Annotated in this window: 55 protein-coding genes and 2 pseudogenes (1 of these 57 running past the window's edge); 30 read left to right on the top strand and 27 right to left on the bottom strand. The window is 70.1% G+C overall.

The annotated features are described in order from the left end of the window. The 6 genes from bphC to ACWPOB_RS17080 all read right to left on the bottom strand — a co-directional run. Positions 1-107, bottom strand: the beginning of a protein-coding gene (bphC, locus tag ACWPOB_RS17105; RefSeq protein ID WP_165037712.1) for a biphenyl-2,3-diol 1,2-dioxygenase. 805 nt of this gene lie to the left of the window's left edge; the window shows 107 of its 912 coding nt (coding positions 1-107); its start codon is at positions 105-107; its stop codon lies beyond the left edge, outside the window. A 34-nt stretch (positions 108-141) separates the two neighbouring features. Further along, positions 142-1,320 (bottom strand): acyl-CoA dehydrogenase family protein, encoded by a 1,179-nt coding sequence (locus ACWPOB_RS17100; protein ID WP_165037711.1) that lies wholly within the window; start codon positions 1,318-1,320, stop codon positions 142-144. Positions 1,321-1,351: 31 nt separating this feature from the next. Further along, the gene (dmpG, locus tag ACWPOB_RS17095; RefSeq protein ID WP_119700044.1) at positions 1,352-2,374 is read right to left on the bottom strand and encodes a 4-hydroxy-2-oxovalerate aldolase; all 1,023 of its coding nucleotides are present in this window, start codon (positions 2,372-2,374) and stop codon (positions 1,352-1,354) included. A 39-nt stretch (positions 2,375-2,413) separates the two neighbouring features. Continuing rightward, positions 2,414-3,316: an acetaldehyde dehydrogenase (acetylating) gene (locus ACWPOB_RS17090; RefSeq protein WP_165037710.1), complete on the bottom strand. Its 903-nt coding sequence runs from the start codon at positions 3,314-3,316 to the stop codon at positions 2,414-2,416. A gap of 11 nt (positions 3,317-3,327) precedes the next feature. Then, a complete protein-coding gene (locus ACWPOB_RS17085) occupies positions 3,328-4,113 on the bottom strand; it encodes a 2-keto-4-pentenoate hydratase (RefSeq protein ID WP_455401575.1) in 786 nt (261 codons plus the stop codon). Positions 4,114-4,233: 120 nt separating this feature from the next. Then, a complete protein-coding gene (locus tag ACWPOB_RS17080) occupies positions 4,234-5,103 on the bottom strand; it encodes an alpha/beta fold hydrolase (protein WP_455401574.1) in 870 nt (289 codons plus the stop codon). A 246-nt stretch (positions 5,104-5,349) separates the two neighbouring features. Between ACWPOB_RS17080 and ACWPOB_RS17075 the strand changes: the two genes are divergently transcribed. Both ACWPOB_RS17075 and ACWPOB_RS17070 read left to right on the top strand, forming a co-directional pair. Continuing rightward, the gene (locus ACWPOB_RS17075; RefSeq protein WP_455401573.1) at positions 5,350-5,877 is read left to right on the top strand and encodes a flavin reductase family protein; all 528 of its coding nucleotides are present in this window, start codon (positions 5,350-5,352) and stop codon (positions 5,875-5,877) included. Between the two features lie 93 nt (positions 5,878-5,970). Then, positions 5,971-6,199 (top strand): annotated as a pseudogene (locus ACWPOB_RS17070) (RNB domain-containing ribonuclease); the annotation flags it as partial. A gap of 260 nt (positions 6,200-6,459) precedes the next feature. Here the strand turns inward: ACWPOB_RS17070 and ACWPOB_RS17065 are convergent. Then, on the bottom strand, positions 6,460-7,068 hold the full coding sequence (locus ACWPOB_RS17065) for a TetR/AcrR family transcriptional regulator (protein ID WP_455401572.1): 609 nt from the start codon (positions 7,066-7,068) through the stop codon (positions 6,460-6,462). 148 nt (positions 7,069-7,216) lie between these two features. Here ACWPOB_RS17065 and ACWPOB_RS17060 point away from each other — a divergent pair, with 148 nt between their 5' ends. The 3 genes from ACWPOB_RS17060 to ACWPOB_RS17050 are packed head-to-tail and all read left to right on the top strand — an operon-like array spanning position 7,217 to position 9,970. Beyond that, the gene (locus ACWPOB_RS17060; protein ID WP_455401571.1) at positions 7,217-8,074 is read left to right on the top strand and encodes an alpha/beta fold hydrolase; all 858 of its coding nucleotides are present in this window, start codon (positions 7,217-7,219) and stop codon (positions 8,072-8,074) included. A gap of 16 nt (positions 8,075-8,090) precedes the next feature. Then, positions 8,091-8,951 (top strand): alpha/beta fold hydrolase, encoded by an 861-nt coding sequence (locus ACWPOB_RS17055; RefSeq protein ID WP_455401570.1) that lies wholly within the window; start codon positions 8,091-8,093, stop codon positions 8,949-8,951. Then, a complete protein-coding gene (locus ACWPOB_RS17050; protein WP_455401569.1) occupies positions 8,948-9,970 on the top strand; it encodes an NADP-dependent oxidoreductase in 1,023 nt (340 codons plus the stop codon). The genes ACWPOB_RS17055 and ACWPOB_RS17050 overlap by 4 nt, the downstream gene beginning before the upstream one ends. Before the next feature lie 867 nt (positions 9,971-10,837). Here the strand turns inward: ACWPOB_RS17050 and ACWPOB_RS17045 are convergent. Beyond that, positions 10,838-10,981 carry a hypothetical protein gene (locus tag ACWPOB_RS17045; protein ID WP_455401568.1) on the bottom strand — a complete coding sequence of 48 codons (144 nt, stop codon included), beginning with the start codon at positions 10,979-10,981 and terminating at the stop codon, positions 10,838-10,840. A 503-nt stretch (positions 10,982-11,484) separates the two neighbouring features. Next, positions 11,485-12,378 (bottom strand): IclR family transcriptional regulator, encoded by an 894-nt coding sequence (locus ACWPOB_RS17040; RefSeq protein ID WP_455401567.1) that lies wholly within the window; start codon positions 12,376-12,378, stop codon positions 11,485-11,487. Between the two features lie 249 nt (positions 12,379-12,627). Between ACWPOB_RS17040 and ACWPOB_RS17035 the strand changes: the two genes are divergently transcribed. Together ACWPOB_RS17035 and ACWPOB_RS17030 are read left to right on the top strand one after the other, a co-directional pair. After that, complete coding sequence (locus ACWPOB_RS17035) at positions 12,628-13,527, top strand: LLM class F420-dependent oxidoreductase (protein WP_455401566.1); 900 nt, start codon at positions 12,628-12,630, stop codon at positions 13,525-13,527. Beyond that, entirely contained in the window at positions 13,524-14,018 is a 495-nt protein-coding gene (locus tag ACWPOB_RS17030) for a nuclear transport factor 2 family protein (RefSeq protein ID WP_455401565.1), read from the top strand. Before ACWPOB_RS17035 ends, ACWPOB_RS17030 begins: the two co-directional genes overlap by 4 nt. Positions 14,019-14,083: 65 nt before the next feature. On the opposite strand, the pseudogene ACWPOB_RS17025 reads toward ACWPOB_RS17030, so the two are convergent. Next, a pseudogene (locus tag ACWPOB_RS17025) lies at positions 14,084-15,705 on the bottom strand (acyl-CoA synthetase). Positions 15,706-15,995: 290 nt separating this feature from the next. Between ACWPOB_RS17025 and ACWPOB_RS17020 the strand changes: the two are divergent. The 6 genes from ACWPOB_RS17020 (at position 15,996) to ACWPOB_RS16995 (ending at position 20,927) form a co-directional block, all read left to right on the top strand. After that, complete coding sequence (locus tag ACWPOB_RS17020; RefSeq protein WP_455401564.1) at positions 15,996-16,934, top strand: 3-oxoacyl-ACP reductase; 939 nt, start codon at positions 15,996-15,998, stop codon at positions 16,932-16,934. Between the two features lie 16 nt (positions 16,935-16,950). Further along, positions 16,951-17,703: an SDR family NAD(P)-dependent oxidoreductase gene (locus tag ACWPOB_RS17015; RefSeq protein ID WP_455401563.1), complete on the top strand. Its 753-nt coding sequence runs from the start codon at positions 16,951-16,953 to the stop codon at positions 17,701-17,703. 165 nt (positions 17,704-17,868) lie between these two features. Next, a complete protein-coding gene (locus ACWPOB_RS17010) occupies positions 17,869-19,008 on the top strand; it encodes an oxidoreductase (RefSeq protein WP_455401562.1) in 1,140 nt (379 codons plus the stop codon). Positions 19,009-19,052: 44 nt separating this feature from the next. Continuing rightward, the gene (locus ACWPOB_RS17005) at positions 19,053-19,928 is read left to right on the top strand and encodes a coniferyl-aldehyde dehydrogenase (RefSeq protein WP_455401561.1); all 876 of its coding nucleotides are present in this window, start codon (positions 19,053-19,055) and stop codon (positions 19,926-19,928) included. After that, on the top strand, positions 19,925-20,389 hold the full coding sequence (locus ACWPOB_RS17000) for a nuclear transport factor 2 family protein (protein ID WP_100055880.1): 465 nt from the start codon (positions 19,925-19,927) through the stop codon (positions 20,387-20,389). The genes ACWPOB_RS17005 and ACWPOB_RS17000 overlap by 4 nt, the downstream gene beginning before the upstream one ends. A 13-nt stretch (positions 20,390-20,402) precedes the next feature. Further along, entirely contained in the window at positions 20,403-20,927 is a 525-nt protein-coding gene (locus tag ACWPOB_RS16995; RefSeq protein ID WP_455401560.1) for a nuclear transport factor 2 family protein, read from the top strand. A 9-nt stretch (positions 20,928-20,936) separates the two neighbouring features. Here the strand turns inward: ACWPOB_RS16995 and ACWPOB_RS16990 are convergent, their stop codons facing one another. Next, positions 20,937-21,527, bottom strand: coding sequence for a helix-turn-helix domain-containing protein (locus ACWPOB_RS16990; protein ID WP_455401559.1), 591 nt, complete (start codon positions 21,525-21,527; stop codon positions 20,937-20,939). 40 nt (positions 21,528-21,567) lie between these two features. Between ACWPOB_RS16990 and ACWPOB_RS16985 the strand changes: the two genes are divergently transcribed. After that, positions 21,568-22,416 carry a class I SAM-dependent methyltransferase gene (locus ACWPOB_RS16985; protein WP_455401558.1) on the top strand — a complete coding sequence of 283 codons (849 nt, stop codon included), beginning with the start codon at positions 21,568-21,570 and terminating at the stop codon, positions 22,414-22,416. Here the strand turns inward: ACWPOB_RS16985 and ACWPOB_RS16980 are convergent. The 3 genes from ACWPOB_RS16980 to ACWPOB_RS16970 form a co-directional block, all read right to left on the bottom strand. Beyond that, complete coding sequence (locus ACWPOB_RS16980) at positions 22,413-23,333, bottom strand: TIGR03619 family F420-dependent LLM class oxidoreductase (protein ID WP_455401557.1); 921 nt, start codon at positions 23,331-23,333, stop codon at positions 22,413-22,415. The two genes, ACWPOB_RS16985 and ACWPOB_RS16980, sit on opposite strands and share 4 nt — an antisense overlap. A gap of 30 nt (positions 23,334-23,363) precedes the next feature. Further along, positions 23,364-24,185, bottom strand: a complete 822-nt coding sequence (locus tag ACWPOB_RS16975) for an SDR family NAD(P)-dependent oxidoreductase (protein ID WP_455401556.1) — start codon at positions 24,183-24,185, stop codon at positions 23,364-23,366. Positions 24,186-24,275: 90 nt separating this feature from the next. Continuing rightward, the gene (locus ACWPOB_RS16970; RefSeq protein ID WP_455401555.1) at positions 24,276-25,193 is read right to left on the bottom strand and encodes an NAD-dependent epimerase/dehydratase family protein; all 918 of its coding nucleotides are present in this window, start codon (positions 25,191-25,193) and stop codon (positions 24,276-24,278) included. 95 nt (positions 25,194-25,288) lie between these two features. On the opposite strand from ACWPOB_RS16970, the gene ACWPOB_RS16965 reads away from it, so the two are divergent. Beyond that, the gene (locus tag ACWPOB_RS16965; protein WP_455401554.1) at positions 25,289-25,930 is read left to right on the top strand and encodes a ScbR family autoregulator-binding transcription factor; all 642 of its coding nucleotides are present in this window, start codon (positions 25,289-25,291) and stop codon (positions 25,928-25,930) included. A gap of 17 nt (positions 25,931-25,947) precedes the next feature. On the opposite strand, the gene ACWPOB_RS16960 is transcribed toward ACWPOB_RS16965, so the two are convergent. After that, a complete protein-coding gene (locus tag ACWPOB_RS16960) occupies positions 25,948-26,886 on the bottom strand; it encodes a ScbA/BarX family gamma-butyrolactone biosynthesis protein (protein WP_100058614.1) in 939 nt (312 codons plus the stop codon). Positions 26,887-27,245: 359 nt separating this feature from the next. After that, the gene (locus ACWPOB_RS16955; RefSeq protein WP_029545995.1) at positions 27,246-27,560 is read right to left on the bottom strand and encodes a helix-turn-helix domain-containing protein; all 315 of its coding nucleotides are present in this window, start codon (positions 27,558-27,560) and stop codon (positions 27,246-27,248) included. A gap of 454 nt (positions 27,561-28,014) precedes the next feature. Between ACWPOB_RS16955 and ACWPOB_RS16950 the strand changes: the two genes are divergently transcribed. The 5 genes from ACWPOB_RS16950 to ACWPOB_RS16930 all read left to right on the top strand — a co-directional run bounded on the left by ACWPOB_RS16950 (position 28,015) and on the right by ACWPOB_RS16930 (position 31,205). Then, the gene (locus ACWPOB_RS16950; RefSeq protein WP_455401553.1) at positions 28,015-28,650 is read left to right on the top strand and encodes a TIGR03086 family metal-binding protein; all 636 of its coding nucleotides are present in this window, start codon (positions 28,015-28,017) and stop codon (positions 28,648-28,650) included. 125 nt (positions 28,651-28,775) lie between these two features. Further along, entirely contained in the window at positions 28,776-29,522 is a 747-nt protein-coding gene (locus ACWPOB_RS16945) for a pentapeptide repeat-containing protein (RefSeq protein WP_455401552.1), read from the top strand. Positions 29,523-29,595: 73 nt separating this feature from the next. Beyond that, complete coding sequence (locus ACWPOB_RS16940; protein ID WP_455401551.1) at positions 29,596-29,976, top strand: hypothetical protein; 381 nt, start codon at positions 29,596-29,598, stop codon at positions 29,974-29,976. 10 nt (positions 29,977-29,986) lie between these two features. Next, a complete protein-coding gene (locus ACWPOB_RS16935) occupies positions 29,987-30,658 on the top strand; it encodes a dienelactone hydrolase family protein (protein ID WP_100057586.1) in 672 nt (223 codons plus the stop codon). 250 nt (positions 30,659-30,908) lie between these two features. Then, entirely contained in the window at positions 30,909-31,205 is a 297-nt protein-coding gene (locus ACWPOB_RS16930) for an ANTAR domain-containing protein (RefSeq protein ID WP_100057585.1), read from the top strand. Here ACWPOB_RS16930 and ACWPOB_RS16925 read toward each other — a convergent pair whose 3' ends face one another. Next, complete coding sequence (locus tag ACWPOB_RS16925; RefSeq protein ID WP_455401550.1) at positions 31,206-32,816, bottom strand: hypothetical protein; 1,611 nt, start codon at positions 32,814-32,816, stop codon at positions 31,206-31,208. A gap of 96 nt (positions 32,817-32,912) precedes the next feature. Between ACWPOB_RS16925 and ACWPOB_RS16920 the strand changes: the two genes are divergently transcribed. After that, positions 32,913-33,236 carry a hypothetical protein gene (locus ACWPOB_RS16920; RefSeq protein WP_455401549.1) on the top strand — a complete coding sequence of 108 codons (324 nt, stop codon included), beginning with the start codon at positions 32,913-32,915 and terminating at the stop codon, positions 33,234-33,236. 15 nt (positions 33,237-33,251) lie between these two features. On the opposite strand, the gene ACWPOB_RS16915 is transcribed toward ACWPOB_RS16920, so the two are convergent. From ACWPOB_RS16915 to ACWPOB_RS16905, 3 genes are all read right to left on the bottom strand, one after another. Beyond that, positions 33,252-33,956, bottom strand: coding sequence for a hypothetical protein (locus tag ACWPOB_RS16915; RefSeq protein WP_455401548.1), 705 nt, complete (start codon positions 33,954-33,956; stop codon positions 33,252-33,254). Between the two features lie 100 nt (positions 33,957-34,056). Further along, positions 34,057-34,977 carry an alpha/beta fold hydrolase gene (locus tag ACWPOB_RS16910; protein WP_100057582.1) on the bottom strand — a complete coding sequence of 307 codons (921 nt, stop codon included), beginning with the start codon at positions 34,975-34,977 and terminating at the stop codon, positions 34,057-34,059. Between the two features lie 76 nt (positions 34,978-35,053). Further along, positions 35,054-35,374 (bottom strand): helix-turn-helix transcriptional regulator, encoded by a 321-nt coding sequence (locus ACWPOB_RS16905; RefSeq protein WP_100057581.1) that lies wholly within the window; start codon positions 35,372-35,374, stop codon positions 35,054-35,056. Positions 35,375-35,639: 265 nt separating this feature from the next. On the opposite strand from ACWPOB_RS16905, the gene ACWPOB_RS16900 reads away from it, so the two are divergent. After that, positions 35,640-36,023: a VOC family protein gene (locus tag ACWPOB_RS16900; protein WP_100057580.1), complete on the top strand. Its 384-nt coding sequence runs from the start codon at positions 35,640-35,642 to the stop codon at positions 36,021-36,023. A gap of 163 nt (positions 36,024-36,186) precedes the next feature. Then, entirely contained in the window at positions 36,187-37,251 is a 1,065-nt protein-coding gene (locus tag ACWPOB_RS16895; protein WP_455401547.1) for a TerC family protein, read from the top strand. Here the strand turns inward: ACWPOB_RS16895 and ACWPOB_RS16890 are convergent. Beyond that, entirely contained in the window at positions 37,235-37,852 is a 618-nt protein-coding gene (locus ACWPOB_RS16890; RefSeq protein WP_100057683.1) for a TetR/AcrR family transcriptional regulator, read from the bottom strand. The two genes, ACWPOB_RS16895 and ACWPOB_RS16890, sit on opposite strands and share 17 nt — an antisense overlap. 92 nt (positions 37,853-37,944) lie before the next feature. Between ACWPOB_RS16890 and ACWPOB_RS16885 the strand changes: the two genes are divergently transcribed. Continuing rightward, positions 37,945-39,294, top strand: coding sequence for a cytochrome P450 (locus ACWPOB_RS16885; protein ID WP_455401546.1), 1,350 nt, complete (start codon positions 37,945-37,947; stop codon positions 39,292-39,294). Position 39,295: 1 nt separating this feature from the next. On the opposite strand, the gene ACWPOB_RS16880 is transcribed toward ACWPOB_RS16885, so the two are convergent. Continuing rightward, positions 39,296-40,513, bottom strand: a complete 1,218-nt coding sequence (locus ACWPOB_RS16880; protein ID WP_100057682.1) for an NAD(P)/FAD-dependent oxidoreductase — start codon at positions 40,511-40,513, stop codon at positions 39,296-39,298. Between the two features lie 245 nt (positions 40,514-40,758). After that, on the bottom strand, positions 40,759-42,876 hold the full coding sequence (locus tag ACWPOB_RS16875) for a thiamine pyrophosphate-dependent enzyme (protein WP_455401545.1): 2,118 nt from the start codon (positions 42,874-42,876) through the stop codon (positions 40,759-40,761). Positions 42,877-43,008: 132 nt separating this feature from the next. On the opposite strand from ACWPOB_RS16875, the gene ACWPOB_RS16870 reads away from it, so the two are divergent. After that, a complete protein-coding gene (locus tag ACWPOB_RS16870; RefSeq protein ID WP_100057680.1) occupies positions 43,009-43,983 on the top strand; it encodes an HAAS signaling domain-containing protein in 975 nt (324 codons plus the stop codon). A gap of 10 nt (positions 43,984-43,993) precedes the next feature. On the opposite strand, the gene ACWPOB_RS16865 is transcribed toward ACWPOB_RS16870, so the two are convergent. Beyond that, positions 43,994-44,725 (bottom strand): HNH endonuclease family protein, encoded by a 732-nt coding sequence (locus ACWPOB_RS16865; protein WP_455401544.1) that lies wholly within the window; start codon positions 44,723-44,725, stop codon positions 43,994-43,996. Further along, positions 44,725-45,744: a beta-ketoacyl-ACP synthase III gene (locus tag ACWPOB_RS16860; protein WP_100058174.1), complete on the bottom strand. Its 1,020-nt coding sequence runs from the start codon at positions 45,742-45,744 to the stop codon at positions 44,725-44,727. The genes ACWPOB_RS16865 and ACWPOB_RS16860 overlap by 1 nt, the downstream gene beginning before the upstream one ends. Positions 45,745-46,000: 256 nt before the next feature. On the opposite strand from ACWPOB_RS16860, the gene ACWPOB_RS16855 reads away from it, so the two are divergent. The 3 genes from ACWPOB_RS16855 to ACWPOB_RS16845 all read left to right on the top strand — a co-directional run bounded on the left by ACWPOB_RS16855 (position 46,001) and on the right by ACWPOB_RS16845 (position 49,641). Continuing rightward, positions 46,001-47,065: a DUF4185 domain-containing protein gene (locus tag ACWPOB_RS16855; protein ID WP_455401543.1), complete on the top strand. Its 1,065-nt coding sequence runs from the start codon at positions 46,001-46,003 to the stop codon at positions 47,063-47,065. A 30-nt stretch (positions 47,066-47,095) separates the two neighbouring features. Further along, complete coding sequence (locus ACWPOB_RS16850; RefSeq protein WP_455401542.1) at positions 47,096-47,704, top strand: class I SAM-dependent methyltransferase; 609 nt, start codon at positions 47,096-47,098, stop codon at positions 47,702-47,704. Positions 47,705-47,805: 101 nt separating this feature from the next. Continuing rightward, positions 47,806-49,641, top strand: coding sequence for an acyl-CoA dehydrogenase (locus tag ACWPOB_RS16845; RefSeq protein ID WP_455401541.1), 1,836 nt, complete (start codon positions 47,806-47,808; stop codon positions 49,639-49,641). A gap of 189 nt (positions 49,642-49,830) precedes the next feature. Here ACWPOB_RS16845 and ACWPOB_RS16840 read toward each other — a convergent pair whose 3' ends face one another. Continuing rightward, on the bottom strand, positions 49,831-52,206 hold the full coding sequence (locus ACWPOB_RS16840) for a VanW family protein (protein ID WP_455401540.1): 2,376 nt from the start codon (positions 52,204-52,206) through the stop codon (positions 49,831-49,833). Positions 52,207-52,447: 241 nt separating this feature from the next. Continuing rightward, positions 52,448-53,761 (bottom strand): acetyl-CoA C-acetyltransferase, encoded by a 1,314-nt coding sequence (locus ACWPOB_RS16835; protein WP_006931659.1) that lies wholly within the window; start codon positions 53,759-53,761, stop codon positions 52,448-52,450. Between the two features lie 130 nt (positions 53,762-53,891). Between ACWPOB_RS16835 and ACWPOB_RS16830 the strand changes: the two genes are divergently transcribed. Further along, positions 53,892-55,238 (top strand): 3-oxoacyl-ACP reductase, encoded by a 1,347-nt coding sequence (locus tag ACWPOB_RS16830; RefSeq protein ID WP_455401539.1) that lies wholly within the window; start codon positions 53,892-53,894, stop codon positions 55,236-55,238. After that, a complete protein-coding gene (locus tag ACWPOB_RS16825; protein ID WP_100057558.1) occupies positions 55,238-56,095 on the top strand; it encodes a MaoC/PaaZ C-terminal domain-containing protein in 858 nt (285 codons plus the stop codon). Before ACWPOB_RS16830 ends, ACWPOB_RS16825 begins: the two co-directional genes overlap by 1 nt. Positions 56,096-56,162: the final 67 nt, after the last annotated feature.

The raw sequence follows: 56,162 nt of genomic DNA, 5'->3' as shown, positions 1-56,162 counted from the left end.
GGGCCGGAACCCACGGCCATGCCGAGTCCGTCGACGACGAGCTCGCGCCAGCGCGCGACGTCGGTGGTCTGGATCCGGAGGTATCCGAGTGCTCGAATGTCCGTCATTTCTCTTCCATCCTGAAAAGTTCGGCGGGGCAGGCTAGATCATCGAGCGGTGGACGCCCTGCGGCTCGCCGCCGAGCTGGGTCAGCGACGACGCATGGAAGATCGAGCCGGGGACGTGGATCGCGTGCGACAGACCGACGTGCGCGTCGCGCCAGAAACGCTGCATCGGGAACTTCAGGTGCATCGCGCCACCACCGGCGCGGGCGAAGATCTCGTCGACAGCGCGCACGGCCCGCCACGCGGCGGCGGTCTGGGTGCGGCGGCCGATCGCGCGCTCCTCGAATGTGACCTCCTCGCCCTTGTCGGTCTTGTCCCAGAAGCGATCGACGGTCTCGAGGATCGCGGCGCGCGACGCGGCGATCTCGGCGGCCGCCTCACCGAGGGCATAGAGGACGTACGGGTCCTCCTTGATCGGAATACCGGTGACCGCGACGCGCTCCTTCTGGGCCGCGATGTAGCACGCGAGCGCGCCCTCGGCCATGCCGATCAGCGACGAGGTGATGCCCAGCGGGAAGATGCACGAGAACGGGAACTTGTAGAGGGTCTCGTCGCGACCCGCGTGCCGCCACCCGTTGCCGCTGAGGACGATGTCGGCGTCGAGGGTGCGGTAGGTGGGGATGAAGGCGTCCTCGACGATCAGGTCCTTCGAGCCGGTGCCGCGCAGGCCCACGACGTTCCAGCTGTCCTGGTCGATGTCGTAGTCCGAGCGCGGCAGCAGCACGTGCAGGACCTGCGGCGGGTTCAGCCGGTTGCCGTCCTTGTCGCCCACCGCAGCGCCGATCATGATCCAGCCGCAGTGGTCGGTGCCGGAGGAGAACGACCAGCGGCCGTTGAGGATGTAGCCACCGTCGACCGGAACCGCGACGCCCATCGGGGCGTACGGGGAGGCCATCCACATGTCGGGATCCTCGCCCCAGATCTCTTGCTGAGCCTTCGGATCGAAGAACGTGAGTTCCCACGGATGCACGCCGACGATGCCGGCGACCCATCCGGTGGCGCCGTCCATCGCGCCGATCGCCATCGCGGTCTCGGCGAACTCGCGCGGGTGGACCTCGAGGCCGCCGTGCTCCTTCGGCTGCAGCATGCGGATGACACCGGCGTCGCGCAACCGCTTGGCGTTGTTGTCCGTCAGGCGCATGAGCTTGTCGCCCTCGGCGCCCTCGGCGCGGATCTCGTCCGCGTACTGGATGATGTTGTCCAAAACCTGGCCCATGACTGTCAGCTCTCTCTCAAGACCCGGAGGTCTACTTCTGGGCGGCGAGACCGACGGCGATCTCGATCAGCTGGTCTTCCTGGCCGCCGACGAGGTTGCGTCGTCCGGCCTCGATGAGGATCTCCGCACCGGAGACCCCGTACCGCTCGGCGTGCGTGGCGGCGTGCTTGAGGAAACTCGAGTACACACCGGCGTACCCCATTGTCAGCGACATCCGGTCCAGGAGGCACTCACCGTCCATGATCGGCCGCACCACGTCCTCGGCGGCGTCGATGATCTTCAGGGTGTCGATACCCGTTCGGATACCGAGCTTCTCGGCGACGGCGACGAACGCCTCGACGGGGGTGTTGCCCGCGCCGGCACCGAACCGGCGGGTGGAGCCGTCGATCTGTAGTGCGCCGGCACGCACCGCGAGCACCGAGTTGGCCACGCCGAGCCCCATGTTCTCGTGCCCGTGGAAACCGACCTGCGCGTCGTCGCCGAGCTCGGCGACGAGAGCCGCGACCCGGTCGGAGACTCCCTCGAGGACGAGGGCGCCGGCCGAGTCGACGACGTACACGCACTGGCAGCCGGCGTCGGCCATGATGCGCGCCTGCTTCGCGAGCACCTCGGGCGGCTGGCTGTGCGACATCATCAGGAATCCGACGGTCTCGAGACCGAGCTCGCGGGCCAGCCCGAAGTGCTGGGCGGAGATGTCGGCCTCGGTGCAGTGCGTGGCGATCCGGCAGATCGACGCGCCGTTGTCGGCGGCCTCGCGGATGTCCGAGCGGACGCCGAGCCCCGGCAGCATCAGGAACGCGATCTTCGCCTGCGTCGCGGTCTCGACGGCCGCCTTGATGAGCTCCTGCTCGGGGGTGCGGCTGAAGCCGTAGTTGAACGACGAGCCGCCGAGGCCGTCGCCGTGGGTGACCTCGATGACGGGCACACCGGCGGCGTCGAGTGCACCGACGATCGAGCGCACGTCCTCGACGGTGAACTGGTGACGCTTGGCATGGGAGCCGTCACGCAACGACGAGTCCGTGATCCGGATGTCGAGATCTGCGCTGTAGGGCATCGACTGTGTTCCTTCGAAAGTACGGTCGGCGGTGGGGGTCTACACGCGGGCGGCGAGCAGCTTGGCCGCGAAGCTCTCGCCGACCTTCGTGGCGGCCGCGGTCATGATGTCGAGATTGCCCGAGTACGGCGGCAGGAAGTCGCCGGCGCCCTCGACCTCGAGGAAGATCGCCACGCGGGCACGTCCACCGCTCATCGGGGTGGGGTCGTCGAACTGCGGCTCGGCGCGCAGGCGGTAGCCGGGGACGTAGCCCTGCACGGTGGCGGCCACGTCGTGGATCGACGCGGCGATCGCGTCCCGGTCGGCGTCCTCGGGGATCGAGCAGAACACGGTGTCGCGCATGAGCATCGGCGGTTCGGCGGGGTTGAGGATGATGATGGCCTTGCCCGTGCGGGCACCGCCGATCGTCTCGATGCCGCGGCTGGTGGTGATGGTGAACTCGTCGATGTTGGCGCGGGTGCCGGGACCGGCCGACGGGGAGGCGACGCTCGCGACAATCTCGGCGTACTCCACCTCGGTGACGCGGGAGACGGCGTGCACCATCGGGATCGTGGCCTGACCACCGCAGGTGATGAGGTTGACGTTCGGTGCGTCCTCGTGCTCCCCCATGTTCACGGCGGGCACGACGGCGGGTCCGAGGGCGGCCGGGGTGAGGTCGACGACCTGGATGCCGAGTTCGGCGTAGCGGGGCGCATTCGCCCGGTGCACGTAGGCCGAGGTGGCCTCGAAGATCACGTCGGGGCGCTCGTCCTGGGCGAGCAGCCAGTCCACGCCTTCGTGGCTCGCGACCAGGCCCTCGGCGGCCGCCCGGGTCAGACCCTCGCTGGCGGGGTCGACGCCGATCATCCAGCGCGGCTCGATGACGTCCGAGCGCAGCAGTTTGTACATCAGGTCGGTGCCGATGTTGCCGGGCCCGACGATCGCGGCGGTAGCCTTGGTCACAGGTCTGTTCCTCACTTGAATTCGACTGAGACGGAGCCGATGTCGCTGAATTCGGCCCGGAAGGTGTCGCCCGGCCGGGCGTCGATCGCGCGGGTGCACGAGCCGGGCAGGATCACGTGCCCGGCCTCGAGCCGCACCCCGAAACCGGCGACCTTGCGGGCCAGCCACGCCACGGCGCGGGTCGGGTCGCCGAGCACCGCCGCCGCCTCGCCGCGCGCGATCTCCTCGTCGCCCCGGTACAGCACCGCCGAGATCGCACCGATGTCGACCTGATCCGGCGCGATGCGGCCGGCCCCGAGGATCACTCCCGCGGACGAGGCGTTGTCGGCGATCGTGTCCGCCAACCCGATCCGCCAGTCCACGATGCGCGAGTCGATGAGTTCGATGCTGGGGACGATGTACTCGGTCGCCCGGAGCACGTCCTCCTCGGTGCAGTCCGCGCCGGGCAGGGTCTCGCCGAGGACGTAGCCGATCTCGACCTCGATGCGCGGGTAGCAGAACTGCGCGGTGTCGATCGGCTCGTCCTCGGAGTACACCATCGACGAGAGCAGATGCCCGTAGTCGGGTTCGTCGACGCCCATCATCTTCTGCATGACCTCGGACGAGAGCCCGACCTTGTGGCCGTACACCGTGGCGCCGGCCTCGAGCCGCCGCCGGATGTTGATCAGCTGGATCTCGTACGAGTCCACCACGTCGATCGCGGGGAACGTCTCCGTCAGCGGACCGATCGGGGCGCGGTCACGCTCGGCGGCCCACAAGAGATCGGCGGCGGCGATTCGCTGCGAACCGTCGAGCATCGTGCACTCCTGGAACTGGTGAAGGATCCGCGCTTCTTCTTCGCGCCGATCGACTGACTCGAAAGGTGACATATGCGCAGGTGGGAGGGCAAAAGCTCTCCCGCTCAGCGGGACCGTGGACTAGCTCCGCCGCTCGTCGCGCAGCAGGAAGGCGAGGACGGCCGAGAGCCACGCGTCGCGGGCCTCGATCATCGTCCAGTGCCCGCACTTCGGAAAAGTGTGCAGTTCGCTGTTCGGGATGTCGCGCATGGGCAGCATCGCCATGTCGACGGGGCTGACCCGGTCGTCGCGGCCCCACGTCAGCAGGGTGGGGGCCTTGACCTTGTGCAGCTGCGCCCAGTACGGGGTCGCGTTCGACGCCGCGGCGGCCGCGGCGCCGGCCGCGAACGCCTGGGAACTGTACATCCGGCGGGCGATCTCGAGCGTCTTCGGCTCGGTCGCCAGCGCCCAGCGCTCCTCGATCAGCTGTTCGGTGACGACGGCCGGGTCGTAGACCATGGAGTGGAGCCAGCGGACGAGCCCCTCGCGCGTGGGATTGTCGGTGAATTCCATCAGCAGCTTGATGCCCTCGCCCGGCCCAGGCGCGAAGACGTTCTTGCCCATGCCGCCGATGGTGACGAGCTTGCGCACTCGGCGCGGCTCGTCGATGGCGACCTTGGTGGCGACGATCCCGCCCATGGAGTTGCCGATCATGTCCACGGCCCCGAGGCCGAGGCCGTCGAGGAAGGTGCCGACGGCGCCCTGGGCCATCACCATGGGGTGGCCGTCGCCGGGATCGCTCACGCCGAAGCCGGGGAACTCGAGCACCAGGCAGCGGAAGTGCCGCGCGAAGTCGGCGAGGACACCGCGGTAGTTGCGCCAACCGGTCACCCCCGGGCCGGAGCCGTGCAGCAGGAGCAGCGGCGGGCCGTCGCCGGTCTCGTGGTAGCGCAGCACACCCTGATCGGTGGAGAGTTCCTTCAGGGTCCCCTCGTAGCTCACATCCGTCATCGTCGTCCCTGTTCGTCGCCGTGGTGCCGGGCGCACCGCCCATACGAACCGCAGGCTGCCAGCCGTGGCCCGCAGCGGCCATACACCATCCCGTTCAGCGAGATCGCCCGGCCCGCCGAGGCGGCGCGCGCGGCCGCTTCCGCTCAGCGGGACACCGATGGGGGGCACGCCGGGCCTGCCCTAGCGTCGGTCGCATCGACCACGGCGTATTCGCGCCGATCCGTCCCCACAACCGGAGGTGGACTCATGCCCCTCGAGACGACGACACTCGCACGATCGACCGTCGCTGCGCCCGATCCGGAGGAGATGCGCCGGGTGATGGGACAGTTCGCCACCGGGGTCACCGTGGTGACGGGACTGGACGACGCGGGACCCGTCGGGTTCGCGTGCCAGTCGTTCGCCTCGGTATCGCTCGAGCCGCCGCTGATCCTGTTCTGCGCCGACCACCGCGGCCGTGCCTGGCCCCGGATCCGTGCGACGGGGCGGTTCTGCGTCAACGTACTCCGCGAGGACCAGTCCGACCTGTGCGCGCGATTCGGCTCGAGCCGGGGCCGCAAGTACGAGGAACTCGACTGGGAGGTCTCCCGGTGGGGGACGCCGACACTGCCGGACGTGCTGATGCGCGTGCACGCCGAGGTGCACGAGGTGCACGTCGCCGGCGATCACGACGTGATCATCGGCCGGGTGCTCGAGCTGGACACCGTCTGCGAGGAGCGGCCGATGGTGTTCTTCCGGGGCCGGTTCGGGATCGACAGCCCGGCGCCGGTGGTCTGACCGCGCCCCGCGACAACGGTCGCTGCCGCGGATCCGCATCACGTTGTTCATGATGTGTCGGTTCGGCAAGTCCACTCCGGCGGCACGGCCATCCGGCACGCACGCAGCCGCACGATTCCAATGCTTGGCGAGTCCGCCGAGCAGGCTGCCACCCCTGACCTCCGAGTCCCGGCGCACGAGCCTGCGGGTCACCGGCACCCTCACCGCCGGCGGTGATCTCGTTGATGTGGTCGTCGGTCGTGGAGAGATCCCGGCGGGCCGGTACGTGGCGGTCGATCACACGGAGGTGCCCGGCATCCTGTCCGACCCGGGACATCCGCTGCGATCAGGCCATGGAGAGCGCCACGCCGCTGAGCCCCAGGGATGTGTTGCACCCTGGTGCCCCGCTGGTTCGAGCCTGTGTCCAGTCGGGATGGTCGACCTTGATCCGCTCCAGGACCGTCTCCCAGAACCTCCGGTACAGGCGGTTCTTCGCCGACGCTTCACCATGAGTCGACGCGGTCGCCTTCTTGACTTGCGGTCACGGGGATTCCGATCCATAGGAGCGGCGAGGGCCGGGCCGGGTTGCGGGCCGGCGTCCGATTACGGTGCGATGGTTGTCGGTGGGTGGTCCAGCAGTATTTGTGCGGTTTCTCTTGCGTATGTCCACGGCGTTGGGTCGTCGAGTGATGTGGACAGTGCTGCCGCACCCTCGTAGAGCAGAGCGAGCTGATTGCCGAGCAGAGCCGGTTCTGCAGCTCCGAATTCGCGGCACAGCTCGGTGATCGCTGCGATGAACGTCCGCTTGTGTTCGTGGACCATGTTCTCGACCTGGGGCATCGTCCCGGCCGCCTCGACTGCCGCGTTGTGAAATGGACATCCACGCATGTGGCTGCCGCCGTATTCGGGGATCTCGAACAGAGCGATCAGGCGCGCGCGGGGACCGTCGGTGTCCTTGCCGCTGTTTGCAGGGTCGGGAAGGAAGAGCCCGGCCTGCTCGAGGTATCGCTCCACCAACACGGTCTTGCTGGGAAAATGCTTGTACAGGGTCCGTTTCGAGACTTCCGCCTTCGTTGCGATCAGTTCGACGCCGGTCGCGTTGATGCCTTCGACGTAGAACAGCTCGGCGGCCGCGGCAAGGATGCGTTCGCGCGCACCACGGCCACCGCGTCGACGGTGACTGTCGGTGTCTGCTGCGGATCTGGTCGTCACAACCTCAGTATACCGATCGGTTTACATGTGCGCAGCGGTCGCCTACGCTTGGAGTACACCGATCGGTGTACGTAGGTTTGGAGGACCATTGTCTGACTCGGGCCCACACCGCGGCGGCCACGCAGAACGGACGAGCGACGGTAAACCGTTGTCGTGGGCGACGGTGCCAACGGAGTCCGTCACGGTGGGCGGGGTCAGCTTCGCCTATCGTGCCTACGGGTCGGCGGCCGGCGTACCGGTGGTCTTCTTGAATCATCTGGGTGCCAACCTCGACAACTGGGACCCGCGTATCGTCGACGGGTTCGCCGCCGCGCATCGAGTGATTGTCTTTGACAACAAAGGGATTGGCGCGTCGGAAGGCAGGGTTCCGGAGACGGTGCAGGAGATGGCGCGCGATGCGGTTGCTTTCATCGTGGCGCTGGGCCTGACGAAGGTCGACCTGTTCGGATTCTCGCTGGGCGGGTTCCTCGCGCAGGTCATTGCCGAGGAACATCCCGAGCTGGTCGGAAAACTCGTCCTCGCCGGCACCGGTCCGGCCGGGGGCAAGGGAATCGTCCACGTGGCCAGGGTGACCTACATCGACACGTTGACCGCGATCCTTACGCGCAAAGATCCCAAGCAGAACCTCTTCTTCACGCGCACCCCCCACGGCAAGGCTCAGGGCCGAGCGTTCATCAACCGGATCAACGAGCGCACCGCGGATCGTGACAAGCCGGTGTCGTTGACCGCGTTGCGCACACAGCTACGTGCGATCCATGCCTGGGGCGCTCAGGCACCGACCGATCTGGGACGGATCGGTCGGCCGGTGTTTGTCGCCAACGGCGAGGATGACCGGATGGTTCCCACCTCCAACTCCTATGACCTTGCGCGTCGGATGCCCGATGCGACGCTGCGGATCTACTCCGACGCCGGGCACGGCGGGATCTTCCAAGCCCACGAACGGTTCGTACCCGAGGCGTTGGAGTTCCTGTCGAACCGACGATCACGCTTTTCAATCGAAGGATGAGGACGGCAACAACACGATGACTACATGGAAAGACGCGCCGACCAAGAGCGTCGACGTCGACGGGGTCGAGTTCGTCTATCGCGAAATCGGCCCGGACGACGGCATTCCTGTGGTGTTTCTGCACCACTTCACCGCAGTTCTCGACGACTGGGATCCTCGGGTTGTCGAAGGCATCGCCGCACAGCACCGGGTGATCGCCTTCGACAACCGGGGAGTCGGAGGCACCGGATCGAAGGTGCCTGCCGATATCGAGCGGATGGCCCAGGACGCCATCGCCTTCATCCGAGCGTTGGACCTGGCGAAGGTCGACCTCTTCGGTTTCTCCCTGGGCGGCGGTGTGGCACAGATGGTGGCCTTGCAGGAACCAGAACTGGTGCGGCGCATGATCTTAACCGGTACCGGCCCCCGCGGTGGCGGTGGTATCGACCGAATGACCAGAATCGTCGGCCTCGCCTATGCCAAAGCCGCGCTGACCCGCAGCGATGCCCGCAACTTTCTGTTCTTCCCGCGCACTGCTGAAGGTAGGCGGGCCGCAGCGGAGTATCTGACCCGCCTCGGTGAGCGCACGAGCAACCGAGACAAGAAGATTTCGCTGCAGGCCCGGCTCGCACAACTCAAAGCCATTGTCCAGTCGGGCAAACACGCACCTGATGACCTGTCGGTCATCTCCCAACCGGTATTCGTGGCCAACGGTGACAACGATCTGATGGTGGCCAGTGAGCACTCTGCAGATCTGGCCGAAAGACTGCCCAACTCGAAACTCACCATCTATCCCGACTCCGGTCACGGAGGCGTATTCCAGCACTACCGCACGTTCGTCCCCGAAGCGCTCGCGTTTCTCGCCGAGGCCTCGATCACAACGGAAGGTGACCGATGAAGGCATTCGTCATCGACAGGTACAAGAGCCCACTACGGCAAGCCGACGTCGCCGAACCCGAGATCGGACCGCATGAGGTCTTGGTGCAGGTGCACGCTGCCGGTGTCAACCCGATCGACGAAAGGGTCCGGCTAGGTGAGTTCAAATTGCTACTCCCCCAGGAGCTGCCACTGACCCTGGGCAGCGATGTCGCCGGCAGCGTCATCGCCGTCGGCGCACACGTCACGAAGTTCCGGCCCGGCGACGAGATCTTTGCCCACCCCGGCAAGGAACGAATTGGTGCCTTTGCCGAGCGGATTGCGATCGCCGAAGACAACGTGGCTTTGCGGCCGAAGTCGTTGACTATGAACGAAGCAGGAGCAGTTCCGCTCGTCGCGCTGACCGCGTGGCAGGCACTCGTCGAACGAGGGCACGTCGCGCCCGGCCACAAGGTGTTGATCCACGCCGGCTCCGGTGGCGTCGGATCGATCGCCATCCAGCTCGCCAAACATCTAGGCGCAACTGTTGCCACCACAGTCAGCGGCCCCAACGCCGAGTTCGTCCGCGCACTGGGAGCCGACACCGTCATCGATTATCGCAGTGAGAACTTCGCCGACGTGCTCAGCGGCTACGATCTGGTGCTGGACAGCCTCGGTGGCGAGAATCTCGAGAAATCGATGGCGGTTCTCAAACCAGGCGGAAAAGTGATCGGTATCGCGGGGCCTCCAGACCCGGCGTTTGCGCGCGAGATCCGGGCAAATCCACTCGTACGGATCGCGATTACCACGCTGAGCGCGAAGGTCCGCCGCCATGCTCGACGCGCAGGCGTTCACTATGAGTTCCTGTTCGTCCGTGCGGACGGCGAACAACTCACCGAACTGGCACGACTCTTCGACAGTGGAGCGCTTCGTCCGATCGTGGACCGTGTCTTCCCGTTCGTCGACACCGCTGAAGCCCTCGCATCCCTGGGTTCAGGCGGCACCCGCGGCAAAACAGTCATCGCCGTCAGGCGCGAGGAAGCGGAGCGGATCTCCGAATGACTCGCCATAGGAACTTCGGTACGGAGGCGTGCATGTTCATGATCTGGATGCTGAACACCAACAGTTCTGCCCGCTCACCTGTTGGTCCGAGACCCTGATCGGCACCGAGGCCGGGTCGCAATGTCGTCTGTCGGGGACTCGGACTGTGCACGTCGCCCTGAAGCCGTCGCTGATGGGCGCTTCCATCCCTCGAATCAGACCACCAACATTCCGGACAAGCCATGATCGATGCCGAAGACTCTGCATACGACATGAAATCCGGAAGCCGACCGGGAACGGAGCTCTACAGAAGACAGGTGTAGGTTCTCGCTCGATCTGTCACTCCGAGAAGACTGGGACCTGCGGATTCTCGCGATGGTGTCGGTGATGGATTCTCACCGACTTGTCCAGGATCCTCGGCCGAGAAGGGCACGAAGTTGGAGTGGGGACTGCCTTCCCGCTCGGACCCACCCGGCGGAAAGTCGGTGTCAGAACGGGTGCGACTGTCGAATCCACAGCAGGACACAAATATCCTGCTTCGTGACGAACCGACCGCAGGACTGGATTCGGCAAGTCGACGACACACCCGCGAGATTCTCGCCGAACAAACAGCTCAACGGGATACCGCTGTCGCCGGTGTGGCCCACTGCCGAGGAGTCCGTTACAGCGGCCGACCACGTCGTCCGACTCGAGTCCGGACGGACAATCACAGTCCGAACCGGTCCCCGGTACCTCGTACTGTCGAATCGGACCTGACAGCAGCACGCCGCGCCTTCGGCTCTGCTTCGGTGCGGGCGATCGACAGGCCCACTGCCGGCAGTCGTTTCGACCGAAGGTATCGGAGAACAGGAGTATCGGGCCGGTGCCGCGACCCCTGGGGGCTGGAGCTCACAGCGAGTCGAGCAGATCCAGCCCCGTCGGAACGGCGGCCGGCGTCAACACTCCGAGGCCGAACGAGGCCACCGGCGCTCCGATCGGCCGGTGGAGTAAAGAGAACACCGCGATACCCAGCAGCGTGGTCGTGGCCTGCATGCTCGCGGTGGTCGGTCATCGCTGAACTCCTCCGTCGGGATACGTCGCTCCCTTCTTCAGTATCCCACCGCGACCGGCGGTGGAGGCCCGACTCGGACGCTTACCGCGGGCGCTGTTCTCGCCGGGGACGGACCGATGGGTCCGTAGGGCACCGAGGCGGCGTGAGTCGTAACGTGACGTCAGGACAAGACCGGCCCGAAGCGAGGGATGGTTCCCGGTACTACCGCGAGGCAGTCGATACCCTCACCGCCGCAGCCCAACTCGCGGCATGAAACCTCGACCAGTCGAAAATCACCTGATGCATCCCAAACTCGACGCGAAAATTCGGCTACGCCGATCCAGGTCTTCCAGGGGCTCCCGACACGCTGGCGTCGGATCACGCGCCCGGGTGGTGTCCTGGATGCCGTCCGCTGGGGGCGGCGCAGGACGCGCCGACGAACCGTCGTCGGCGCGTCCCGGCCGGGGTATCGATCAGAGTCACCGACCGCCAGAGCCACCGACCGCTAGAGCCACTGCCCGCTCTGGACCGACAGCAACCGGTCCATCGCATCCGGGGACCATGTGCTCTCGGGCGGTTCGGGTGCCCGGCGGCCCCGGCGCGGGGCGCCGAGTTCCGGGTAGAGGCTGCGGGAGACCTCCCGGGCGGCGTCCACCACGAGGGGCGCGACCCGCTCGAGCTGCGCGGTGCGGGCGTCGCCGCACAGCGAGATCGCGGCGACCGGGCCGTCGTGCCCGCGCACCGCGACGGCGACGCACGCAACGCCGCGTACGGACTCGCTGCGCTCGAACGACAGACCGCGCCGCTGCCGAATCCGACTGAGTTCCTGGTGCAGGGTCGCGAGGTCGCCGATGGTGTGCTCGGTGCGGCGGGTCAGGCGCCGCTCGTACAGGTCGTCCACGTGCTCGGGCTCGAGCCAGGCGAGCATCGCCTTGCCGCCTGCGGTGGTGTACGCCGGTGCCCGGCCGCCGACCCGCGAGGGCAGCGCTGCGGCGAAGCGGCCGCCGACCTTGTCGAGGTAGACGCTCTCGGCGCCGTCGAGGACGGCGAGGTGGACGACCATGCCGGTCTGCATGTGCAGCTCGTGCAGGAGCGGCGCCGCCGACGCCCGGATCTCCCCGTGGCCACCGTCCCCGCCGCCGAGACCGAGCGCCCGCCGGCCCAGGCAGTAGCCGAAGGATGCGTGGTCGACCCAGTTCAGCTTGACGAGCTGATCGAGGATGCGGTGCACGGTCGAGCGGGGCAGCCGGGTGCGGCAGGCCACCTCCTCCAGCGTCAGCCGCGAGGACCGGCCCTCGAACGCGTCGAGGATGAGTGTCATCCGTTCGACCATCGACGGCGGCACATCGCGCCGCGGGGTGGAGGTAGCTGTCGGTTCCGTTGCTTCGACGACTGCCATCTGCGGCCTCCCGATACTTCTGCTCCCAGGGGCGGGAGCGGGAAAACTGAAATGAATTCTGAAAGTGTATCAGCTCACTCTCGCCACCTGTAGTGATCGGCGGCTCGAATTTCCCCTCCTTCGACCCTGACGCGCCTCGCGGCCGCAATCGACCGGGATCCCGCTGATCGGAACTTCGGCCGCGGCGGACCGATGCCGTCCGGTACAACGAACCGACACCCTCCCAGTCCCGGCAGCGGAGAGGCTCGCATGCGCATCGGAATCGTCAGCCCCGTCGTGGTCCAGCACCCCGGCGTGCACTCACCGTGGGAACGCACCGCCGGCGCCGGCGACCTCCTCCGGGTGGCCCGGACCGCCGATCGGCTGGGCTTCCACCATCTGACCTGCAGTGAACACGTCGCCGTCCCGGTGGACGTCGCGGCAACTCGCGGCGGCACCTACTGGGATCCCCTGGCCACGCTGAGTTATCTCGCCGCCCGGACGCAGCGCATCCGGCTCGCCACCCAGGTGCTCGTCCTGGGCTACCACCACCCGCTCGAGATCGCCAAGCGCTACGGCACCCTCGACGTCCTCAGCGGTGGCCGGCTGGTCCTCGGCCTCGGGGTGGGCAGCCTGCGCGAAGAGTTCGACCTCCTCGGCGCCCCCTTCGACGACCGGGGCGCCCGCGCCGACGACGCCCTGGCCGCATTGCGCGCCGCGCTGTCGCAACGCCTGCCGGAGTACCACGGGTTCTATTACGAATTCCAGAACCTGATCATCGAGCCGCACGCCGTCCAACCCCGCGTCCCGCTGTGGATCGGCGGCCGCACGCTGCGTTCGCTGCGCCGCGCCGCCACCCACGGCGACGGCTGGGTGCCGTTCGGACTGCCCCTGCCGGACCTGACCGCGATGCTGGGCCGGGTGGACCTCCCGGCGGGCTTCGACGTCGTCCTCGACACCGGTGCGCCCCTCGACCCGCTGGGCGCGCCCGAGCGCACCGTCCGGTCCCTGGAACGACGTCGCGACGCCGGCGCCACCGTGGTGGGGGCGACCGTCGCCGCGACGGGTGTCGAGCACTACTGCGAGCAACTCGAGTGCCTGCGGGCACTCGGCACCGACCTGGGGCTGGACTTCGCCCCGGCCGAACCATCCGAACAGGAGACCCCATGACCGACACCGCAGAGACCGACACCGCAGAACTCGTCCGGTCCCTCCTCGCCCGCGTGCAGCTCCTCGAGGACAAGATCGCCGTCCAGGAGGTGGTCACCGCCTACGGTCCGGCCGTCGACGCCGGCGACGCCGACGCGGTGGGCGAACTGTGGACCGAGGACGCCGTGTACGACGTCGACATGCGCACCATGAACGGCCGCAAGGAGATCATGGAGATGGTGCGCACCCGGCCGCACCAGGACTACATCCACGAAGGATGCGGACACCTCCTCGACCCTGTGCACATCCGGGTCGAGGGTGACACGGCCGTGGCCACCTGCCATTCGCAGCTGCTGCGTCACGACGAGAACGGCTTCCGCGTCTGGCGCGTGACGGCCAACCGCTTCGAACTCGTCAAGAACGACGGTCGGTGGCGGATCCGCACGCGCACCGCCCGGGTGCTCGACGGCCGCGACGAAGCGCGCGAGCTGCTCGCCCGAGCCGACCGCTGAACTGCCCCGAAGACCGGGAACGGCCGGCCCCGGATGGGGGCCGGCCGTTTCCGTGTCCGACGGCGTCAGGCGTCGACGGTCGCGTTCTCGAGCGTCGCCTTGGCCCACCGATAGTCCGCCTTCCCCGCCGGTGAGCGCATCACCTCGGGAACCGGCACGATCGTCCTCGGGATCTTGTACCCGGCGATCAGCCCGCGGCAGTGGTCGGCCAGTTCCCCCGGTGTGGGTGGCTCGACCCCGGGACGGAACTGGACTGCGACCGAGACCCGCTCACCCAGAAGCGGATCCGGAATCCCCGCCACTACCGCGTCGAGCACGGCGGGGTGGCTCTTGACGGCCTCCTCGACCTCCTCGGCGTAGACTTTCTCACCTCCGGTGTTGATGCACGCCGAGCCGCGGCCGAGCACCACGATGGATCCGTCCGGCTCCACGGTGGCCAGGTCGCCGAGCAGGCACATGCGCACGCCGTCGCGCTCGGGGAACGTGGCGGCGGACTTCTCCGGGTCGTTGTAGTAGCCCAGCGGAACGTGACCGACGCGCGCGAGGTAGCCGATCGTGCCCGAGCCGGGCTCGATCTCGGCCAGGTCCGTGTCGACCACCCGCAGCGTCGGCGACGGCGTCATCCGGGGGCGGCCGTCCGGTCCCGGCTCGAGGGTGCCGCTCGCACCCGACTCCGAGGATCCGAAGGAGTTGCGCAGGTATACGTTCGGAAGCAGCTTCGCCAGCTGCGCGCGCACGCTCACCGACCACAGCGCCCCGCCGGAGCCGATGACCAGCAGGGAGCTCAGGTCGAACTCGTCGCCGCGGGCGGCCACCGCGTCGGCGAGGGGGCGGCTGATGGCGTCGCCGACCACCATCACGATCGCGATCCGGTGCCGGTCGATCAGGCGCAGCGCCTCCACCGGCTCGAACGAGCGCATCAGCACCTGCTTCGCTCCCGTGAACAGGCCCATCAGCACCGAGTACATCGCAGCCCCGTGCATGAGCGGTGCCGTGACGAGATACGACATAGGATGCTCGTTGGCCGCGGCGGCAGCGGCGAGGTCGGCGGGGCTGCGGTGCGGTTCGCCGTAGGGGTTGCCGCCGGCCAGGGCCGCGAAGTAGAAGTCCTCGTGCCGCCACATCACCCCCTTCGGCATGCCCGTCGTGCCGCCGGTGTAGAGGATGTACCGGTCGTCGCCGCTGCGCTCGGCGAAATCACGTGCATTCGAAGCGCTTTCCACGGACTGGGCGTACCGGCCACCGTGGCGCCGGCGGTCGCCGCGGCACGTTCGAGGGCCGGCACGTCCGCGCTCCCGACGACGGCGATGTGCCGCAGCCGCGAGGTGCGCGGCACGGCCTCCGCGGCGACGTCGGCGAATTCGTCGTCGAGCACGAGCGCCATGAGGTCCGCGTCGGTGTAGAGGTGGACGAGTTCGGCTCCCACGTAGCGGAAGTTGATGTTCACCGGCACCGCGCGGATCTTCAGACAGCCCAGCAGCACCTCGAGGAATTCGAGACTGTTGCGCATGTGCAGGCCGACGTGGTCCCCGGCCCCCACTCCGACGTCCGCGAGATGGTGCGCGACGCGGTTGGCCCGGGCGTCGAGTTCGGCGTACGTCCGGGTCTCGTCCCCGCAGATCAGGGCCGTCCGTTCGGGTATCGCATCGACGACGGCCTCGGTGAGGTCGGCCAGATTGAGAGACATCGCGGGTCCTTCCGGGGTTCTGTGGATGGGCGAGGACGCGCACGACCACGCGGGGATCGCGTGTGTGCCGCGGATCACAGCGCGCTCAGTAGAACATATTCCGGTACTGGGATCAACGGCCGTGGAGGCGGCGCGTTTCGGCCGGAACCAGCGTGTACACGTGATGATTACCCGGCGGAGCGAATGGCGCAGTTGCGGTTCGCGGCGCCCACCCTTGTGCCGATAATAGAATGAATACTAGTTTGTGGTCATCGCGCTGTACTCCCCCGTCCGGCAATGAAGGAGCCCCCATGACGCAATCCCTGACCCTCGACGGCCGCACCGCCGTCGTCACCGGAGCAGGCGCCGGCCTCGGCCGCGCCGAAGCCCTCGCCCTCGCCGACGCCGGGGCCGCCGTCGTCGTCAATGACATGGGGGCGGCCGCCCACGACGTCGTCGACGAGATCCGTGCCGCCGGAGGCCGCGCCGTCGCCGTCACCGGCGACGTCTCCGACTGGGCGCTCGGCGAGGAACTCGTCCGCACCGCGGTGGCCGAGTTCGGATCGATGGACATCCTCGTCAACAACGCCGGCATCCTGCGCGACAAGATGATCTTCAACCTCACCGAGCCGGACTGGGACGACGTGATCCGCGTGCACCTCAAGGGCCACGCCGCCACCTCCCGGGCCGCTGCCGTGCACTGGCGGGAGGCGAGCAAGGCGGCGAACGGCCCGGTCTACGGCCGTGTCGTCAACACCTCCTCGGAGGCGTTCCTGTTCGGCTCGGCCGGGCAGCCCAACTACTCGGCGGCGAAGGCGGGCATCACGGCCCTGACCCTCTCGACCGCCCAGGGCCTGTCGCGGTACGGCGTGCGCGCGAATGCGATCTGCCCGCGCGCGCGGACCGCCATGACGGCGGACGCGTTCGGTGCGAACACCACCGGTGCGCCGGGCCTGGACCCGCTCGCCCCCGAGCGGGTGGCCACCCTCGTCCGGTACCTGGCGTCGCCGGCCTCCGACGAGGTCAACGGCCAGGTCTTCGTGGTGTACGGCAAGATGGTCGCGCTCATGGAGGCACCCAAGGTCGAGCATCGTTTCGACGCCGCCGGTTCCGCGTTCACCGTCGAGGAACTCGGCGAACAGCTGTCGTCCTACTTCTCCGGTCGCGGACCGTACGAGACATACTCGGCCTACAGTGTGGCCGAACTGGAGAAGATCGCGCTGGCCACCGGTGAGACCGTCGGCGCCTGAGCGGAAGGACACGGCCGTGAAACTGAGCGGAAAAACCGCCGTCGTGACCGGCGGCGCGGGCGGGATCGGGCGCGCCGTCACCCGGGTGTTCGTCCGCGAGGGCGCGCGTGTGCTGTTCGTCGACGTCGACGACGAGCGCGGCCACGCCCTCGAGACCGAACTCGTCGACTCCGGCGGCGAGGCGAAGTTCCTGCAGGCCGACATCTCCCGGCGCGAGAGCGCGGAGCGGATCCGGGACGCCGCCGTGGCGGCGTTCGGGGGCATCGACGTCCTGGTCAACAACGCGCACGCGTCCCGCCAGGCCCCGCTGCTCGAGCACACCGCGGAGATGTTCGACCTGTCGTTCGGCACGGGCTTCTACCCCACCGTGCACCTCATGCAGGCCTGCCACCCGCAGTTGAAGCAGGCCCGCGGGTCCGTCGTCAACTTCGGCTCCGGATCCGCCCTCGACGGCATGCCGACGCAGACGTCGTACGCGGCGGCGAAGGAGGCGATCCGGGCGGTGAGCCGCGTGGCCGCGAACGAGTGGGCGGCCGACGGCATCCGCGTCAACGTCGTGTGCCCGTTCGCCGCCACGGAAGGTGTGCTCGCCTGGCAGCAGGCGTTCCCCGAACGGGCGGCCGCCGCGGCGGCGAAGGTGCCGTTGCAGCGGATCGGCGATCCCGAGACGGACATCGCCCCGGTGGTCGTGTTCCTCGCGTCCGACGATTCGAGGTACATGACAGGCCAGACGCTGATGGCCGACGGCGGCAGCATCAAGCTGCGCTGACGGGGCCGGGGACGCCGGCTCGTTCCTCGATCGCACTGAGTGGGACACCGGGTCGCCGCCGGCCGGACCGCATGGGAACGTGAGCCGCACGGGCCCGCCGGCCGGTGTCGTACCCGGCCGGCGGGCCACTTCCAGACCGTCCTGCCGAGAGAGGTTTTCGACCGCATGGCTTCCTCCTCCCCGCTGTTCCGCCCGCTCCGCGTGCGTTCGCTCGAACTGGCGAACCGCATCGTCATGTCACCGATGACGCGGTCGTACTCGATCGACGGCGTGCCGGGCGACGATGTCGCCGCCTACTACCGCCGGCGGGCCGAGGGCGGGACCGGCCTGATCGTCACCGAGGGGGTGGCCGTCGATCATCCGACGGCCGTCGACAATCCGCGGGTACCCCGCATGCACGGCGCGGCTGCGCTGGCGGGCTGGCGCCGGGTCGTGGACGAGGTGCACGCAGCCGGCGGGCGGATCGTCCCGCAGTTGTGGCACGTCGGGCCGCTGTGGGGTGCGATGAGCGCCGTGGACCCCGCACTGAAGCCCATGCGCCCCTCGGGCAGCTGGGGCACCCCGGGGGTCACCTCGTATTCCGCCGACTACGTCGCGCGGGCATCGCGCCCGACGGCGGCGATGACCGAGCAGGACATCGCCGACGTGATCTCCGCCTACGCGCGCGCGGCGGCCGCCGCGGCGGAGGTCGGCTTCGACGGGATCGCGCTGCACGGCGGGCACGGCTACCTGCTGGACTCGTTCCTGTGGGAAGGCACCAACACCCGCACCGACGCCTGGGGCGGCGACCTCGAGCGCCGCACCCGGTTCCCCGCGGCGGTGGTCGAGGCCGTGCGCGCCGAGATCGGCGACGATCTGCCCATCGTGTTCCGCTTCTCGCAGCACAAGCAGCAGAACTACACCGCCCGCATCGCCGAGACGCCCGACGAGCTGAAGGTGATCCTCGGCGCTCTCGTCGAGGCCGGGGTCGACATCCTCGATGCGAGCATCCGGCGCTTCGACACGCCCGCCTTCGAGGGCAGCGACCTCTCGCTCGCCGGCTGGGCGAAGCAGCTGACCGGGGTCACGACGATGGCCGTCGGCAGCGTCGGCATCGGCAAGTCACTGCGGGAGAGCCGGATCAGCGGCTCGGCACCGGTCGACGACAACATCCCCGAACTCGAACGGCGTCTCGGCAGCGGGGAGTTCGACCTGATCGCCGTCGGCCGCCTGCACCTGGCCGATCCGGCGCTGGCGACCACCCTGCGCGCCGGGGGACCGCTGCCCGCATTCGACCGCGAGATCCACGAAGCGTCGCTGACCTAGGGCCCGGCACGGGCGGGTGCGCGGCGGTGACGACAGGAGGCCCCATGGAATCCTCTTTCCCCGAGCAGCTTTCCGCTGTACTCGATCGGCAGCGCCGTGCGACCGCGACCGCGCCGGCCACCGATCCCGCGCACCGCGTCCGGACCGTCCGCGCGATGATCGACGTGCTCGTGCGACACCACAAGCCGCTGACCGAGGCGGTCCACGCGGACTTTGACGGTGTGCTGCCGTCGCACGTGGTCATGGACGACATCGTCACCTCCCTGACGGCGCTGCACCGCGTCCGGGAGTCCTTGGAAGGCTGGGGCACCGCCGCCCGTCCCACCTACCGGATCCCCGGACCGTCCGGAGCGCTGTGGCACTGTGGTCCCCACCACGACGCCGGGACGGTGGCCATCCTCGGAACCCGCACCGCTCCCCTGTTCTCGCTGCTGGGTCCGTGGGTCAGCGCGGTCGGCACCGGGCACCGTGCCGTCCTGATGCCGGCGCAGGGCCTGCCGCGCACCGTGCGTGTCCTCTCCGAGGCCGCCGAGGACATGCTCGACCCCACGGACATCGCGGTGATGATCGGCGTTGGCGAACACGACGATGTGATCACCGCCGACCGGTTCGACCACGTGGTGATCACCGACGAGCGCGCACCCGCCGGCGCCGGACCGACGACCGTACTGCGTCCCGGCGCCGCGCGATCGGTGACACCGCACCGCCGCACGTTCGCCGACGCGCTCGCCGCGACGTATGCCGCACTGCTCCCCGCCGTCACCGAGAACGCCGGCCTGGTCGTGACCGTCATCGACCATCCGGGCACCTGCCCCGTCCTGCGCTTCACCCGCCCCGGCGCGGCGCCGTCGCCGGTGCCGTCCGGTCAGCGGGACGAGGGACGCGCGCCGGCCGGCGGGCGATGGAGAATGCCGGCATGAGCAGCCCCGTCGAGGACCGCCTCGCGCTCGCGGACGTCGTCGCACGGTATGCCCGCGCCGTCGACCGGCGCGATCCGGCCGTGCTGCGCTCGCTGTTCGCCGACGACGCCGAGTTCGTGCAGCCGCCGGGACTGGTCCGTCGCGGGCACGACCCGGTGCTCGCCGGAGCAGGGCCGATCGCCGAGGGGGTGCTCGCCGCGGTCGCGCACCTGCACTCCACCCGGCACGTCCTCGGCCAGCATGTGATCGACCTCGACGGCGACCGGGCCCGGGGCGAGCTGTATTGCGAGGCGCACCACGTGTACCCGAGCGGCGACGGATACCGGGACTACACGGTGTCCGTCCGCTACCGGGACGACTACCGCCGCATGCCGGACGGGTGGCGCATCGCGCGCCGGGAACTGGTCGTCGACCTCACCGCCGACCACGAGGTGCGGCTGCTCCGATCCGCTACCGAGTGAAGGGAAAGCTCTTGTGACGCACACGGAACCGGCCCTGACGCTGACCGCCGCGGAACGACTGCTGGCCGTCGAGGAGATCAAGCGGCTCTTCGCCGCGCGGCTTCGCGTGATGGACACCAAGCAATGGGACCTGTATCCCACGCTGCACACCGAGGACGTCGTGAGCGAGACGTGGGGCGGCCTGCCCGAGGACACCCAGCCGCGGACCGGTGACCGCGCCAACCGGGTGGTGGGCCGGGAACCGCTGCGGCGCGCGATCGAGAACCTGCTCGACGGAGGCACGCCGGTCACCAGCGCGCACCACGGTCACACACCCGAGATCACGCTCACCTCCGACACCACGGCGACCGGGATCTGGGCGATGGAGGACCAACTGTGGTGGACGAACGGAGCGGTCGAGGAGCACCTGCACGGCTGGGGCCACTACCACGAGGAGTACCGGAGGGTCGACGGCGTCTGGCTGATCAGCTACCGCACGCTCACCCGGCTGCGCCAGGTGCACACACCCGGGTTCTTCGGCTTTCTGAAACCGCTGTAGCAGCCGGCGTCACGGCCGCGACACGTCGTCCGCACCGTGGAGGTGGGCACGCTCGCCGTCGTGGTCGAAGATCGTGAGAATCTCCACCGGACCGTCGTGGGCACCGATGACGTGCGGGACCATCGTCGAGAACGCGGCGGCTTCGCCGGCCCGGACCAGCACGGTCCGCTCACCGAGCCGCAGCCGGGCCGTGCCGGACAGCACGGTGAACCACTCCCGGCCCGGGTGCACCCTCGCCTGCTCCGCGCCGGTCGGCCGGTCGGCGGTGATCCGCATCTTCGCCACTGTCATGCCGTGGAGCGCGCGTTCCCGGGACAGCAGCCACGTGGTCACCCCGGGCATGTGCTCGGGCTGCGGCCGGATCACCACGTCCTCGTCCTCGGCGGACTCGACGAGCTGATCGAGCGTGGTGCCGAGCGCCCGGGCAATCGGCACCAGCTGATCCAGCGCGATCCTGCGGTGCCCGGTCTCGATGCGGCTCAACGTGGACGGGCTGAGGTGGCAGCGGACGGCCAGCGCGTCCAACGACCAGCCACGCGCCAGTCGCAGGCCGCGGATGCGTCGGCGGATCACGGCGTCCAGATCGAGATCTTGCGTCATACGCAAGATGGTATGCCTTTCGCGCATAGAAGCCGCTACCGTGGCGGACATGACGCACGATCATCAGCCCCCCGGCAGCCGGCACGCACACCACGACCCCGGACTGGCAGAACTGCTGGACCTGGACGCGGAGGTACTGGGCTCGTACCTGGACGAGGTGACCACGTGGGCCGAGCAGCACGCCCCGCAGCGGCCGCGCACGATCGTCGACGTCGGCGCCGGAACGGGCACGGGCAGCCTGGCGCTCGGGCGCCGCTTCCCCACCGCCGAGATCGTCGCGGTCGACAGGTCGGCGTCGATGCTCGCACGCGTCCGCGCCGCCGCAGCCGAGAACGGCACGGCCGAGCGGCTCCGGGTCGTGCTCGCCGACCTGGATGCCGCCTGGCCCTCGATCGGTACGGTCGACGTCGCGTGGGCGGCCTCGTCGCTGCACGAGGTCGCCGACCCGGACAGGGTGCTGCGCGACCTCCACGCCGCCCTGAATCCCGGTGGCCTGCTGGTGGTCGTCGAGATGGACGAGCTGCCCCGGTTCCTGCCCGACGACGTCGGGCGGGGCACGCCGGGCCTGGAGCGGCGCTGCCACGAGGCCCTGGCGCGCGCGGGCTGGAACGCGCACCCGGACTGGCGGACCCACCTGGAGCGGGCCGGTTTCGAGGTCACCGCCCAGCGCAGCTTCACCGTGGCGGCGGCGCCGGCGCCACCGAACGCGGCCCGCTACGCACACGCCTACCTGTCCCGCATCCGCGCCGCACTCGACGGCCGGCTGGCCACCGACGATCTCGAGACCCTCGACGCCCTGCTGGCGCCCGGCAGCCCCGACGGTCTGCTGCACCGCGGCGACCTGACGGTCCGTGGCAGCCGCACCGTGTGGGCGGCCCGCCGCCGCTAGAGGGCCGCCTCCCGCAGCACCGTGACGAGCGTCGCGAGCCGGTCCGCCGCCCGGTCCGGATCGGGATGCACCAGGGCCAGCGGCACCATCACGTCGGTGACACCCACGGCGAGAAGCTCCTTCACCGCCTGCGCCGTGGCGGGCACGGCGATCTCGCCGCTCGCGTCGTGGACCACCTGCAGCCGTCCGCGGATCTGCAGGACGTCGGGATCACGGCCGTCCCGCTCGAGCGCGGCGCGGAGCAGATCGCGGCCCCGGCGCAGCTCGTCCGGGCCGGCACCCATGATGGGAATCCACCCGTCGCCCCACCGGGCGAGCCGGCGGATCACCGGCTTCGACAACGACCCCGACACCCAGACCGGGATGCGACGACCGCCGGGACGCGGCGCGCAGTACACGTCGGTGAACGCCACGCTCGGGCGCTGCACCGTGGCCGGGGCTTGTTCCCACAGCGCCCGGCAGGCGGCGAGCGTGTCGTCGAGCAGCGGACCACGATCGGCGAAGCTCAGTCCCGTGGCCTCGTATTCCTTTTCCTGCCAGCCTGTTCCGACCCCGAGGTCGAGCCGTCCGCCCGACATGTGGTCCAGGGTGGCCGCGGTCTTGGCGAGCACGGCGGCGCCCCGCAGCGCCGCGATGATCACGCCGGTGCCGAGGCGAATCGTGCGGGTCCGGCCGGCGATCACCGCGAGCACGGTCATGGGTTCGAGCCACATCGCATCGGGTTCGGTGGCGAACGGTCCCCACGCGTAACCGGAGGTGTCGGCTCCCATCACGACGTGGTCGGTGACGTTCACGCGGTCCACGCCGCATTCCTCGGCCCGGACCGCGACGTCCACGAGGTGGGCGAAGTTGTCGCGGGCCAGCACGTCGCCGAAGTTGGGGAGATTGACGCTCAGCGTCGGGGGTAGGGAGTTCACGCGAAAATCCTTCGGGTGTAGAGGATCCGGTCAGGGCGACAGGGGACGATTGGTCCACGAGCCGTCGGCGCGCGGGAACCAGCCGCCGGCCGCGTAGCTGCCACCGTCGACGTGAACGGTGGACCCCGTGACGTAGCGGGAGAGGTCGGAGGCGAGGAACAAGGCCGGTCCGGCGACGTCCTCGGCGCGGCCCGGGCCGCCCAGCGGCGCCCACCCCGGCCAGCGGTGCCGGTCCGCCTCCGGCACGAGCCGCTCGTACGGCACCTGTGGCGTCGCGATCAGGTCGGGCGCGATCGCGTTCACCCGGATGCCATGCCGGCCGACCTCGACCGCGAGACTGCGGGTGAAGTGCCGCAGCCCGGCCTTGTACGTGCCGTACACGACGTGCCCGGGAATGCCGCGGTGCGCCTCGACCGTGGTGACGTTGACGACGGAACCGCCCCGGCCGCGGTCGATCATGCCCGGAAGGACGGCGCGGGTCATCCGCAGGGCGTGGTCGAGATTGGCGCGGGCCAGTGCCTCCCATTCGGATTCGTCGGCCTCCGCAAAGGGAGTCGACGGGCGGAGGAAGTCACCGACGTTGTTGACGAGCACGTCCGGGGCATGGCCCGCGGCCTCCGTCGCGACGGCCGGGTCCGCGGCGTCGCCGACGATCGGCACCACGCCGGGAATTTCGGCGGCCAGCCGCTCGGCGGCCCCGCGGTCGGTGTCGACGAGGACGACGCCGGCACCGTGCTCGGCGAACAGCCGCACGACGGCCGCACCGATGCCGTTCGCCCCTCCGGTGACGATCGCCGTCCGTCCGGACAGCAAGGGATGCGACGCATTACTCGAAGCCGGAACGGTGGTCACCGTCGCGACGTTAGCTACCGCGCCCCGCGGGCGGCCCGGCCGTTCCGGTGGCCGGGAACGGGACCGAGCCCGCGTGCCGGGACCGCTCCCCTACGGACCGAAGGCCGGTGGCGGCACCCGCAGCCCGGTCTCACGCCAGATGCGCGTCGCGTCGTAGTAGTGGTCGTGGCCCGCGAGGTCGATGTGCCGCTCGGTCAGTCCCCGCTCCGGCGCGACGGCCACGGCCTCGTCGTACCCGAGACTGGTGCGGGGCAGGTCGAATCCGGCGTCGCGCGCGAAGGCCGACGCGAGGGCCCGCACACTCACCGGATCCGGGTGGGCGGCGTGCAGGACGTCGCCGTCGGGTCCGGGGCGGGTGCCACGGACCGCCAGTTCCGCGATCAGGCGGCCGAGATCACCGACCGAGATCACCGACAGCAGGGGGCGGCCGTCCTCGACCCAGGCGCCGAGGCGAGTGAGAATCTGCGCGATTCCGGGCACGAACCAGCGGTCTCCGGGCCCGTAGACGAAGGCGGCCCGCACCACGGTGCCGCCGTAATCACGCACGGCCAGTTCGGCCGCGAGCCGGCTCTCGCTGAGCACCGAGACCGGATTCGGCACAACGGCATCCTCGGCGACACCGCGGTGCGGGCCGGGACCGTAGACCCCGATCGTGCTGACGTAGATCACGTGCGGCCGGTGCTGCCGGGCCGCCGCAGCCAGGAGGTTCTCGGTCCCGGCACGGTTCACCTCGTCGCACGTCTGCGGGTCCGATCCGGTGTACGAGGCGGCGTGCACGATCACATCGGCGGCGGCGACCACGGCGTCCAGGGACGAGGGTTCGGTCAGGTCCGCCGCGGCCGTCCGCGTCGCGGCGGCGGGCAGCTCGTCCGGCCGTCGCGCGACGGCCGTGCAGGGCACGCCGGACGCCGTAAGCCCCGCGAGCACGGCGCCCCCGACGAAGCCGGTGGCGCCGATCAGCGCGATTGGCGGGAGTTGCGCCGAACCTTCGTTGCGGCGGCGGTCCATTACTGTGGGTACCATTCGGCCGGGTGGGGGAAACCCGATGGGGTTCGTCACGATGCACCTCGTCGGAACACAGGGTGGGAACGGAGTGAGGACGGATGGCTCAGCAAGCGCGGGCGGTGGCGACCAGGCAGCAGATCGTTCTCGGCGCGGCCGAGAACTTCGAACGGTCGGGCTACGAGGGCGCGAGCCTCGGCGCGATCGTCGAGAGCTCGGGCATCACCAAGGGCGCCCTCTACTTCCACTTCCGGTCGAAGGACGAACTCGCCCAGGTCGTCATCGAGGAGCAGCATCGCATCTCGATCGCCGCGGTCGAGGCCATCGCGGGCCTCGACATTCCCGCGCTCGAGCAGATCGTGATGCTCGCGCACGAGATGGCGCGGCAGATGATCGACGAGCCGATCGTGCGGGCCGGCATCCGCCTGACCCTCGAACTCAGCGCCACCGACGGTCCCACCGGCCCGTATCTGGACTGGATCGCCGCCTGCGAGAAGCTCACCGAGCAGGCGATCGCCCAGGGCGACATCCTCGACACGATCGACGCGGCCATGCTGGCCCGGTTCGTGATCTCCGCCTACAACGGCGTCCAGCTCGTGTCCAACGTCCTCACCCACCGGCAGGATCTCGAACAGCGCCTCGACGAGATGTGGATCCTGTTGCTGCCCGCCGTGATGCCCGCGGACCGCCACGGTGAGATCCCGCGGATCCGTGGGGCCCGCTGGACGCCGCCCGCCGACTGAACACCACGCGGCGGCGGTCAGCATCGCGACCGATCCGGTGCGAGCCGCACCGTGCCGGTCGCCAGAGCCTCACCCCACTGCTCGACGGAGGTCCGCACGGTCCACGGATCGTGCGGATCGATCCGCGCCACCACGTTCGCCCGCTCGTCCAGTTCGACGAACCGGTGGTAGGCGGCCTCGATGAGGTCGACGTCGGCGTGCGGGCGGCCGCATGCGGCGCGGGCGCTCTGCCGGAACGCCTCGAGGACGAGCATGCCGGGAACGTGATCGCTGGGGTGGTCGAACAGGACCGGATGACGATCGTCGACCCGCAGGCGCCAGCGGTTCTCGGCGTACTGCGGACCGAGCACGACGTCCAGTGGCCGGGACTGCCCGACGACGGCGGGGGGAATCGCCGGGGGGCAGACGGGATCCCCGATCGTGCGCGGGCCGGTGCCGTTCCAGCGCAGCCGCTGGTAGTCATCCGGGGTGAGGACGTTCGCCACTCCCTGTCCCGTGCCCACCCGTCGTCCGCCGACGACGAACACCACCGTCAGATCGAACTGGGACAGCAGCCCGCCGCGGTACACCGGGTCCTCCAGGCAGGCGTCGAGGACGACCTCCGCGGCGCCGGTACCGATGGCGAGCGCATGCACCGCCGCGTCCACCCGCAGGGTCTGCATGACGAACGGATGACCGAGGGGAACGCGATATTGCGTGTGCCCCAAGTAGATCGCCGTCTGGCGCAGGGTCTCGGCGATCAGCATGGTGTCGTATCGGCCGGTTTCGGTCCGGTAGAAGCCGTGCAGCCGTGGCCACTGCGCGCCCAGCAGGAATCGATGGTCGGCACCGGCGGACGTGCAGTCCGTCAGGAACACCTCCGACACCGATTGCCGGTGGACGTACCGCCTGGGCACCGTCGACTCGAAACCGAGGACGGGACTGTTCCGGGGCACTGCGTCCGCATCCACGGTCATTGTCGCTTCTTTCATTGCAAACCGGCCGGACTGCTTTTATCGAGGGACTATAGACGACCCGGACGAATCGGAGCACGCCCGTGTCCGGTGGCTGGATCGAACGTCGAGCACGGCTTTCGCCCCCTGTCGGTCGCTCGGATGAATTTTTCGAATCCAACAAACCGATCGACCGGTTTATGGTAAGGTGTACGCAGTCGGGAAACAAATGAACAGGGTCGGCCGTCGAGCACGCGGAGGGGTGTTCGCGCGGCAGGCCCGAGGTCACAGCACCTCCGCGCCGCCGGGACTATACGAGGGGTAGCCCCAACGGCGCGGAGGCGTGTCTGCATTCACACCGCCGCCACCCGAAACCGGGCGCCTCACTTGCTCGGAATGCGGCTTCGCGCTTCGGCGAGCTGATCCTCGAGGTAGACGATCCGGCACGCCGCGTCCACCGCGGTGCCGCTGTCGACCAGTTCCCGCACCCGCGCGACGAGACGGAGCTGGTTCCGGGAGTAGCGGCGGTGACCGCCCCCGGAACGGTGCGGCACCACGAGACCCGTGTCGTCCAGACTGCGAAGGAAGGCAGGGGTGACCCCGAGCGCCGCAGCGGCGCGACCCATGCTGAAGGCGGGGTAGTCGTCGTTGTCGAGTTCGTTGGTGACCGCGGGAGCGCGGTCGGGTGTGGGATCCACGTGCCCTTCGTTGCTACGAGAGGGAACCCCGGCACGTGGGGCGCCGGGGTTCGTGACGGTTACGACAATGCCGGCCTCGACCGGCACGAGGAAATGACATACACGAGTTCGCAATCCCGAGGGATACGCATCACCAGCCTCTCGCTCTGCTCTCCGGTGGCGGCGTGGTCGGCCTCCGCAGAGTCCGCCCCGTCGCGTCGTCGGGGCGGAGCCGCAGAACCGAGTGCGGCTCCGCCCCCTCTGCAACTTCCCCGGCAACCCGTCGGTTGCCCCTCTTCCGGATCCTTTCGCGCTGACGTTCTCGATATTATCGGCATCGATCCCGAAAGTCTACGGCTGCGACTGCAGATTTTCTCGTCGCGTGTTCTCGTCGCGGCGAGCCGCCCGGCGCGGCCCTTCGAACCTGTCGGACCGGTGCGGCACCATGAGCACACCGCCGCAAGAAGGAACGCTCATGACCGAGATCCTCGACCTGGCACCGGCCGCCCACGAGATGGCACGGCTCGTCGGCGCGCTCACGCACGAGCAACTCGCCCGTCCCACCCCGTGCGCGGGCACCACCATCGGGGACCTGGTGGATCACGTGGGCGGGCTGTCCCTGGCGTTCACCGCCGCCGCCGGGAAAGCCGTCGGTGACCACACCGGGCAGGGACCGTCGGCGGACGCGTCCCGGCTCGGCGACGACTGGCGCACCAGGATCCCCGGGGAGGTCCTCGCCCTCGCCGAGGCGTGGCGCGAGCCCGGTGCATGGACCGGAACCACCCAGGCCGGCGGCATCGATCTGCCCGGTCACGTCGCGGGGATCGTGGCGCTCGACGAACTCGTGATCCACGGCTGGGACATCGCCACCGCCAGCGGCCGGAGGTTCTCGTGCGATCCCGCCGCGCTGGCCGCGTGCCTGTCGTTCGTCGCCGCGACCACCGACGAGGAACGCGCAGCCGGCGGGCTCTTCGGGCCGGCCGTCGCGGTTCCCGACGACGCCCCGGACCTCGATCGCCTGATCGGGCTCAGCGGGCGTGACCCGTCGTGGCGGCCGCCGCCCGGCCCCTCGGACCGCCCACCGCGGGCCCCGGGCGGCGGGTCGGGCTAGGCTCGGCCGGCACACCGGCTTCGGCCCACCCACCGAGAGGAACGTGATCCGTGTCCGAGACGGACCGCCGCCCTCCCCGTCCGGACCTTCTGGCCGACTGCGGCAGTTGCTTCGGTTTGTGTTGCGTGGCTCTGCCTTTCGCCGCGTCCAGGGACTTCGCGATCGACAAGGAAGCTGGCCGGCCCTGCCCGAACCTGCTGGACGACTTCCGGTGCGGCATCCACCGGGACCTGCGGCGCAAGGGATTCACCGGGTGCACCGTCTACGACTGCTTCGGTGCCGGCCAGAAGGTCTCACAGGTCACGTTCGGCGGAGCGGACTGGCGTCGAGCGCCGCAGACCGCTCGGCGGATGTTCGACGTCTTCCCCGTCGTGCGTCAACTGCACGAGCTGCTCTGGTATCTCGACGAGGCGGTGTCCCTGCCCACCTCCGGACCGCTCCGCGCGGACCTGCGCGGTGCGCGTGCCGCGACCGACCGGCTGTCCCGCGGCGACGCCGACGCCCTCGCCGGACTCGACGTCGCGACGCACCGGCAGGAGATCAACACCCTGCTGCTGCGGGCGAGCGAGCTCGCCCGGGCCACCGTGCCCGGCCGCAGGAAGAACCGCCGCGGCGCGGACCTGCTCGGCGCGAAGCTCCGGCGCGCCGACCTGCACGGCGCGAACCTGCGCGGCGCCCTCCTAGTCGCCGCGGACCTGCGCGAGGCGGACCTGCGCCGGGCCGACCTCATCGGCGCCGACCTGCGGGACACCGACCTGCGCGGCGCCGATCTCACCGGCAGCCTGTTCCTCGTCCAGTCGCAGGTCGATTCCGCCCGGGGCGACGCACGTACCCGGCTGCCCGCCACCGTGGCCCGACCGACGCGCTGGTAGCGCAACGGGCGAATCGGTCCCGTTGCCCTCGAAAGCCCTCGATCCGGCCGCGATCGGGTGTGCAATAGGTCCCATGAACATCCCCGACCTCCTTCCCACAGACCGCCGCCGGATGGCTCGTGCTGCCGTGGATTCGTTGGGCAGCCAGCGCAGCGACCACGCCCTCGTACGCGTGAAGTGCCCCGCCAGCCACAACGTCGCCACCGTCTACCGCACCCCGGAGGGGCCGGTGCTCGTCGCCGGCGGTGGGCCGACGGCGCACGGCAATCGCGACCGGTCCGAGACCGCGCACCACGGCGGATCCCTCGGGTCCGAGTTCGTCGACACCCTCGAGGCGACCCAGTTCGAGGACGACGACGTGCCCGCGCGCTGCGCATGCGGTCCGCACACCCTCTCGCGCCAGGACCTGCAGGAAGCGGTCCGCTCGCACACCCGCACGGTCACCCTGACCTGAGCCGGACCCGATGAGCACCGCCGACAGCCGGCGCGACCGCGGCGTCGATTCCGGCGGCCGGGACGTCGCGCTCGAGCTTCGCGACGTGAGCCTGGCCGGCACCCTGACCGTCCCCGCCGGATCGGACGGCCTGGTGATCTTTGTGCACGGCAGCGGCAGCAGCCGGTTCAGCCCGCGCAACCGGTACGTCGCCGGGGAACTGAACGCCGCCGGCCTGGGCACGTTGCTGTTCGACCTGCTGACCGCCGGCGAGGAGGGCGACCGCGCCCTCGTCTTCGACATCGAACTGCTCGCGAGCCGGCTCGGCGAGGTGACCGATCTCGTCCGCGCGGAAGCCGAGTGGATCGGTTACTTCGGGGCCAGCACCGGCGCCGCCGCGGCGCTGTGGGCCGCCGCCGATCCGGACCGGGAGATCGCCGCCGTCGTCTCCCGCGGCGGGCGACCCGATCTGGCGATGCCCCGCCTCGGCCGGGTCCGCGCCCCCACGCTCATGCTGGTCGGAGGCCTGGATCGCATGGTGATCGAACTGAACCGGCAGGCCGCCGCGGCCATGCGGTGCGAACACGACCTGCGGATCGTGCGCGGGGCAACGCACCTGTTCGAGGAACCCGGCACGCTCGAGGTCGTGGCACAGCAAGCGCGGGACTGGTTCCTCGATCACCGCCCGCCGCCTCCGGCGTAACCGGCACGCAACATACACGGCGTCGGATCCCTCTGCCGCTCCGGGGAATTCGGACATCGACGACGGAACACCAGGGGGCGCGGCGCCCACTCACCCGCCTGCGCTGGGCAAACACGGGTACGGTGGACACGACGGCACAGTCCTCGTACTGTGACGGAAGACACAAACCTGGGTAGCCGCCGAACCGGCGGGGTACCCGCACTACAACGAGTTGACACACGCCCAGTGGCGACACCTCAGAGGCGGACAATTGACGATCGAAGCACACCGTGACATCCCCGCGGTACGACGCCTGACGGCACTCGACACCGCGCAGGCTCTTCTCCGCTCCGCAAGGGGCCGCTCCTACACCGAGGACCAGGCGTTCGACGAACTGCTCGACGCCTCGATGCGCTTCCACGTCGACATCGTCGACCTGTGCGAAGCCCTCACCGACCTGACCACTGGTCCCGGCACTACCGTCCAGGGACACCGGCGCGCCCACACCGTCGCGACCGAACTGTGGGGCCCGCTGATCGACCGGAGGACCGCCCCCGCCGAGAACTGATCACCGGAAGCGGATGCTCAGCGTGCGCCGGACGAGGTCACCGACCTCGTCCGCCCACGCGAGGATGCCGAGGGTCGAGTCGATGTTTCCGGGCGGCGTCCGTACCAGGGTGTCCCTGCGGATCAACCGCTCGAAGTCCACGGTCACCGGATCCGGGCGCACCCCGCCGTTGCCGTGGTGGAACTGCACCCCGGCGCGGCGCATCACGTTGATCAGCTCCTGCGCGAGGATCCCGTTCGCGACCGTCGTCGGATGCACGCCGTCGAGGGAGAACAGCCCGCCCGCGGCCCGGCCCCCACGACCGTCGGCCGTCAGGAACCGCGAATCCGGCACGGGGTCGAGCGCGGCGAGTGCGGACGGGAGCGGGTACGGGGTCCACCACGCCGGGCGGGCACCGACATCGGTGACGAAGCGCCGCGACGCGAGGCGCTCGAGCAGGCCGGCCACGTCCAGCAGATACCAGTCCCGTGCCGGGCCGTGCACACCGGAGCGAGCGTCGGCGACCGCCTGCTCGATGCGCTCGTTGTACAGGTCGATCGCGACGTCCACCGCGTACGCCCCGGCACCCGTGATGTGCTCGTCCTGAGCCGGGTCGAACCGCGCCTCCTCGATCCACGGCCGGGTGTAGTACGGGAAATAGGGCGACCCCGGTTCCATCTTGCGTCCGAGCCCCTTCGCGATCGGCGCGATGGTGACGTGGGGAATCGTGCACCACACGACGTGCCGCGCCCGGATCGCCGCCACCCGCTCGACCACCTCCGCGAACTCGGCCGCGAAGTGCTCGGGCCGCCAGATGGTGTAGGCGTCCTTCGCGGTGAGGTCGCGAAAGTCCGGACCGCTCCACGCGATGCGCAGGTCCGTGACCGTGCCGAGCGCGTTGTTGGAGCCGAGGAACACCACCAGCGTCTCGATCCCGGACTCGGTCGTGTCGTCGTGGTCGTCGCCGAGCGCCGCGGCCGCGTCGAACAACGTCATCGCCTTCGCCCCGTCGCTCCAGCGCGGATACACCCGCAGCGCGGCGCGCTCCCCGTTGTTCTGCACGATCTGGTCGAGCAGGTCGTCGTTCGGTGCGGCGATCGCCGCCTCGCACGTCGCGGCGGTCTTGCTCAGGGCGTCGCGCAGGTCCCAGCCGAAACAGGACAGGTTGTGCTGGTACGCCGCCGGCAGCGGCGGCTCCCGACCGGGCCCGCGCTCCCAGTAGTCCTCCACCTGGTCCATGAGCGCGCGCACGGCGAACAGCGCGAGCGGCGTCTCCCACATGTTCACCGACGGCCCGAAGCGTCGCTCGAGGTCGCGCAGGAGCAGTTCGATGTTGAGCGGCAACCCGCCCGGACCGCCGTAGCGCGGGTAGCGGAACCGGCGGAGCCAGCCGAGTTCGTGGGCGACGATCGCGGGGACCGAGACGTCGGTGTGGAAGACGGCGCCGCTCTGGAACCCCTGCAGCACCGAGTCGCCGATCGCGACGAGCCGGTGCGGGGGCACTCCCCGGGTGTCGACCCGCACGTCGCGTCCGAGCGACGGATCCGACACCGGCACCCGGGGGGCGGACGCCGCGCGCACCCGCACGTCCGCGGGTGTGCCGTCCGGGAGATCCATCGGAGTCACCGGCATTTCGTCCTCCCCCCGGGCCGCGCGTGCGCCTGCTCCGAGCGTGAGCCGCGCGCGGTGGGTTGTCAACGACACGGCCGGCGACGAATTCTGTAGGGCATGGCTACCGACGAGGACTTCGCGCACACCGACGAGGCAGCCCGCAATCGGCGGGAGAAGGCGATCGTCCTCGCCCGGTTCGCCTGGAATCGCGGCATCACCGCGGACGAGCTGCTGGCCCTGAGCGACGACGTGCGCCGGAAGCTGGCCCGGGCCGCCGGAGCGCACCCGCCGCGCACGATGGAGACGTGGGCGCTCGTCGCGCGGCTGCTCACCGAGAAGTCGGCGTGGGCCGCGCAGCATCCCGGCCATCCCGCAGCCACCCCCACCGCCGCGGACGAGAAGTTCATGTGGGTGAAGAAGCCGCCGCGCCGGTGGCTGTGAGCCTCACTGGGACCCTCACGCGCCGAGCGGGTCGAACGCGTACGACACGGCCGGCACCTGCATCGCGAACCGGACGAGGTGACCCTCGCGCGCGGCGCAGACGCTCCCGGCACCGCCGGGCAGGGGTGGCAGCGCGACGTCGCGTGGTGGGAGCAGCCGTCCCGGCACCGGCACGCCGTAGCAGCGGGCGTCGCCCAGCTCGATCCGGGCCACGCCGTCCGTGACGGTGATGTCGACGAGCGCGGTGAGCCGGCGGCGGCGATGCGTGGCCCGGATCGATCCGTCGCGATCGAGGACGAAAACCCAGTCGTGGCGGAGGGAGTTGAGCCAGTCGAGCACGGTGCCGACGCCGCTGGTGCCCTGGACGTCGAGGCGGTGTGCGCTGAACCGGGTGCGGATCCCGGGGACGACACGCACACCGTGCGCCACCACGGTCACCTCGTCCACCCGGCGCCCGCCCCAGTCGACCGCCGCGAGCTCGACCCGGGACTGCAGGTGCGCGCGGCGACGGCGCACCTGCACCGACCGCACCGTCGCCCGCACCGGCACGCCGTGCACGTCCGTCGCGACGGTGCGTCCGACGTATCGGTGCGTCAGGCCCAGAGCGAGCGCGGTGACGATCACGTCCGGGACCAGGGCGGTCGTCGTGCCGGCGGCGAGGTCGGCGAGCGGCTCCACCCAGCGGGTGGCCCACCCGTCCGCTTCGACGCCGGTGTCCATCCGGACATCATGCCCTCTCCGGCGCCGTGCGCCCCGCCTCGGCCGAATGTGACACGCGTTCAATGTGATCGAACCTGTGTGACATTCGGCCACCGCGGAGTCAGCGGTCGGCGTCGTCCCAGATCCGCAGGATGGTCGAGAGGATGTCCTCGGACACGCCCAGGCCGCCGAGGTGGCTCTCGCCGGCCAGGTGGTGGAACTGGGCGTCGGGCAGCCGGCCCACCACGTGCAGGCCGTGTTCCATGGGGACGATGTGGTCGGTGTCGCCGTGCCACCACCGGACCGGCACCTTGACGTCCTCGAGGCGGAAACCCCAGTCCCGGGCGAACACCACGACGTCGGCGAAGGGCGCGGCCATCTGCTTGCGGCTGCCGTTGAGCAGATCGTCGAGGAACATCGCCTTGAACTCGGGGCGGGCCAGCAACTGCCGGTCGGCCTCGGGCGAGAACCACCCGTACAGGTCGATGAGCGGCGACGCGAACGGCCGCACGACCCGGGCCATCGACGCCACCCCCATGCCGATGGGGACGCCCCAGACGGTGAGCACCGGCGCGACCATCCTGCCGAACCGCATCAGGGCGCTGCTGATCGCGTCGGGCCCGACGACGGGCGCAACGCCCCCGAGCACCGCGGCGGCCACGACCCGCTCGGGCATCGCGTGCGCCGCGGCGAGGGTGTAGGGGCCGCCGCCGGAGAGGCCGACGACCGCCATCCGGTCCACCCCGAGGGTGTCCGCGACGATACGCAGATCGTCCGCGAAGGCGAGGACGTTCTCGTAGCGGTGCGGACTCGACGAGCCGATCCCGGGGCGGTCGACGCCGATGAGCCGGACGTGCTCTCGCTCGGCGTAGCTGCGTGCCTCGATGGGGATCTGCCGACGCGCCCCGGGGGTGCCGTGCAGCCAGAACACCGCCCGGCCCTGGGCCGATCCGAATTCGGCGAAGCCGATCCGGCGGCCGCCCCCGACCGCAACGGTGCCTTCCAGCTTGGGACGTTCGACGTCGATCATAGGCGCCAGCATGCCACGTGGCTGCGGTCACACGACGCAGGTGTCCGTGACAGCGCGGGCCGGGCATCCCCGGCGACGGGCCCTGCGCTCAGCGCAGCGCGTCGATCAGCTCGCCGACGGTGTGTGCGGATTCGAGCGGATGACGGAGCCGGCCGGCCGGATTCACCGAGTAGAGGTTGCGACGGCCCGCGCGGGTGCGGGTCAGGTAGCCGCCGTCGACCAGGTCGGCGAGGATCGTCTGCACGGACCGCTCGGTGATCCCGATCCGCTGCGCGAGTTCGCGGACGGTGGGCTGTCCGCCTCCGGCGACACACAGCAGTACGTGCGCGTGGTTGGTCAGGAACGTCCAGCCCCGGGCACGGTCCTCGTCGCCGGTGGGCGGCGTTCCGGGCCGGGCGGAGGAGGTCACCCGCACACCATAGGGCACCGCGGTTTCCGGTATCGCGCTTCGCGCTCGGGCCGCGGCCGCATCCCTGGTGCGCCCGGGCGGCCCTGGGTAGGGTTCGTCGGGTGAACACCGGGCCGGCACTACGCCACTCACGGATCGGCGACCCGGTGGAGGTCTGAGCGTGGAACGGGCGGCGCAGCGTCGCCGCCCGCGTTCGATACGGGGACCGCCGGGCTCGTGCGTACCGCCGTCCCGTCCCCGAATCGAACTACAGCGAGGAACTCCCATGTCCGTCACTTTCAACCACACGATCATCGCCGCCGTGGACCGCAACGAGTCGGCGCGGTTCTTCCGTGAACTGCTGGAACTTTCGGAAGCACCGTCCTGGGGCCCGTTCACCAACATCCAGCTCGACGACGGCGTACTGCTGCAGTTCGCCGAGCCCCCGGTGGAGATCCAGATGCAGCACTACGCGTTCATGGTCGACGACGACCTCTTCGACCGGGCGTATCGGCGGCTGTGCGACGCCGGCATCGAGCACTGGGCCGATCCGCAGATGCGCCGCCCCGGCGAAACGAACACGGGGCACGGCGGGCGCGGGGTGTATTTCAAGGACCCGGCCGGTCACGCGATCGAGCTGCTCACCCGCCCCTACCTCCCGTTCCCTTGACAGCTAACCGGAAATACTATTCACTAATTGTAGTTCGCGAAAGGGAGTATCCCTCCGCGCTTCGTCGTCAACTCGGAGGCCGTCCGCCGGCCCCCCGGCGGAGCGGGCTCGGGTTCGAGCCGGGAAAGACTTTCGGCCGTTTCGAGGCTGAGAGGTGGTCCCGATGACCGTTCCGTTGTGGTTGTGGGCGGCGGTACTCGCCGCAATCGTGGCGATGCTGGCGGTGGATCTGTTCGCGCACCGCCGCGCGCACGTGATCGGCGTGCGCGAGGCCGCAGGCTGGTCGCTGTTCTGGGTCGGCACCGGCGTCGGATTCGGCGCGCTGATCTGGTGGCAGTACGGCTCGGAGTTCGGCCAGCAGTACTTCTCCGGCTACCTGATCGAGAAGTCGCTCGCCGTCGACAACGTCTTCGTCTGGGCGATCATCCTGACGTACTTCGCCGTGCCGCGTGAGTACCAGCACCGGGTCCTGTTCCTCGGCGTGCTCGGGGCCCTGGTGTTCCGGGGTCTGTTCATCGCGGCGGGCTCGGTGCTCATCGCGAGCTTCGGCTGGATCCTCTACCTGTTCGCGGCGTTCCTGCTCTACACCGGCTACCGGATGATCCGGCAGCGCGACGAGCACCTCGACCCCGAGAAGTCCCGCGCGCTGCGGCTGTTCCGCCGCCACGTACCGATGACCGACGCCTACCACGGACAGAAGCTCCTCGTCCGTCGCGGTGGTGCGCTGCTGGCCACCCCACTGCTCGCGGTGCTGGTGCTCATCGAAATCACCGACATCGTCTTCGCGGTCGACTCGATCCCCGCGATCTTCGCGGTCACGGACGAGCCGTTCCTCGTGTTCACCGCCAACGCGTTCGCGGTGCTGGGCCTGCGGGCGATGTACTTCCTGCTCGCCGACCTGATCCACCGCTTCGTGTACCTGAAGATCGGGCTGGCGCTGGTGCTGATGTGGGTCGGCGTCAAGATGCTGCTGAAGATCGACGTGTTCTACGTGCCGACACCGATCTCGCTCGCCGTCGTCGCCACGATCCTGACGGTGTCGATCGTCGCCAGCCTGCGCGCCACGCGCGGCCAGGGCCGTCGCAGCCTCGCGGCGCCCGCGACCCCGCCGTTCCGGGTGGCCACGGCCGAGGAGACCGCGGCGCTCGAACCCGTGTGGCGGCTGCCGGGCAGCCGGCGCCGCGCGGCGCGGCCCGAGCGCGACGACAGCCTCAGCGGTGGGCGGTGAACGTGTACTGGCGGGTCGCCGCCTCGACGATCTGATCGGGGGTCACGTCGATCTCGCCGCCGAGCCACGCGGTCATGAGCTCGGCGAGGCCCCCGACGAACAGCAGCGCGGCGATCTGGTCGTGGGGCGGCTGCAGCGCGCGGTCGCCCCACAGCTCGCGGGATTCGATCGCGACGAGGTCCGCGAACTGGCGCAGCAGTTCCCGGCGACGGGTGCGCAAGGGCTCGGCGGCCGCGGACTCGACGACGGCGACCCGGCCCTTGCGCGGATCGTCGGTGAGGACCGCGACGAACGCGGCGATGGCAGCGCGGGCCCGCTCCTCGGGGCCGCGCTCGGATTCGGCGAGTGCCGCCAGCGCGCGCTCGCGGATCTCGTCGGCGATCCGCTCGACGACGCACACGAGCAGCTCGTCCCGGCCGGAGAAGCTCTCGTAGAAGTACCGCTCGGTGAGCCCGGCCTCCTGGCAGATCGCGGTCATGGTGGCACGGTCACCGCCCTCGCGGCCGAACACCGTCAGACCGGCCGCGAGCAACTGCTCGCGACGGTCGGCGGCGCGCTGCTCGGCGCTCTTTCCGCGGTACTGACGACTGGGCCTGCCCATAGTCGAATCTTGACAGATCGCCGCCTGTGATCCACGCTACAGGAAATTGACAGAGCTTCATGTCAGATACGGTCCGACGAATCGGAGACCTCATGACGAAAGTGCTCGCGCCCTCCCCGCCCGGCCTGACCGCGGTACCAGGGGACGCCGGACTGCCCTACGTCGGGTACGCCCTCGACTACATGCGCAACCCGCTGAAGGCCTACGACCGGCGATACCGCGAACACGGCGAGGTGTCCTGGTTCCGGTTCGCGGGCCGGCCCTGGGTGGTGCTGCTCGGACCCGACGCCTGCGGCGCCGCGCTGCAGAACCGCGACCGGGCACTCGCGAACGGCCCGGGCTGGCGGACCCTCATCGGCCCGTTCTTCGACCGCGGCCTGATGCTGCTCGACGGCGACGAGCACCGCACGCACCGCCGGATCATGCAGCAGGCCTTCACCCGGGACCGCCTGGCCCGCTACACGGACTCGATGCAGCCCGCGATCGCGCAGGCCCTCGACTCGTGGACGCCGAGCGAGGATTTCCGCGCCTACCCGGCACTGAAGGAACTCACCCTCGGGCTCGCCACCTCGATCTTCATGGGCGGCGCCGAGGGATCGTCGGCCACCGAGATGGCCGAGGTGAACAAGGCGTTCATCGGGTGCGTACAGGCGGCCACGGCGATCGTGCGCTATCCCCTGCCCGGAACCCGCTGGCGCCGTGGCGTGGTGGGCCGCCGCCGGCTCGAGGAATTCTTCCGGCGATACCTGCCGGCCCGTCGCGCCGGCGACGGCGACGACTTGTTCACCGCGCTGTGTCACGTGGAATCCGAGGACGGCGAGCGATTCTCGGACGAGGACGTCGTCAACCACATGATCTTCCTGATGATGGCTGCGCACGACACCTCGACCATCACGCTGTCCACCGTGCTGCAGTACCTCGGCCAGTTCCCCCAGTGGCAGCAACTGTGCCGGGAGGAGTCGGAGGCACTCGGTACGACGACCCCGACCCTGGCGGACCTCGAATCGCTCACGAGCCTGGACCTGGTGATCAAGGAGTGCCAGCGGATCGTGACCCCGGTGCCCGGCATCGTCCGGTACACCACCGCCGACACCGAAATCCTGGGCCACTTCGTGCCGCGCGGCACCCTGATCAACGTCGGGCTGCACTACAGCCACCACATGCCCGAGTTGTGGCCGGAACCGGAGAAGTTCGATCCCGGTCGCTTCGCACCGGAACGCCGCGAGGACCGCGTGCACAAGTTCGCGTGGACGCCGTTCGGCGCCGGAGAGCACCGCTGCCTGGGCATGTACTTCTCCGGCGCCGAGATCAAGACGGTGCTGCACCACCTGCTGCTCGGGTACCGGTGGCACGTTCCGTCCGATTATGTTGCGCCGCTGAACTTCACGTCACTTCCGTACCCGTCGGACGGGCAACCGATCGCGCTGCGCCGCCTCCGGTGACTCAGACGCGGCCCTTGACCATCCCGTGCCAGTACATGGCCGGCAGGCCGTAGCGCTTGAGCAGCCACATGTCGCGGCGATCCTTGGTGGTGTCGATGACCGGGATGCTCGGGGACGGGTTGAGCTCGTAGTCGAACTCCGCGAGCATCATCTTGTCCCGGGCGGTGACGAACGGGCAGGACGAGTACCCGTCGTAGCTCTTGCGCTTGCCGACGCCGCGCATCTCGGCGACCAGGTTGGCGACGAGGACGGGCGCCTGCTTGCGGACCGCGGCGCCGGTCTTCGACGTCGGCAGGTCCGCGACGTCGCCGAGCGCGAACACGTTGGGATACCGGCGGTGCTGGAGCGTGTGCTTGTCGACCTCGACGTAGCCGAAGGGGCTCGCCGGGTTGGCGAGCGGGCTGGCCGCGACCCAGCCGGGCGCGCGCTGCGGGGGCACGGCGTGGAGCATGTCGAACCCGACGACCTCCTCGGTGCCGGTGGCGTTGTTCACGATCGTCGCCTTGCGCGACGGTCCGTCGAGCGCGGTCATCTCCGAGCTCAGACGCACCTCGATGCCGTACTTCGCGGCGACCCCCTCGAGGGTCTGCCGCCAGGACGGGATGCCGAACATCGAGTCGCCGGGCAGGACGAGCATGACGCGGATCCCGTCCAGCAGGCCCTGCCGCCGCCAGTAGTCGGAGGCGATGTAGGCGATCTTCTGCGGCGCGCCGGCACACTTGATGGGACCGGCGGGCTGGGTGAAGATCGCCGTGCCGGAGCGCATGTTCCGGATCAGTTCCCACGTGTAAGGGGCGTACTGCGACGAGTAGTTGCTCGAGACGGCACCGTGCCCGACGGCCGCGGCGAGGCCCGGCACCCCGTCCCAGTCGAGTTGCAGGCCGGTGGCCAGCACAAGGTAGTCGTAGCCGACGACGGTCCCGCGGTCGGTCGTGACGGTCTGCGCGTCGGGGTCGACGGCGGTCGCGGCGGCCCGAATCCACCGGACGCCCTTGGGAATCAGCTTCTCCTCGGCTCGGCGGGTCTCGTCCAGCGACGCCTGTCCTCCGCCGACGAGCGTCCACAGGGGCTGGTACCAGTGCTCATCGGAGGGCTCGATCACCGCGATGTCGGTGACGCCGGCCCGGCGCAGGCGCGCAGCGGTCGCGATTCCGGCCGTGCCGCCTCCGACGACGAGTACTCGATGTCGCGCGGCACCGTTGCCTGAATGGAGCGACATGTGAACAGTCCTTTCCGTCCGTGACGCAGGCGCGGACGCGGGCTGGGCCTCCACGCCCTTGATACCCGGTGGGGTATTCAACGACGACTGTAGACCCGCGCCCGGGACTCTTCAAGTACCCCTCCGGGTATTTCTGCCCGGTGAAGGTCCCCGCTTCCCGGGACCTTCGTCCCTGCCGGGGCGGAGGACGAGGCCGTCGAGCTGCGCGACGGCGGTGATCCGGACACGACCGCGACCGCGCGCCGCTACTCCGTGGCCGCGCTGACGACGTCGTCCTCGGACAGCAGCACCTCGGCCGCCGCCGGGCCGAGCGGCACGAAACTGTCGCGGCTGGTGACCCGCGAGATCCGGCCCCGGTAGCCCGCCTCCACCAGTGCGGTGACCACCGCCTCCGACACCCCACCGCTGCGCCGCGTCTCGTCCACCACCAGCACGCGCGGGAAGGACTGCGCGCACGCCAGCAGTTCCGCCAGCGGCAGCGGCGCCAGCCACTGCAGGTCCAGCACGGCGGCCTCCACGCCGCGCGCCGACAGCCGACGGGCCGCGCGCAGGCTCATCCGGACGCCGTTGCCGAACGTCACGATGAGCACGTCGTCGCCCGTACCGTACACCCGCACCGAGCCCGGCTGTACCGCAACGGAATCGGGCGGCTCCTGCCACAGCCCGTCGCCCTCGTCGTACAGGTCGCGCTCGTGGTACAGCGCGATCGGCTCGAGGAACACGCATACCCGGCCCTCGCTGCGCGCGAGGTGCACGCAGCTGCGCAGCAGCGCCCCCGCAACCGACGGACGGCTCGGCACCGCGAGCACCAGACCGGGAATGTCGCGCAGCACCGCGACGGAGTTGTCGTTGTGGAAGTGCCCGCCGAACCCGCGCTGGTAGGCGAGGCCGGCGATGCGCACCACCATCGGGTTGCGGAAGCGGCCGTCGGAGAAGAACATCAGACTCGCCGCCTCGCCGCGCAACTGGTCCTCGGCAGTGTGCAGGTAGGCCAGGTACTGGATCTCCGGAATCGGCAGCAGGCCCGCCACCGCGAAACCCAGTGCCGTACCGAGGATCGTCTGCTCGTCCAGGATCGTGTCGAAGACGCGGTGCGGCCCGAAGCGGCGGAGCAGACCGCGCGTGAGCCCGTACACCCCGCCCTTGTCCGCCACGTCCTCACCGAACACGAACGACTCCGGTATCGTCTCGAGAATCCCTGTGAGCGCGGCGTTCACCGCCTGAGCGAGCGTGCGGGGCTCCGGCGACGGGGGCCCGGGCTCGTCCGGAACCCGCCGGCGACCGTGCGCGTGCAGCGGCCGCATCACCTCGGCGGCCGACACCAGCCGCGGGGCGGTGGCGAGCGCCTCCATCTCGGCGGCGACGACGGAACGCATCCCCTCGTATCGTTCGAGAATCCCCGCGGGGGAGAGTGTTCCGCGGTCGATCAGAGTACGCGCGGTGGCCAGCAACGGATCCCGGACGTAGTCGGCGGCGATCTCCTCACGGGTGCGGTACGCGGTCTCGGCGTCGGAGCCGGCGTGGCCGAGGAACCGCACCGTCTTCAGGTGCAGCACGGCCGGTGCGCGCGAGGTCCGGACGGCGACGAGCAGGTCCGCGACGGCGGTGAGCACGCCGACCGGGTCCGCGCCATCGGCCGCGCGGTAGCTCACCCCCGGATACGACGAGAGGGTGCGTTCCGCCCAGCCCTCCGGCGTCCGGACGCTGATGCCGAGCCCGTTGTCCTCGCACACGAACAGCAGCGGCAGCGGCAGCCCCCGGTACGCGCAGTAGGCGGCCGCGTTGAGCGCCCCGACCGCGGTGGAATGGTTCGCCGAGGCGTCCCCGAAGCTGCACAGCACCACCGAGTCCGCGGGCCACGGGCACTGCAGGCCCAGCCGGGCCGCGCGGGCGAGGGCGAACGCCGTCCCCACCGCGCGCGGCAGATGGGAGGCGATCGTCGAGGTCTGCGGGAGAATGTTCAACTCCGCGTTGCCGAACACCTTGTGCCGGCCGCCGGAGATCGGGTCCAGCGTCGAGGCGGTGCAGCCGGCGAGCACGTCCCGCACCGGCGTCGTGCCCGGCACCCGGGCCGCCCGCGCGGCGTAGAAGGCCCCCGACCGGTAGTGCAGCAGTGCCGGATCGGTGACCCGGGACAGCAGGCCCAGGGCGGCGTTCGCCTCGTGCCCGGCCGAGCCGATGGTGTAGAACCCGGCACCGCGCCGCTGCATCTCCCGGGCCGCGAAGTCGAGGTGACGGGACTGCAGTTGAGCGTCGAAACAGCGCAGCATCAGCTCGTCCGGTACCCGTCCGGCCACGGCACGGCCGGCGCTCCAGCCGCGGACGGTGGCGGTGAAGTACTCGTCGAGCGGCTCGGCCGTCATCGCGCTTCCCCACACCCTCGCAGGTCCTGCCCAATACTGTGTACCGGCACAGTACCGCCCGGTCCCGGTCGGCGCGGGTCGTCGCGCCCGGCCGCACATGCAGGCCGGGGGCCGAACGGAAGGAACACCGAGATGTCCACCCGCCTCACCGACGGGGAACTCGTCGACCGGTACCTGCACGCCGTCCTCGTCCACCTGCCGCGGTCCCGGCGCGACGACGTGACCGCCGAACTGCGCGGGCGCATCGACGACGCCGCCGCCGACCGCGACGTGCGTGAGGTACTCGCCGGCCTCGGCTCCCCGGAGGATCTCGCCCGCACCTACCGGGGCGCCCCGCGGCATCTGATCGGTCCCCGGCTCTACGACACCTATCTACGGGTGCTGTGGCCCGTCGTCGGGGTCGTGGCGGCCGTGCTCGGCGGACTGACCCTGCTCGGCGCCCTGACCGAGGCCACCGCTCCCGCGGCCGCGCGCCTCGACACCGCCGACGTCGTGTGGGACGCGATCGACGCGGCCCTGACCGGCGGTGTGTACGCCGCGTTCTGGGTGACCGTCGTCTTCGCGGTGCTCGAGCGCACCGCGCCCGCCGGCACGGACCTCGGCCGGTGGGATCCGGACGACCTCCCGGCGGTGCCGCACGGCCGGGAGATCCCCGTCGGCGAGGCGGTCGCGGAACTGGTGTTCGCGGTGGTCGTCCTGATCGGGGTGGCGAGCCTGTCCCCGTCGCTCGCGCCGTCGTTCTTCGGTGCCGGGTACGAGGCCCTCGATCCCAGCTTCACCGACCGGCTGGTGCCGGCGATGGTGGCCGTCGCGGCGCTGTGGGTGGTCTCGGCGAGCGTGGCGCTGGTCGTGCGCAGCTGGACGACGGTCGTCACCGCCCTGTCGGTGGTCTCCGATCTGCTCGCCGTCGCGGTGGCCACGGCCGTGCTCGTGCACCGGCCGTACTTCTCGCCGCAGTTCCTGTCCGACCTGAGCGAGCGCACGGGCTCCGACCTGACGGCTCAGCTGAACCTGGCGGTCGGCATCGTGTGCATCGTGGTGATCGTCGCGTCGGCGGTCGGGGTGGTGACGGCGGTCCGCAAGCACCTCGCGCACCGCCGCGCCTGAGGCCCGGCCGTCAGCAGGTGGCCAGGACGCCGGCCATCGCGTCCTTCTCGTCCGGCGTGATCCACAGGCCGTACTCCGCCTTCACCTCGATCTGCCGGGAGACGTAGGTACAGCGGTACTCCGAGTTCGGGGGCAGCCACTGCGCCGCGTCCTTGTCGCCCTTGCCCTGGTTTGTGGGCCCGTCGACGGCCTGCAGGTTCCGGGGATCGTTCGCGAGGTTCTTGCGGGCCTGCGCATCGAGCAGCCGCGCACCCTTCTGCCACGCGTCCGACAGGGCGACGACGTGATCGATCTGCACCGCCGACGACGTGTCGACGCCGCGCCGGAAGTAGATCTCCCGCCCCGTGTACGGGTCGTACAGGGTCCCCGCCTCGACGGTGCACTCCTTCGTCACCGGCGCCAGCTTGATGTTCACGAGATCCCGCTTCAGGACGTCGTTGCGCGTGTCGCAGCCGTTGCGCCCGCCCGCGACGGTCACGTCGTCGGTCCACGCCGGCCCGAACAGGGCGCGGTCGTAACCGCCGGACGGGTCCGGTTCCCGCACGGCGAGGCTCTTCAGCAGTTCGACCGCCTCGGCGGCGGCGGCCGACGACGGGGCCGGCGCGGGCGCCGACGTGGACCCGCCGGGACCCGCCTCGTCGCCGCCGTACGTCTGCTGGAGGACGACGAACGCGACGAAGGCGAGCACGTAGGCGAGCAACCACAACCAGCGCCGGCGGCCGGCGGAGTTCGCCGCGGCCACTACTGCGCGAGCGGCGGCATCTTCACGACCTGTCCCGCGTAGGACAGGCCGGCGCCGAAGGCGAGCAGCAGGGCGAGCCCACCCGGCTGGACCTGACCGGTGCGCAGCATCTTCTCCATCGCGAGGGGGATGGAGGCGGCGGAGGTGTTGCCCGTCTCGATGATGTCGTCGGCGACGGCGACCGTCTCCGGCAGGTCGAGCTGGCGGACGATGACGTCGTTGATGCGCAGGTTGGCCTGGTGCGGGACGAACGCGTCGAGGGCGGCGAGCTCGACATCGGCCTTGTCGGCGATCTGCCGGGCGATCTTGCCCATCTCGAAGGCCGCCCAGCGGAACACCGCGGTGCCCTCCATGATGATCCAGGGCCGCTTCTGATCGGGGTTGTTCGCGAAGTTCACCCAGTCGGGTTCCTGGCGGATGGCGTCGGCCTGCGAGCCGTCCGATCCCCACACGGTGGGGCCGATGCCCACCTCGTCGGACGGGCCGACGACCACGGCGCCGGCGCCGTCGCCGAAGATGAACCGCACCGAGCGATCGGTGGGCTCGGTGGTGTCGCTCATCCGCTCGACGCCGATGACGAGCGCGTAGTCCTCGGTGCCCGCGCGCACCAGGTCGGAGGCGACGCCGAGGGCGTAGCAGAACCCGGCGCAGCCGGCGGAGATGTCGAGGGCGGCGGCGCCGCCGGTGCCGAGGGTGTCGGCGACCAGCGCGGCGGACTGCGGGGTCTGGTACGGGTAGGTCGAGGTCGCCACGATGACGGCACCGAGCCGGTCGCCGGTGATGCCGGCGGCCTCGAGCGCCTTGCGGCCCGCGGAGATCGCCATGTCGAGGACGGTCTCGCCGGTGTCCTCCGCGAAGCGCCGCTCCTTGATGCCGGACCGGGACTGGATCCACTCGTCGCTCGAGTCGATCTGCTGACAGATCTCGTGGTTGGTCACGATCCGCTCGGGGCGGTGCACGCCCAGCCCGAGCAGTGCGGTGTTCCGCAGCGGGGCGGGACCGGCGATCTGTGCACCCATCAGGCGAACTCCTCTTCTTCGTGCACTGGCTGTCAGTGCATCGCGTTCCTGACACGGTAACGCGCGCGCGAATCGTAGCGGAGCCGACCCGTCGGCCACGGCCCTTGCGCGCGGGCCGCCGGGACACGCCGACGGGCCCGGGACCGCGTGTGACTACCGTCACCTCCTGTTACCGTCCGTGGTCGTGCACACACGTAATGGGGGTTACCGACGTGCTTCCGCCCGCCTCGGAGTCCTTGCGCTGACCTGTGCCGCCGTGACGGTGGTTCCGTTCGCGGGCACCGTTGCAGCGAACCCGAACGCGATCAATCCCATCCCGGGACTCAACGGGGTCAACGGCCTGCCGGAGTTGCGCGGCCGCACCCAGGTCGTGGCGCAGCAGACCGGGATGCTCAGCACCAACCGCACGCAGGACATGAACGTGCTCGGCACCGACCTCGGCGTCATGTGGGACAACGGCCGCGGCCAGGTGCTGACCGCGTTCGGCGACACGGCGGGCCTCGGGCTGCCCAACCTTCTCTCGGGCAGCATCTGGGCCTGGCGCAGCAGCGCGCTGTTCCGCAGCTCGGACCGCAACCTCACGGACGGGATGACGTTCGACAGCGCGGCCCGCGACTTCTTCGGTCAGGCGAAGGAACTCGTGCCGAGCCCGAAGATCCCGTTCGTGGAGATCAGCCGGATCCCCACCGCGGGGATCGCCGTCGGCGACACCCAGTTCCTGAGCTTGATGTCGGTGAAGAACTGGGGGCACGCCGGCTCGTGGGAGACCAACTTCTCGGGGCTGGCCTTCTCCCACGACAACGGGGAGAACTGGACGGTGGCGCCGCAGACCGAGCGGCCGAGCGCCGGCGGGAACCGGAACTTTCAGATGGGCGCCTTCGTCCGGCACGGTGGGTTCGTCTATCAGTACGGAACGCCGCCCGGTCGCGGCGGCCTGGTGCACCTGGCGCGCGTGCCGGAACTGCAGATGCTCGATCTCGCGGCGTACGAGTACTGGGACGGCGGCGCGTGGGTGCGCGACGTGAATGCGGCCCGCCCGGTGATGGCGGGCGGCGCGGCCGAGCTGTCGGTGCAGTGGAACGACTACCTCGGGCAGTTCGTGCTGCTGACCACCGACGGCCACAACTCCGTGGTGCTGCGCCGCGCCCCGTCGCCCACCGGCCCGTGGAGCGCGCCGGAGGTCGTCGTCGACACCCGGGAACTGCCGACGGCGTACGGCGCGTACATCCACCCGTGGTCGTCGGGTCCGGACCTGTACTTCCTCACGACCGTGCACCAGAACTACAACGTGCTGCTGCTGCGCACCACGCTCCACCCCTGACCGGCGCGGCGTCCGGGCTACCGTGCGTCCATGGACGCACAGGAGTGGGATGCGCGGTATGCGGAGAGCGAGACGGTTTGGGGATCGCCGCCGAACCCGGTGATCGTCGAGTTCGCGACGTCGCTGCCGCGCGGCCGGGCACTGGATCTGGGGTGCGGCGAGGGCCGGCACTCGCTCTGGCTGGCCACGCGCGGCTGGGAGGTGACCGGCGTCGACTTCTCCCGGGTGGCGGTGGACAAGGCCCGGGCGATCGCGGCGCAGGCGCCGCGACGGGTGCGTGAGCGCCTGACGTACGCGTGCGCCGACGTGACCGGGGTCACCTTCGACGCCGAATATGATCTCGTCCTCTCCGCCTATCTCCATTTCCCTCCGCCACAGCGACGAGCATTGATCGACAATGCGATCGCGGCCCTGAAACCTGATGGAATCCTCATATTTCTGGGGCACGATTCGACCAATCCCACCGAGGGCGTCGGGGGCCCTCGCGATCCCGAGATCCTCTACACACCAACGGATCTCGTCGAGGAAATGCACGACCGGCTGGATATCCGGACCGCCGAGCGGAGAATGCGGGAAACGGACGCAGGAATGGCGATCGACGCGTTGGTCGTGGCACGCAAACCGACCCTTGGCAGTTAGTTGCCCGGCGGGTAACATGGGCGGATGTTACCGACGAGTAATAACTTGGGCGGTACTCGAACACTGCTTGACCGCACCATCTCACTGGGAGTAGCGCAGACATGGGCCATTACAAGAGCAACCTCCGGGATCTGGAGTTCAACCTCTTCGAGGTGCTGAAGATTCAGACGCTCCTCGAGGCCGGCAAGTTCGGTGACCTCGACGAGGAGACCTCTCGTGGCATTCTGGCCGAGGTGAAGACCCTCACCGAGGGCCCCGCGGCGGAGTCGTTCGCCGAAACCGACCGCACCCCCCCGGTCTTCGATCCCGAGACCCACTCGGTCTCGCTGCCCGAAGGCTTCAAGAAGGCGTTCAACTCCTGGTACGAGGCCGGCTACTGGTCCATGGGCCTCGAGGAGGAGATCGGCGGAACGCCGGCGCCGCGCGCCCTGAGCTGGGCCGTCAACGAGATGATGCTCGGCGCCCAGCCGGCCGCCTTCATGTACGCCGCCGGTCCGTCCTTCGCCGGGGTGCTCCACGCCAACGGCACCGACGAGCAGAAGAAGTGGGCCGCGACCATCGTCGAACGCGGCTGGGGTGCCACCATGGTGCTGACCGAGCCCGATGCCGGTTCCGACGTCGGCGCCGGCCGCACCAAGGCGATCAAGCAGGACGACGGCTCCTGGCACATCGAGGGCGTCAAGCGGTTCATCACCTCCGCCGACTCCGACGATCTGTTCGAGAACATCTTCCACCTCGTCCTCGCCCGCCCCGAAGGCGCCGGCCCCGGTACCAAGGGCCTGTCGCTGTTCTTCGTCCCCAAGTTCCACTTCGACTTCGAGAAGAACGAGATGGGCGAGCGCAACGGCGTGTTCGTCACCAACGTCGAGCACAAGATGGGCCTGAAGGCGTCCGCCACCTGCGAGGTCACCTTCGGCGGCCACGGCGTGCCCGCCCAGGGCTGGCTCGTCGGCGAGGTCCACGACGGCATCGCCCAGATGTTCGACGTCATCGAGCACGCTCGCATGATGGTGGGCACCAAGGCCATCGCCACCCTCTCCACCGGCTACCTCAACGCCCTGGCCTACGCCAAGGAACGCGTCCAGGGCGCCGACCTGACCCAGATGACCGACAAGACCGCCCCCCGGGTCACCATCACCCACCACCCGGACGTGCGGCGCGCCCTGGCCATGCAGAAGGCCTACGCCGAGGGCCTGCGCGCGGTCTACCTCTACACCGCCGCCCACCAGGACGACGTCGTCGCCGAGCAGGTCTCCGGCGCCGACCACGAGCTGGCGCACCGCGTCAACGACCTGCTGCTGCCCATCGTCAAGGGCGTCGGCTCCGAGCGCGCCTACCAGTACCTGACCGACTCGCTGCAGACCCTCGGCGGCTCCGGCTTCCTGCAGGACTACCCGATCGAGCAGTACATCCGCGACGCGAAGATCGACTCCCTCTACGAGGGCACCACCGCCATCCAGGCGCAGGACTTCTTCTTCCGCAAGATTGCCCGCGACCGCGGCGTCGCCCTCGCCCACCTCTCCGGCCAGATCCAGAAGTTCCTCGCCTCCGACAGCGCCGACGAGCGCCTCAAGTCCGAGCGGGCCCTGCTCGCCACAGCCCTCGAGGACGTCCAGGCCATGACCGCCACCCTGACCGGCTACCTCATGGGTGCCCAGGAACAGCCGACCGAGCTGTACAAGGTGGGTCTGGGCTCGGTGCGGTTCCTGCTCGCCTTCGGTGACCTGCTCATCGGCTGGCGCCTGCTCGAGCAGGCCGAGATCGCCCTCGCGGCCCTCGACGCCGGCCCGGATGCCAAGGACAAGGCGTTCTACGAGGGCAAGGTCGCCATCGCCGGCTTCTTCGCCAAGAACGTCCTGCCCGAGCTGACCGCCGTGCGCGGCATCGTCGCGAACGTCGACCTCGACATCATGGAGCTCGACGAAGCGGCCTTCTGAGCCGTGGCACGTGGCCGCGGCAGGTGGCCGCGGCAGGTGAGCGAATGTATCGTCCGCTACCGCTGAGGAGCTGAACGATACATTCGCTCGGCCCGGCCCGGCCCGGATCCGAGTGAGTAGGTAGTACACAGTACTGTGCCCTCCCGTTTCGTAACGGGAGGGCACAGTCGTGTGCAGGCTGGTTCCGCGCTACGGCGTGCCGGTCTGCGACGTTCCCGCGGGGGCCGCGGCCGGCGCATCCCCGGATTCGTCCGGGGCACTCGGGGCGGGCTGCGGGGTCGTCGTCACGGCCGGACGCGCGCCGGCGGGTTCCTCCGCGCCCCCTCCGGGCGTCTCCGCCTCCCCGGGCGCCGGCTGCGCCGGCACGGCCGGTGCCGCCTCCGGCGCGGGCTCCGGCTCGGCGCTGACGCAGCGCACCACGGGCACCGGGTCGTAGCGGACCGTGCGAGTGGTGCTCGAGATCTGCCGGCCGGTGGCCGCGTCGGTGATGATGCGGGTGTCGCTCACGGTGAAGCCCTGCGCGCCGCTCGACGGGATGCACCCCGGCCCGGCCGGCAGGGTGATCGTGTTCGGCGCCGTGAAGTTCGTGCGGGAACCGGTCACGGATTCGACGTCCACGGTCTTGGTACCCCAGATCCGCACCGTGATGTCCGACGACGTGCCGATCGCCTGGATCAGCACCCCGGTGTCGAACGGATTGCGGAACTTCAGGTCGATCGCGCCCTCGAAGACCGTCGCCTCCCGGGCCGCCGGGTACCGCGAGATGTAGTAGCTGTGCTCGGTGTGCTCGACGTCCTCCATGCCTGCGAAGTACGTCGCGTTGTACAGGGTGGTCGCGAGCTGGCTGATGCCGCCGCCCACCGCCTTGGACGGCCGCCCGTTGTTGATGATGCCGGACTCGACGTACCCCTGCGCCGCGCCGCGCGGGCCGGTGTAGCCGTTGAGCGAGAACGTCTCCCCCGGCTTGACCAGCGCACCGTTGATCTCCGAGGCCGCCAGGCGGATGTTCACGCCCGAGGCGTACTCGAAACCCCCTGTGGTGAACTCGCCGATAACCTCGCGGATGCCCAGCTTCTCGGCGGCCTCCGTGGTCAGCTTGGGAGCGACCGGCTTGTACACGGCATCGGTCACCCGCTCGCCCGGCGCGGCCAGCAGCTGCGGCAGCGATTCGAGGCTGACCGCCCAGTCGACGAGCTCGCCGTCGACCGACGGGATCACCGTCGGGCCACCGCCCTCGAGCACGATCCGGGCATCTTTCGGCTCCACCTCGGTCGCGGCCAGTTGCGGCCGGAGGATCTCGGTCGCGGCCTCGATCCCGTACTGCGGGGTCAGTCCCCCGTTGCCGTCGGGCACGAAGGTCAGCACGGCGCCGACACGGTCGCTGGGCAGGGTCGCGACGGCCCCGTCGCGACCGCGCACCGTCACGTCGGCTGCGACAGCGGGGTCCGCGACGTCTCGCAGTGCGCGTTCGAGTCCCTCGGGCGTGACCGTCACCTCGACCGTCTCGACGGGGAACGCGACGTCGCCGAACGCCCAGCGCTCGGCGAACAGGTCTGCGGAGGCCTCCGCATCGAGCGTCTGCCCGGGCAGCGGCGGCACGGGCACCGGGGTCGCCCCGTCGAACACGAGGTTGCCCTCCCGTGGCGGCCGGTCGGCGACCGCGCGGACGCCGCCGATCGCCGCCGACAGCGCGGCGTCGTCACGCGTCGACACGACGCCGATCTCGTTGCCGCCGCCGAAGAACGACACCACGCGGGTGATCGGGTCGAGCGGCTGCGATCCGATGCGGTCGAGGGTGTGCTCCCAGTCGACGTCCAGACCCGCCTGCGCCGGCACGATCTGCGCGGTCACGTCGCCCGCCGTGACGGTCACGGGCTCGTCGACGCGCGGCCCGAGTTCGGTCCGCAGGATCTGTTCCGCCTCCGGGACCGACCGCCCGCCGATCTCGATACCGGCGACGGTGACGCCGCGCGGCACGTTGCCCGACGAGACGGCGAGGTCGCCGACGTAGAGGGCGGCGAGCACGGCGGCGACGCCACCGACCACCAGCGCGATGCGACGCCAGGGCGGACCGCCGGCGCGACCGGGTCCGGCCTGCGCCGGCGCGGCCGGTGGCGGTCCGGCCGGGGGTGGTCCGGCCGGGGGTGGTCCGGCCGGGGTGCCGGACTCGGGGGGTACGGTCGCCGGCCGAGGGACCGCTTTCTGCTCGGTGGCCGGCTCCTGGGAGGCGTCGTCCGACAGGGTGGGGATGACCTCGGTCTCGACGTCGGCGTCGGTGCGGCCGGACGCCGGCTCGACGACGGGCAGCACGGCAGTGGGCGCCTCCCAGGGCGGCACGTCGGCGTCCGCCGGCGGTTCCGGCTCGGCGTCCGGGACCTGCTCGGATGCCCCGGCAGCGTCGCCGGCGACGGGCTGCGGGGGCGGGGTGGGCTCGGCGCTCGCCACGGGGACGGCCTCCGTCCGATCACCGGCGGCGTCCTGGGGCGTCGCCTCCGGCTCGGGGACGGCGGACCGAACCTCGTCCTGGCCGTCCTCGGGGTCGTTCGTCCCGCTCTTGCCGCTCACCCATGTCCTTTCACCGGGGTGCGCCCCGGATCGGGCGCACCACTCGGTATCCAGCCTAATGTCGGATTCCCAGCGCCCCGAGCCGATGGGCGGTCCGAGCCCCCGCGGAGAAGCGAAAGACCTCGCGCTGCCGCCAGGTCGGGGGTCAGGCAGCAACGCGAGGTCGACTGGTTTATCGGCGGCCCCGCCGGGGCGTTACAGACTTCCGGGATTTTTTCCGGACGGGGCCGCCGGGGTCGGCTCAGGCCTCGAGGATGGCGGTCACACCCTGCCCACCTGCGGCGCAGATGGAGATGAGGCCCCGCACGGGCTTGCCGGTCTCCTGCCGCTTCTCATGCAGCATCTTCGCCAGGGACGCGACGATGCGGCCACCCGTCGCGGCGAACGGGTGCCCGGCCGCCAGCGACGAGCCGTTGACGTTGAGCTTGCTGCGGTCGATGGACCCGAGCGGAGCGTCCAGGCCGAGCCGGCCCTTGCAGTACTCCTCCGACTCGAACGCCTGGAGCGTGGCCAGGACGACGGAGGCGAACGCCTCGTGGATCTCGTAGAAGTCGAAGTCCTGCAGCGTCAGGCCGTTGCGCTTCAGCAGCCGCGGGATCGCGTAGGTGGGGGCCATGAGCAGGCCATCGCCACCGTGGACGTAGTCGACGGCCGCGGTTTCCGAGTCCACGAGGTAGGCGAGCACGGGCAGCCTGCGCTCCGCAGCCCACTCCTCCGAGGACAGCAGCGCCGCCGACGCACCGTCGGTGAGCGGGGTCGAATTGCCCGCGGTCATGGTGGCGCCGCCGAGCTCGACGCCGAACACCGGCTTCAGGCCGGAGAGCTTCTCGACCGTCGAGTCCGGGCGCAGGTTGTCGTCGCGGGTGAGGCCGAGGAACGGGGTGACGAGGTCGTCGAAGAAGCCACGGTCGTAGGCGGCGGCCATGTTGCGGTGGCTCGCGGCGGCCAGCTCGTCCTGAGCCTCCCGGGCGATGCCGAACTCCTTGGCGGTGATCGCCGCGTGCTCGCCCATCGACAGACCGGTGCGGGGCTCGCCGTTGCGGGGGATCTCGATGCCGAGCATCGACGGCCGGACCTGGCCGAGCAGCTTGACGCGGTCGCCGGTCGAGCGGGCCCGGTTGAGGGAGAGCAGGAACTCGCGCAGCTCGTTGTTGACGCCGATGGGGGCATCGGAGGTGGTGTCGACACCGCCGCCGATGCCGGCCTCGATACGGCCGGCGGCGACGGCGTCACCGACGGAGATGATCGACTGCAGGCCGGTGCCGCAGGCCTGCTGCAGGTCCCAGGCGGGGGTGTGCGGGTTCAGCGCGCTGCCGAGTACGCACTCGCGGATCAGGTTGAAGTCGCGGCTGTGCTTGAGGACGGCCCCGCCGACGACGGCACCGAGCCGCTCTCCCTGGAGGTTGAACCGGCTCACCAGCCCGTCGAGCGTGGCGGTGAACATGTCCTGGTTCGACGCACGGGCGTACGTGCGGTCCGACCGGGCGAAGGGGATCCGGTTGCCGCCGAGGATTGCGACACGGCGCAGCTGCGTGGAACGAGCGGTGGTGGTCACTGACGTCTCCCGGGATGCTGGTGGATACAGACTCTGGCTACTATTCTTACTCGCGAGTAAGTTCGTTGTCGACACCACACCGTCGGCCCCTCCCGACAATACCGACGTCCGAACCAGAGAAGGTGGAATCGTGGCTGAAACCAAGAGCGCCCCCGGCCTCTATGCCCAGTTGATCGGGTCCGCGCCCGGAGCATTCCTCGCCAAACAGTTCGGCCTGCCGAAGCCGGAGAAGTTGCGCCGGTACGAGCCGGGTCAGCCACCGCTGGCCGGCCCGCTGCTCGTCGGGGGCAACGGCCGCCTCGTCGAACCGATCCGCACTCTGCTGTCCGACTACCCGTTCGCCGATCCCGCCGACACCGGGTACGGGGCGCTCGTCTTCGACGCGACCGGCATCACGGACGTCGCGGGCCTCGAGCAGCTGTTCACCTTCTTCCAGCCCGCGATCAAGGGGCTCGGCCCGAGCGGGCGCGTCGTGGTGCTCGGCACCACCCCGGAGGAAGCCTCCTCCGTGGACGAGCGCATCGCCCAGCGCGCGCTCGAAGGCTTCACCCGCAGCGTCGGCAAGGAACTGCGCCGCGGCGCGACGGCCCAGCTGGTGTACGTCTCCCCCGACGCCGCCACCGGCCTGTCCGGCCTCGAATCCACGCTGCGCTTCCTGCTGTCCGCGAAGTCCGCGTTCGTCTCCGGTCAGGTGATCCGCGTCGGTGCCGGCGACGCGACGGCCCCCGAGTCGTGGGAGCGCCCGCTCGCCGGGAAGGTCGCCGTCGTCACCGGCGCGGCCCGCGGCATCGGCGCCACGATCGCCAAGGTACTCGCCCGCGACGGCGCGCACGTCGTCTGCGCGGACATCCCCGCGGCCGGCGACGCCCTGTCACAGACCGCGAACAAGGTCGGCGGCGTCTCCCTCGCCCTGGACGTCACCGCCCCGGACGCGGGCGACAGGCTCGCCGAGTACCTGCTCGAGCGGCACGGCGGCGCCGACATCATCGTCCACAACGCCGGCATCACCCGCGACAAGCTGCTCGCCAACATGGATGCCGCGCGGTGGAACGCCGTCATGGCCGTGAATCTGCTCGCCCCCCAGAAGATCACCGAGAAGCTGGTCGAGAAGGGCGCGCTGAAGGAGGGCGGCCGCGTGGTCGACGTGTCGTCGATCGCCGGCATCGCCGGCAACCGCGGCCAGACCAACTACGGCGCGTCCAAGGCGGGTGTCATCGGCATGGTGCAGGCCACCGCGCCCGTGCTGGCCGAGAAGAACATCACCATCAACGCCGTCGCACCCGGCTTCATCGAGACGGCCATGACCGCAGCGATCCCGGTGGCCACCCGCGAGGCCGGTCGCCTCATGAGTTCGCTGCAGCAGGGCGGGCAGACCGTCGACGTCGCCGAGACCGTCGCCTGGTTCGCCAGCCCGGCGTCGAGCGCGGTCACCGGCCAGGTCGTGCGCGTGTGCGGCCAGTCCATGCTGGGGGCATGATGGCTGTCGTCGAACTCTCCTCGCGCCCTTCGACTCTCGACGTCTACGCGCGGGCGGCTCTCTCAGCGCTGCCCGTCGTGGGCGCCTCGGGCGACCGCCTGCCCGACGACACCCTCGTGCTGCGCGGCCTGCGCGTCGACCCGGACAACCTGGCCGAGTACACGAAGGTGTGCGGACTGCGCTTCGGCGACACGCTGCCGCTGACGTACCCGTTCACGCTGACGTTCCCCGTCGTGATGAAGCTGATGGTGTCGAAGGGCTTTCCCTTCGCCGCCGTCGGTTCCGTCCACGCCGAGAACGTGATCGAGCAGTTGCGGCCCGTGTCCGTGACCGAGCCGCTGGATCTGAGGGTGCATGCCGAGAACCTGCGGGAGCACCGCAAGGGCCTGCTCGTCGACCTGGTGAGCGAGATCAGCGTCGGCCGGGAGCTGGTGTGGCGGCAGACGTCGTCGTTCCTGCACCAGCAGCGCACCTCGCTGTCGGACCAGCCGAAGCCCGAACCGAAGGCCGAGGAGATCCCTCCGGTGCCGACGTCGACGCTGCGGGTGGACCAGAAGACGATCGACCGCTACGCATCGGTCTCGGGTGACCGCAACCCGATCCACGTCTCGCGGCTCGGCGCCAAGGCGTTCGGGTTCCCGAAGCCCATCGCGCACGGCATGTGGAGCGCGGCCGCGGCGCTGCGGGCCGTGGAGGGCCGCATCCCGTCGCACGCGACGTACTCGGTCCGGTTCGGCAAGCCGGTCTTGTTGCCCGCGACCGTGAACCTGTACGCCGCGCGCGCCGCCGACGGCTGGGACCTGGCGCTGCGCCACCCGAAGAAGGGCTACCCGCACCTCACCGCCACCCTGCGCTGAGAGCGGCTACGCCGCAATCGCTCCGAGCGAATGTATCGTCGACTCCCACTGAGGAGATCAACGATAC

This window comes from Rhodococcus sp. 2H158 (assembly GCF_053764755.1).
Note: the sequence above shows the minus strand (reverse complement) of the source record. Positions and strands in the feature narration are given on the sequence as shown.

Coding starts and splice junctions, on each gene's coding strand:
- ACWPOB_RS17100 (WP_165037711.1), bottom strand. CDS start 1,320: ATGGGCCAGGTTTTGGACAACATCATCCAGTACGCGGACGAGATCCGC.
- dmpG (WP_119700044.1), bottom strand. CDS start 2,374: ATGCCCTACAGCGCAGATCTCGACATCCGGATCACGGACTCGTCGTTG.
- ACWPOB_RS17085 (WP_455401575.1), bottom strand. CDS start 4,113: ATGCTCGACGGTTCGCAGCGAATCGCCGCCGCCGATCTCTTGTGGGCC.
- ACWPOB_RS17080 (WP_455401574.1), bottom strand. CDS start 5,103: ATGACGGATGTGAGCTACGAGGGGACCCTGAAGGAACTCTCCACCGAT.
- ACWPOB_RS17075 (WP_455401573.1), top strand. CDS start 5,350: ATGCCCCTCGAGACGACGACACTCGCACGATCGACCGTCGCTGCGCCC.
- ACWPOB_RS17055 (WP_455401570.1), top strand. CDS start 8,091: ATGACTACATGGAAAGACGCGCCGACCAAGAGCGTCGACGTCGACGGG.
- ACWPOB_RS17050 (WP_455401569.1), top strand. CDS start 8,948: ATGAAGGCATTCGTCATCGACAGGTACAAGAGCCCACTACGGCAAGCC.
- ACWPOB_RS17045 (WP_455401568.1), bottom strand. CDS start 10,981: ATGCAGGCCACGACCACGCTGCTGGGTATCGCGGTGTTCTCTTTACTC.
- ACWPOB_RS17040 (WP_455401567.1), bottom strand. CDS start 12,378: ATGGCAGTCGTCGAAGCAACGGAACCGACAGCTACCTCCACCCCGCGG.
- ACWPOB_RS17035 (WP_455401566.1), top strand. CDS start 12,628: ATGCGCATCGGAATCGTCAGCCCCGTCGTGGTCCAGCACCCCGGCGTG.
- ACWPOB_RS17030 (WP_455401565.1), top strand. CDS start 13,524: ATGACCGACACCGCAGAGACCGACACCGCAGAACTCGTCCGGTCCCTC.
- ACWPOB_RS17020 (WP_455401564.1), top strand. CDS start 15,996: ATGACGCAATCCCTGACCCTCGACGGCCGCACCGCCGTCGTCACCGGA.
- ACWPOB_RS17010 (WP_455401562.1), top strand. CDS start 17,869: ATGGCTTCCTCCTCCCCGCTGTTCCGCCCGCTCCGCGTGCGTTCGCTC.
- ACWPOB_RS17005 (WP_455401561.1), top strand. CDS start 19,053: ATGGAATCCTCTTTCCCCGAGCAGCTTTCCGCTGTACTCGATCGGCAG.
- ACWPOB_RS17000 (WP_100055880.1), top strand. CDS start 19,925: ATGAGCAGCCCCGTCGAGGACCGCCTCGCGCTCGCGGACGTCGTCGCA.
- ACWPOB_RS16990 (WP_455401559.1), bottom strand. CDS start 21,527: ATGACGCAAGATCTCGATCTGGACGCCGTGATCCGCCGACGCATCCGC.
- ACWPOB_RS16970 (WP_455401555.1), bottom strand. CDS start 25,193: ATGGACCGCCGCCGCAACGAAGGTTCGGCGCAACTCCCGCCAATCGCG.
- ACWPOB_RS16965 (WP_455401554.1), top strand. CDS start 25,289: ATGGCTCAGCAAGCGCGGGCGGTGGCGACCAGGCAGCAGATCGTTCTC.
- ACWPOB_RS16960 (WP_100058614.1), bottom strand. CDS start 26,886: ATGACCGTGGATGCGGACGCAGTGCCCCGGAACAGTCCCGTCCTCGGT.
- ACWPOB_RS16950 (WP_455401553.1), top strand. CDS start 28,015: ATGACCGAGATCCTCGACCTGGCACCGGCCGCCCACGAGATGGCACGG.
- ACWPOB_RS16940 (WP_455401551.1), top strand. CDS start 29,596: ATGAACATCCCCGACCTCCTTCCCACAGACCGCCGCCGGATGGCTCGT.
- ACWPOB_RS16935 (WP_100057586.1), top strand. CDS start 29,987: ATGAGCACCGCCGACAGCCGGCGCGACCGCGGCGTCGATTCCGGCGGC.
- ACWPOB_RS16925 (WP_455401550.1), bottom strand. CDS start 32,816: ATGCCGGTGACTCCGATGGATCTCCCGGACGGCACACCCGCGGACGTG.
- ACWPOB_RS16920 (WP_455401549.1), top strand. CDS start 32,913: ATGGCTACCGACGAGGACTTCGCGCACACCGACGAGGCAGCCCGCAAT.
- ACWPOB_RS16915 (WP_455401548.1), bottom strand. CDS start 33,956: ATGGACACCGGCGTCGAAGCGGACGGGTGGGCCACCCGCTGGGTGGAG.
- ACWPOB_RS16910 (WP_100057582.1), bottom strand. CDS start 34,977: ATGCTGGCGCCTATGATCGACGTCGAACGTCCCAAGCTGGAAGGCACC.
- ACWPOB_RS16900 (WP_100057580.1), top strand. CDS start 35,640: ATGTCCGTCACTTTCAACCACACGATCATCGCCGCCGTGGACCGCAAC.
- ACWPOB_RS16895 (WP_455401547.1), top strand. CDS start 36,187: ATGACCGTTCCGTTGTGGTTGTGGGCGGCGGTACTCGCCGCAATCGTG.
- ACWPOB_RS16890 (WP_100057683.1), bottom strand. CDS start 37,852: ATGGGCAGGCCCAGTCGTCAGTACCGCGGAAAGAGCGCCGAGCAGCGC.
- ACWPOB_RS16885 (WP_455401546.1), top strand. CDS start 37,945: ATGACGAAAGTGCTCGCGCCCTCCCCGCCCGGCCTGACCGCGGTACCA.
- ACWPOB_RS16880 (WP_100057682.1), bottom strand. CDS start 40,513: ATGTCGCTCCATTCAGGCAACGGTGCCGCGCGACATCGAGTACTCGTC.
- ACWPOB_RS16875 (WP_455401545.1), bottom strand. CDS start 42,876: ATGACGGCCGAGCCGCTCGACGAGTACTTCACCGCCACCGTCCGCGGC.
- ACWPOB_RS16870 (WP_100057680.1), top strand. CDS start 43,009: ATGTCCACCCGCCTCACCGACGGGGAACTCGTCGACCGGTACCTGCAC.
- ACWPOB_RS16860 (WP_100058174.1), bottom strand. CDS start 45,744: ATGGGTGCACAGATCGCCGGTCCCGCCCCGCTGCGGAACACCGCACTG.
- ACWPOB_RS16850 (WP_455401542.1), top strand. CDS start 47,096: ATGGACGCACAGGAGTGGGATGCGCGGTATGCGGAGAGCGAGACGGTT.
- ACWPOB_RS16845 (WP_455401541.1), top strand. CDS start 47,806: ATGGGCCATTACAAGAGCAACCTCCGGGATCTGGAGTTCAACCTCTTC.
- ACWPOB_RS16825 (WP_100057558.1), top strand. CDS start 55,238: ATGGCTGTCGTCGAACTCTCCTCGCGCCCTTCGACTCTCGACGTCTAC.